This window comes from Grimontia marina (assembly GCF_900060185.1).
Lineage (GTDB): Bacteria > Pseudomonadota > Gammaproteobacteria > Enterobacterales > Vibrionaceae > Enterovibrio > Enterovibrio marinus.
Map to the genome: position 1 here is coordinate 1 of NZ_FIZY01000005.1, position 57,671 is coordinate 57,671.

Annotated in this window: 46 protein-coding genes, 2 tRNA genes, 1 rRNA gene and 1 pseudogene (1 of these 50 running past the window's edge); 21 read left to right on the forward strand and 29 right to left on the reverse strand. The window is 48.9% G+C overall.

Translation table 11 applies throughout. The features are described from left to right. Positions 1 to 395 (reverse strand): 16S ribosomal RNA (locus GMA8713_RS03875); the annotation flags it as partial. Between the two features lie 495 nt (positions 396 to 890). Next, the gene (gmhB, locus tag GMA8713_RS03880; protein ID WP_062705901.1) at positions 891 to 1,442 is read right to left on the reverse strand and encodes a D-glycero-beta-D-manno-heptose 1,7-bisphosphate 7-phosphatase; all 552 of its coding nucleotides are present in this window, start codon (positions 1,440 to 1,442) and stop codon (positions 891 to 893) included. Between the two features lie 128 nt (positions 1,443 to 1,570). On the opposite strand from gmhB, the gene tsaA reads away from it, so the two are divergent. Both tsaA and GMA8713_RS03890 read left to right on the forward strand, forming a co-directional pair. Then, complete coding sequence (gene tsaA / locus GMA8713_RS03885; protein ID WP_062705904.1) at positions 1,571 to 2,275, forward strand: tRNA (N6-threonylcarbamoyladenosine(37)-N6)-methyltransferase TrmO; 705 nt, start codon at positions 1,571 to 1,573, stop codon at positions 2,273 to 2,275. Positions 2,276 to 2,341: 66 nt separating this feature from the next. Further along, complete coding sequence (locus GMA8713_RS03890) at positions 2,342 to 4,057, forward strand: proline--tRNA ligase (protein ID WP_062705906.1); 1,716 nt, start codon at positions 2,342 to 2,344, stop codon at positions 4,055 to 4,057. A 44-nt stretch (positions 4,058 to 4,101) separates the two neighbouring features. On the opposite strand, the gene GMA8713_RS03895 is transcribed toward GMA8713_RS03890, so the two are convergent. Beyond that, the gene (locus GMA8713_RS03895) at positions 4,102 to 5,034 is read right to left on the reverse strand and encodes a GGDEF domain-containing response regulator (protein ID WP_062705909.1); all 933 of its coding nucleotides are present in this window, start codon (positions 5,032 to 5,034) and stop codon (positions 4,102 to 4,104) included. A gap of 201 nt (positions 5,035 to 5,235) precedes the next feature. Between GMA8713_RS03895 and GMA8713_RS03900 the strand changes: the two genes are divergently transcribed. The 6 genes from GMA8713_RS03900 to GMA8713_RS28730 all read left to right on the forward strand — a co-directional run bounded on the left by GMA8713_RS03900 (position 5,236) and on the right by GMA8713_RS28730 (position 9,323). Beyond that, the gene (locus GMA8713_RS03900; RefSeq protein ID WP_062705911.1) at positions 5,236 to 6,387 is read left to right on the forward strand and encodes a patatin-like phospholipase family protein; all 1,152 of its coding nucleotides are present in this window, start codon (positions 5,236 to 5,238) and stop codon (positions 6,385 to 6,387) included. A gap of 109 nt (positions 6,388 to 6,496) precedes the next feature. After that, positions 6,497 to 7,351, forward strand: a complete 855-nt coding sequence (locus GMA8713_RS03905) for a GGDEF domain-containing protein (protein WP_062705913.1) — start codon at positions 6,497 to 6,499, stop codon at positions 7,349 to 7,351. A gap of 126 nt (positions 7,352 to 7,477) precedes the next feature. Further along, positions 7,478 to 7,684 carry a YaeP family protein gene (locus GMA8713_RS03910; protein WP_062705915.1) on the forward strand — a complete coding sequence of 69 codons (207 nt, stop codon included), beginning with the start codon at positions 7,478 to 7,480 and terminating at the stop codon, positions 7,682 to 7,684. Further along, a complete protein-coding gene (locus GMA8713_RS03915; protein ID WP_062706155.1) occupies positions 7,684 to 7,872 on the forward strand; it encodes a DUF4250 domain-containing protein in 189 nt (62 codons plus the stop codon). Before GMA8713_RS03910 ends, GMA8713_RS03915 begins: the two co-directional genes overlap by 1 nt. A gap of 119 nt (positions 7,873 to 7,991) precedes the next feature. Beyond that, entirely contained in the window at positions 7,992 to 8,564 is a 573-nt protein-coding gene (locus GMA8713_RS28725) for a transposase domain-containing protein (RefSeq protein ID WP_232314345.1), read from the forward strand. Between the two features lie 9 nt (positions 8,565 to 8,573). Then, positions 8,574 to 9,323 (forward strand): transposase, encoded by a 750-nt coding sequence (locus GMA8713_RS28730; RefSeq protein ID WP_232314348.1) that lies wholly within the window; start codon positions 8,574 to 8,576, stop codon positions 9,321 to 9,323. A gap of 52 nt (positions 9,324 to 9,375) precedes the next feature. Here the strand turns inward: GMA8713_RS28730 and GMA8713_RS03925 are convergent, their stop codons facing one another. The 3 genes from GMA8713_RS03925 to prfC form a co-directional block, all read right to left on the reverse strand. After that, positions 9,376 to 10,614 carry a NupC/NupG family nucleoside CNT transporter gene (locus GMA8713_RS03925; protein ID WP_002538940.1) on the reverse strand — a complete coding sequence of 413 codons (1,239 nt, stop codon included), beginning with the start codon at positions 10,612 to 10,614 and terminating at the stop codon, positions 9,376 to 9,378. A gap of 201 nt (positions 10,615 to 10,815) precedes the next feature. Further along, the gene (locus tag GMA8713_RS03930; protein ID WP_062705918.1) at positions 10,816 to 11,583 is read right to left on the reverse strand and encodes a TatD family hydrolase; all 768 of its coding nucleotides are present in this window, start codon (positions 11,581 to 11,583) and stop codon (positions 10,816 to 10,818) included. An 86-nt stretch (positions 11,584 to 11,669) separates the two neighbouring features. Further along, complete coding sequence (gene prfC / locus GMA8713_RS03935; protein ID WP_062705921.1) at positions 11,670 to 13,259, reverse strand: peptide chain release factor 3; 1,590 nt, start codon at positions 13,257 to 13,259, stop codon at positions 11,670 to 11,672. Between the two features lie 447 nt (positions 13,260 to 13,706). On the opposite strand from prfC, the gene GMA8713_RS03940 reads away from it, so the two are divergent. From GMA8713_RS03940 to GMA8713_RS03965, 6 genes are all read left to right on the forward strand, one after another. Beyond that, a complete protein-coding gene (locus tag GMA8713_RS03940; protein WP_062705923.1) occupies positions 13,707 to 18,152 on the forward strand; it encodes a retention module-containing protein in 4,446 nt (1,481 codons plus the stop codon). An 89-nt stretch (positions 18,153 to 18,241) separates the two neighbouring features. Beyond that, positions 18,242 to 20,419 carry a type I secretion system permease/ATPase gene (locus GMA8713_RS03945; protein WP_062705925.1) on the forward strand — a complete coding sequence of 726 codons (2,178 nt, stop codon included), beginning with the start codon at positions 18,242 to 18,244 and terminating at the stop codon, positions 20,417 to 20,419. Next, positions 20,412 to 21,794, forward strand: a complete 1,383-nt coding sequence (locus GMA8713_RS03950; RefSeq protein WP_062705928.1) for an HlyD family type I secretion periplasmic adaptor subunit — start codon at positions 20,412 to 20,414, stop codon at positions 21,792 to 21,794. The genes GMA8713_RS03945 and GMA8713_RS03950 overlap by 8 nt, the downstream gene beginning before the upstream one ends. 22 nt (positions 21,795 to 21,816) lie before the next feature. Then, positions 21,817 to 23,232: a TolC family outer membrane protein gene (locus GMA8713_RS03955; RefSeq protein ID WP_062705931.1), complete on the forward strand. Its 1,416-nt coding sequence runs from the start codon at positions 21,817 to 21,819 to the stop codon at positions 23,230 to 23,232. After that, positions 23,232 to 23,825, forward strand: a complete 594-nt coding sequence (locus GMA8713_RS03960; protein ID WP_062705934.1) for an OmpA family protein — start codon at positions 23,232 to 23,234, stop codon at positions 23,823 to 23,825. Before GMA8713_RS03955 ends, GMA8713_RS03960 begins: the two co-directional genes overlap by 1 nt. Positions 23,826 to 23,886: 61 nt before the next feature. Continuing rightward, positions 23,887 to 25,824 (forward strand): EAL domain-containing protein, encoded by a 1,938-nt coding sequence (locus GMA8713_RS03965; protein ID WP_062705937.1) that lies wholly within the window; start codon positions 23,887 to 23,889, stop codon positions 25,822 to 25,824. A 49-nt stretch (positions 25,825 to 25,873) separates the two neighbouring features. On the opposite strand, the gene rimI is transcribed toward GMA8713_RS03965, so the two are convergent. The 4 genes from rimI to ubiT all read right to left on the reverse strand — a co-directional run bounded on the left by rimI (position 25,874) and on the right by ubiT (position 27,837). Beyond that, entirely contained in the window at positions 25,874 to 26,320 is a 447-nt protein-coding gene (rimI, locus tag GMA8713_RS03970; protein ID WP_062705939.1) for a ribosomal protein S18-alanine N-acetyltransferase, read from the reverse strand. Further along, on the reverse strand, positions 26,310 to 26,705 hold the full coding sequence (locus GMA8713_RS03975) for a DNA polymerase III subunit psi (RefSeq protein ID WP_062705942.1): 396 nt from the start codon (positions 26,703 to 26,705) through the stop codon (positions 26,310 to 26,312). The genes rimI and GMA8713_RS03975 overlap by 11 nt, the downstream gene beginning before the upstream one ends. Before the next feature lie 117 nt (positions 26,706 to 26,822). Continuing rightward, positions 26,823 to 27,326: a GNAT family N-acetyltransferase gene (locus GMA8713_RS03980; protein WP_062705946.1), complete on the reverse strand. Its 504-nt coding sequence runs from the start codon at positions 27,324 to 27,326 to the stop codon at positions 26,823 to 26,825. Next, entirely contained in the window at positions 27,310 to 27,837 is a 528-nt protein-coding gene (gene ubiT / locus GMA8713_RS03985) for a ubiquinone anaerobic biosynthesis accessory factor UbiT (protein WP_062706158.1), read from the reverse strand. The genes GMA8713_RS03980 and ubiT overlap by 17 nt, the downstream gene beginning before the upstream one ends. A 198-nt stretch (positions 27,838 to 28,035) precedes the next feature. Here ubiT and GMA8713_RS03990 point away from each other — a divergent pair, with 198 nt between their 5' ends. From GMA8713_RS03990 to GMA8713_RS04000, 4 genes are read left to right on the forward strand one after another with little or no spacing between them, the layout of a single operon-like run. Beyond that, the gene (locus GMA8713_RS03990; RefSeq protein WP_062705948.1) at positions 28,036 to 30,081 is read left to right on the forward strand and encodes a sensor domain-containing protein; all 2,046 of its coding nucleotides are present in this window, start codon (positions 28,036 to 28,038) and stop codon (positions 30,079 to 30,081) included. A gap of 35 nt (positions 30,082 to 30,116) precedes the next feature. Further along, positions 30,117 to 30,311: a hypothetical protein gene (locus GMA8713_RS27225; protein ID WP_157515466.1), complete on the forward strand. Its 195-nt coding sequence runs from the start codon at positions 30,117 to 30,119 to the stop codon at positions 30,309 to 30,311. Next, entirely contained in the window at positions 30,272 to 31,267 is a 996-nt protein-coding gene (gene ubiU / locus GMA8713_RS03995; RefSeq protein ID WP_062705951.1) for a ubiquinone anaerobic biosynthesis protein UbiU, read from the forward strand. Before GMA8713_RS27225 ends, ubiU begins: the two co-directional genes overlap by 40 nt. An 11-nt stretch (positions 31,268 to 31,278) precedes the next feature. Then, positions 31,279 to 32,145 carry a U32 family peptidase gene (locus GMA8713_RS04000; RefSeq protein WP_062705954.1) on the forward strand — a complete coding sequence of 289 codons (867 nt, stop codon included), beginning with the start codon at positions 31,279 to 31,281 and terminating at the stop codon, positions 32,143 to 32,145. A gap of 55 nt (positions 32,146 to 32,200) precedes the next feature. Here the strand turns inward: GMA8713_RS04000 and nlpI are convergent, their stop codons facing one another. The 15 genes and pseudogenes from nlpI to rlmE form a co-directional block, all read right to left on the reverse strand. Beyond that, positions 32,201 to 33,106, reverse strand: a complete 906-nt coding sequence (nlpI, locus tag GMA8713_RS04005) for a lipoprotein NlpI (RefSeq protein WP_062705956.1) — start codon at positions 33,104 to 33,106, stop codon at positions 32,201 to 32,203. Positions 33,107 to 33,184: 78 nt separating this feature from the next. After that, positions 33,185 to 35,314: a polyribonucleotide nucleotidyltransferase gene (gene pnp, locus GMA8713_RS04010; RefSeq protein WP_062705959.1), complete on the reverse strand. Its 2,130-nt coding sequence runs from the start codon at positions 35,312 to 35,314 to the stop codon at positions 33,185 to 33,187. 400 nt (positions 35,315 to 35,714) lie between these two features. After that, positions 35,715 to 35,984: a 30S ribosomal protein S15 gene (gene rpsO, locus GMA8713_RS04020; RefSeq protein ID WP_062705965.1), complete on the reverse strand. Its 270-nt coding sequence runs from the start codon at positions 35,982 to 35,984 to the stop codon at positions 35,715 to 35,717. A gap of 131 nt (positions 35,985 to 36,115) precedes the next feature. Then, positions 36,116 to 37,066 (reverse strand): tRNA pseudouridine(55) synthase TruB, encoded by a 951-nt coding sequence (truB, locus tag GMA8713_RS04025; protein WP_062705968.1) that lies wholly within the window; start codon positions 37,064 to 37,066, stop codon positions 36,116 to 36,118. Next, positions 37,066 to 37,458 carry a 30S ribosome-binding factor RbfA gene (rbfA, locus tag GMA8713_RS04030; protein ID WP_062705971.1) on the reverse strand — a complete coding sequence of 131 codons (393 nt, stop codon included), beginning with the start codon at positions 37,456 to 37,458 and terminating at the stop codon, positions 37,066 to 37,068. The genes truB and rbfA overlap by 1 nt, the downstream gene beginning before the upstream one ends. An 85-nt stretch (positions 37,459 to 37,543) precedes the next feature. Next, positions 37,544 to 40,243: a translation initiation factor IF-2 gene (infB, locus tag GMA8713_RS04035; protein ID WP_062705974.1), complete on the reverse strand. Its 2,700-nt coding sequence runs from the start codon at positions 40,241 to 40,243 to the stop codon at positions 37,544 to 37,546. A 21-nt stretch (positions 40,244 to 40,264) separates the two neighbouring features. After that, positions 40,265 to 41,752, reverse strand: coding sequence for a transcription termination factor NusA (nusA, locus tag GMA8713_RS04040; RefSeq protein ID WP_062705976.1), 1,488 nt, complete (start codon positions 41,750 to 41,752; stop codon positions 40,265 to 40,267). A 21-nt stretch (positions 41,753 to 41,773) separates the two neighbouring features. Then, on the reverse strand, positions 41,774 to 42,229 hold the full coding sequence (gene rimP, locus GMA8713_RS04045) for a ribosome maturation factor RimP (RefSeq protein WP_002540328.1): 456 nt from the start codon (positions 42,227 to 42,229) through the stop codon (positions 41,774 to 41,776). Positions 42,230 to 42,398: 169 nt separating this feature from the next. Further along, positions 42,399 to 42,475, reverse strand: a tRNA-Met gene (locus GMA8713_RS04050). A gap of 75 nt (positions 42,476 to 42,550) precedes the next feature. Continuing rightward, positions 42,551 to 42,637 (reverse strand) — tRNA-Leu (locus GMA8713_RS04055). A gap of 101 nt (positions 42,638 to 42,738) precedes the next feature. Beyond that, a pseudogene (secG, locus tag GMA8713_RS04060) lies at positions 42,739 to 42,978 on the reverse strand (preprotein translocase subunit SecG); the annotation flags it as partial. Positions 42,979 to 43,189: 211 nt separating this feature from the next. Beyond that, positions 43,190 to 44,527, reverse strand: coding sequence for a phosphoglucosamine mutase (gene glmM, locus GMA8713_RS04065; RefSeq protein WP_062705980.1), 1,338 nt, complete (start codon positions 44,525 to 44,527; stop codon positions 43,190 to 43,192). Next, on the reverse strand, positions 44,524 to 45,375 hold the full coding sequence (folP, locus tag GMA8713_RS04070) for a dihydropteroate synthase (protein ID WP_062705983.1): 852 nt from the start codon (positions 45,373 to 45,375) through the stop codon (positions 44,524 to 44,526). The genes glmM and folP overlap by 4 nt, the downstream gene beginning before the upstream one ends. 87 nt (positions 45,376 to 45,462) lie before the next feature. Further along, the gene (ftsH, locus tag GMA8713_RS04075) at positions 45,463 to 47,412 is read right to left on the reverse strand and encodes an ATP-dependent zinc metalloprotease FtsH (RefSeq protein ID WP_062705986.1); all 1,950 of its coding nucleotides are present in this window, start codon (positions 47,410 to 47,412) and stop codon (positions 45,463 to 45,465) included. A 50-nt stretch (positions 47,413 to 47,462) separates the two neighbouring features. Then, a complete protein-coding gene (gene rlmE, locus GMA8713_RS04080) occupies positions 47,463 to 48,092 on the reverse strand; it encodes a 23S rRNA (uridine(2552)-2'-O)-methyltransferase RlmE (protein ID WP_062705990.1) in 630 nt (209 codons plus the stop codon). Positions 48,093 to 48,222: 130 nt separating this feature from the next. Here rlmE and yhbY point away from each other — a divergent pair, with 130 nt between their 5' ends. Further along, entirely contained in the window at positions 48,223 to 48,519 is a 297-nt protein-coding gene (gene yhbY, locus GMA8713_RS04085) for a ribosome assembly RNA-binding protein YhbY (RefSeq protein WP_002540335.1), read from the forward strand. An 81-nt stretch (positions 48,520 to 48,600) separates the two neighbouring features. Here yhbY and greA read toward each other — a convergent pair whose 3' ends face one another. After that, complete coding sequence (gene greA / locus GMA8713_RS04090; protein WP_192815517.1) at positions 48,601 to 49,074, reverse strand: transcription elongation factor GreA; 474 nt, start codon at positions 49,072 to 49,074, stop codon at positions 48,601 to 48,603. A gap of 476 nt (positions 49,075 to 49,550) precedes the next feature. Between greA and GMA8713_RS04095 the strand changes: the two genes are divergently transcribed. Together GMA8713_RS04095 and dacB are read left to right on the forward strand one after the other, a co-directional pair. After that, positions 49,551 to 50,513: a porin gene (locus GMA8713_RS04095; protein ID WP_062705993.1), complete on the forward strand. Its 963-nt coding sequence runs from the start codon at positions 49,551 to 49,553 to the stop codon at positions 50,511 to 50,513. A gap of 102 nt (positions 50,514 to 50,615) precedes the next feature. Further along, entirely contained in the window at positions 50,616 to 52,031 is a 1,416-nt protein-coding gene (dacB, locus tag GMA8713_RS04100; RefSeq protein WP_062705996.1) for a serine-type D-Ala-D-Ala carboxypeptidase, read from the forward strand. On the opposite strand, the gene GMA8713_RS04105 is transcribed toward dacB, so the two are convergent. From GMA8713_RS04105 to carA, 3 genes are all read right to left on the reverse strand, one after another. Then, the gene (locus GMA8713_RS04105; RefSeq protein WP_062705999.1) at positions 52,006 to 52,857 is read right to left on the reverse strand and encodes a magnesium transporter; all 852 of its coding nucleotides are present in this window, start codon (positions 52,855 to 52,857) and stop codon (positions 52,006 to 52,008) included. The two genes, dacB and GMA8713_RS04105, sit on opposite strands and share 26 nt — an antisense overlap. A gap of 490 nt (positions 52,858 to 53,347) precedes the next feature. Continuing rightward, positions 53,348 to 56,581, reverse strand: coding sequence for a carbamoyl-phosphate synthase large subunit (gene carB / locus GMA8713_RS04110; protein WP_062706002.1), 3,234 nt, complete (start codon positions 56,579 to 56,581; stop codon positions 53,348 to 53,350). A 16-nt stretch (positions 56,582 to 56,597) separates the two neighbouring features. Further along, on the reverse strand, positions 56,598 to 57,671 hold the 3' portion of the coding sequence (gene carA, locus GMA8713_RS04115) for a glutamine-hydrolyzing carbamoyl-phosphate synthase small subunit (RefSeq protein WP_062706005.1). Its footprint extends 66 nt past the window's final position; only the last 1,074 of its 1,140 coding nucleotides appear in the window; its start codon lies beyond the right edge, outside the window — the gene reads right to left on this strand; its stop codon occupies positions 56,598 to 56,600.

Genomic DNA, 57,671 nt, shown 5'->3' on the forward strand with positions numbered 1-57,671 from the left:
GCTTGCGCCCATTGTGCAATATTCCCCACTGCTGCCTCCCGTAGGAGTCTGGACCGTGTCTCAGTTCCAGTGTGGCTGATCATCCTCTCAAACCAGCTAGGGATCGTCGCCTTGGTGAGCCTTTACCCCACCAACTAGCTAATCCCAACTGGGCCCATCCGGTAGCGAGAGGCCCGAAGGTCCCCCTCTTTGGTCCAAAGACATCATGCGGTATTAGCCACCGTTTCCAGTGGTTATCCCCCTCTACCAGGCAGGTTCCCAGCCATTACTCACCCGTCCGCCGCTCGCCGCCCTTAACGTCCCCCGAAGGTTCAGTTAAGTCGCTGCCGCTCGACTTGCATGTGTTAGGCCTGCCGCCAGCGTTCAATCTGAGCCATGATCAAACTCTTCAATTAGAATTTTTTTGCCCTTCCTCACTTTGAAAAAGTGAACAAAGGCGGCTCGATGAAATACTGTTGTTGTTTTGTCTCCACTTTTAAAAAAGCAGAGGCAAAACGAATTGACTGTGCCGATATAACCGAAGTTATTTCGTTTGGTCACTCAGTAAACATCGATAAATCTTTTGTCTATCAACTACGAGTGCCCACACAGATTGCATAGGTCAAATTGTTAAAGAACTTGCTCATGCTTGCTGAGCGGAGTGAGATTTAAACTCAACTCTTTTTTCGAGTCAAGCACTTTTGCTTTCCTCGTGTTAGCTGCGAACTTTGCCGTGCCAACGAGGAGCGTATTATAGGGAGAGATTTCTTGTTGGCAATACCTTTCTTATGAAAAAGTGGCTTTTTTTCTAAAAAAACGCTCAAGCGCTCAAAAGACAACCAAAGAGACAAAAAAGCAGCCAGTTTTGGCTGCTTTTTCTGTGTGATTTAGTCGAATTTTAATTTCGGATATTACTTTTTCAGGTATTGAGGCACATCAGCAATGCTATCAAGTACCGCTGTTGCCAGTTTTTCACCTTCCTCTGATACTGTCTTTCCAGTGCGAACGAGAATCTTGGTTGAAATACCTGCCGCTTCTGCAGCACGCATGTCGTCAGCCTTGTCTCCAATCATGACAGAGCTTTCCATGTCGATCTTAAGGAAATCCCGCGCAGAGAAAAACATACCTGGTTTAGGTTTACGGCAATCACAGTCTTGCTTGTATTTGTCATTGCCGTGTTCAGGATGGTGCGGACAGTAGTAGATACCGTCAAAGTCCACGCCTTTATCAGCGAAGTTCCAATCCATCCATTCCGTAAGGTTGAGAAATTCATCTTCCGTATAGTAGCCACGAGCGATACCAGACTGATTAGTCACCAGCACAAGGAGATAGCCCATTTCTTTCAATGCTCGGCAAGCATCGAAAACGCCATCTATATATTCAAAGTCATCTGTTGTACTGACATAACCGTGATCAGCGTTGATCACACCATCTCTGTCGACAAAAACCGCTGGTCTAGCCAAAACGCTACCCTCTATACACTATTACGCTGCGATTATGACACGCATTGCCAACGCAAGCATCCACGATTGTTAGGCCACCTTGACGAGTATGGTAAAGTTCCATCGATAGCCTAATGAGTAAAACCAACATGAAATATTCCCTGACGCCTGTCGGTCATATTGAATCCCCTTATAAAGAGAAATTCGCCGTCCCCCGTCAACCGGGACTTGCGCCAAGTGCTTTGGCATCTGTCATTTTAGAAGGCGAAGCATGCAATGAAGATACAGTGCGTGGTATTGAACAATTCTCGCACCTTTGGATTCTTTTCTTGTTTGACCAAAACCTAGAGCAAGGTTGGACACCAACAGTCCGTCCACCCCGCCTTGGTGGCAATGAGCGTATTGGCGTATTTGCCAGCCGCGCAACCTTCAGACCGAACGGTATCGGTATGTCGGTCGTGCCTTTGAAAGGGGTTCGTAAAGAAGGTGGCAAAATAATCATTGATATTGGGAGTTGCGATCTTGTTGATGGTACGCCAGTCATCGACATCAAGCCTTATATCCCTTATTCGGATTCCATAGAAGAAGCTGCGGGTGGATATGCTGCAGAAGCGCCTCAAACACTCGATATCCAGTTTGGCGCTCAACCTTTAGCATTTTTAGCCAAAGATAAAGACGGCCAAAATAAGCAGCAGGTGATTGGTGAAGTACTCGCACAGGATCCACGCCCAGCCTATAAAAAAGGAAAAGCCGATACCAAGGAGTATGCGGTCCACCTCTTTGACCTAAATGTGAAGTTTACCGTCGCTGAACCTGTAATCACCGTGACAGCAATAGAAGCCTTTGGCGAATAGGGTTCTCGCTGTTAATATGACGCCCTTATACCCTCCATACTGTAATTAGATAAACGGATAGCTTAGATGCGTACCAGTAAATACCTTCTTTCTACTTTGAAGGAAACGCCAAACGACGCAGAAGTGATCAGCCACCAGCTGATGCTGCGCGCCGGTATGATCCGCAAACTGGCTTCAGGTCTATACACCTGGCTACCAACCGGTTTGCGCGTACTGCAAAAGGTTGAAAACATCGTTCGTCAGGAAATCAACAACGCAGGTGCGATTGAAACTCTGATGCCCGTAGTTCAGCCGTTTGAGCTATGGGAAGAGACAGGCCGTTCTGAAAAGATGGGTCCTGAACTACTTCGCTTCACTGACCGCCACGAGCGTCCGTTTGTTCTGAGCCCGACGGCAGAAGAAGTGATCACTTCTCTTGTTCGTAATGAAGTGAACTCATACAAGCAACTGCCTTTGAATCTGTATCAGATCCAGACCAAGTTCCGTGATGAAGTGCGTCCACGCTTCGGTGTGATGCGTGCGCGTGAATTCTCGATGATGGACGCATACAGCTTCGACATCGACAAAGAAGGCTTGCAGAAGTCATACGAAGCAATGCACGTTGCTTACTGTGCGGCATTTGATCGTATGGGTCTGGATTACCGTCCAGTGCTGGCTGACACAGGCGCGATTGGTGGTTCTGCATCACACGAATTCCACGTTCTGGCAAACAGCGGTGAAGATACTATCGCATTCTCAACAGAGTCAGATTATGCCGCGAACGTTGAAATGGCAGAAGCCGTTGCACCTTCCGGTGAGCGCGTTGCACCAACTCAGGAAATGACGCTGGTAGATACACCAGATGCGAAAACCATCGCACAACTGGTTGAGCAGTTTGACCTACCAATCGAGAAAACCGTTAAGACACTGTTTGTGAAAGCGTCTGACGCTATTGAAGCTGATCTGGTTGCGCTGTTGGTTCGTGGCGACCACGAATTAAACGAAATCAAAGCCGAGAAGCTTCCACAGGTTGATATGCCGCTGCAATTCGCGACAGAAGAAGAAATTCGTGCGATTGTGAATGCGGGTCCTGGCTCACTGGGTCCAGTTAACCTGACCGTTCCTTTCATTGTTGACCGCAGTGTTGCAGCAATGAGTGATTTCGGCGCGGGCGCAAATATCGATGACAAACACTACTTCGGCATTAACTGGGGTCGTGACGTTGAGCTAGGTGAAGTGGCTGATATCCGTAACGTGGTTGAAGGTGACCCAAGCCCATGTGGTCAAGGTACTATCCTTCTGAAACGTGGCATCGAAGTGGGTCACATTTTCCAGTTAGGTACTAACTACTCTGAGAAGATGAACTGTGGCGTGCTGGGTGCTGACGGTAAGAATACCATTCTTGAAATGGGTTGTTACGGCATCGGCGTTTCACGTGTTCTCGCCGCTGCAATTGAGCAGAACCACGACAACAACGGCATCATCTGGCCTGACGCGATTGCACCGTTTACCGTTGCTATTGTCCCAATGAACATGCATAAATCTGAGCGCGTTAAAGAAGCAGCAGAAAAGCTGTACGCGGACCTTACTGCATCGGGCGTTGAAGTTCTGTTCGATGACCGTAAAGAACGTCCTGGTGTCATGTTCTCAGATATGGAACTGATGGGTTTACCACACACTATCATCATCGGTGAGCGCAGCATGGACAACGGCGTGTTTGAATACAAGCACCGTCGTGACGGCGAAAAAGTGCCGGTTGAGATGGAAAACATGGTTGAGTTTGTGAAAACGAAACTGGCCTAATTCCACTGACTGAATCGAAAAACGCTTCCATTTGGAGGCGTTTTTTATACGCAATCATTAAAGAATGTAACGAGGTTCCGTCCTCGTTCTTTTGACCTGTATAGCGCCTTGTCCGCATGGCTGAAGTAAACTTCAACTCGCTCGACTTTATCGTCCGGTGTCACAAAAGCGGCACCAAAGCTCATGGTGACCGGAATCACCTTGCCTTCGAATTCAAAGCGGCACTTTTCGATTTCCTGCCTAATGCGTTCCAGTACCTTATTAGCACGAACTATGTCTTTCACACTGAACAGCAAAAAAAACTCCTCACCACCAATACGCCCAACCCTGTCATACAGCCTGAGTTGTTGGCTTAACAACGCTCCTAATTGACGCAGAATCGCATCTCCTGCCGGATGACCATATTTATCATTAATACGTTTAAACCAATCGATATCACATACAGCAAAACACAGTCGGCTTTCCGTTCTCATTGCACGGGAGAGATCCTCATGAACTCTTTCGAACAAAGCGCGGCGGTTCAATAGCCCTGTCAGTTCATCAAAGCTTGCAAGGCGATCCAGTCTGGTCATGGCTTCTACCAGTCTTGCCTGAAGCTTTAGTGTTCTACACCCTACCTCTACCCTTGCTTTTAATACCTGAGTATTAAATGGCTTAGTAACAAAGTCATTCGCCCCTTGGTTAAGACCTTCTGCAATGTGCTCTGCGCTGTCCCGTGCAGTACATATAATAATGTATGGGGGATTTTTCATATCGTTCTTGCGAACTTTCTGACAAAGCTCGATACCGTTATAACCTGGCATTTCCCAATCGAGGAGCAGTAATGAAGGTGGATCAAATTGCATGATATACTCCAGTGCCTCCAAACCATCATGGGCGACCACCACTTCGATTCCCCATTTTTTTAGCAATACTTCCACCAATTTGGCAGAAGCTTTATCGTCATCAGCGATCAAAGCGCGTACTGAAAATGCCATTTCATACTCTTTATGAGTGCTATTGAATAGAAATATACCATCCGACGTTCTCCTACTAAGAGGCAATAACAAAATCGTCAGTTTCTTTTAGCTGTAGATCACAGTCAGCCAGCAACTTTGAGCAGTTCAAAAGCATCAGCCTCTCAGAAGAATCTCTTCTGGTTCATACTTAAGATAAGCAAAATCAGATAGGTATAGACTATGTCGTCTTCCGCGCGTTCAAACTTTCACCGAAAGAATATCGCCCTGTTGTTAACAGGTGGTGGTGCGCGTGCGGCCTATCAAATTGGCGTGTTGAAAGCGATTGCGGAATGGTACCCCCGCGTGCACCACAGTCCGTTTACTATCTACTGTGGAACTTCAGCAGGTGCACTGAATGCCACCTCCCTTGCTTGCCATACGTCATGTTTCCGACTTGGCGTCAAAAAACTGTCTTGGCTTTGGACAAACCTGACAACCAAAGATGTGTTTAGCAGTTCTTTGTCAGGCATGTTCCATCATATCGGTCGTCAGGGTTTTGCCCGTATGCAAGCCCAGTATCACTGCGCACCGCCCTTTGGCCTTCTCGACAACAGGCCACTGCGTGCTTTACTGAATAACGTACTGAATTTCAGTAAGATAGAACATCAAATCCTCGCAGGGAATTTGCGAGGGCTGGCAATTACAGCATCGAATTATCAAACCAGTAAGTCCGTCACTTTCTATCAGGGGCAATCTTGTATTGAGCCTTGGACACGATCCCGTGCGATAGGGGTTCCTTGTCAGATCACGACAGAACATCTGCTGGCTTCTTCTGCCATTCCAATCGTTTTTCCTGCTTCGCAGATCGGGCATAGCTATTATGGAGATGGTTCTGTTCACCAAATTGCCCCACTTCGCCCAGCTTTGAAAATGGGGGCAGATCAGGTGTTAATTATCGACTTGAACCCTAAACAGCCATCTAAAAATCATGGGCTTGTGCATGCTCCTGGGTTGGCAACTCTTGGTGGTCATTTGATGGATGCGATCTTTGCAGACACACTTTCTGCGGACCTTGAGCATTTGGATAGGATGAACACGCTGGTTGGTAACATGGCAAAGGCAAAAGCGGAAAAATTGGCGCTACGGCAAGTCGATGCCTTTCACCTTTACCCTTCTAAACCCTTTGAGTCATTGGTTGAGCGCTACTACTGTCATATGCCCATCGCAGTAAGAGGTCTGATGAGAATTCTGGGCATTAGCCCTATTGAAGATGCAGCGATAACCAGCTATCTGCTATTTGAGCCGAAATATATCAACCACTTAATTGACATGGGATATCAAGACGCTCAGAATCGTCGATCCGATTTAGCAGCCTTTCTCTCTGACGAGTAACCCCTGCGCACCGGATGAAGCACGTAAGCTTCAGTAGAACTGGAACGCTTTTTGCTTTTGTTGATTAAAGCATAAACAGTGATAGTTTTTGGCTTCTGAGGCAATTTCGATGAGTACGCAACTGGAACAAGTAAAAAAAGCGGCGATTCAATCTCGTCGTGTTCCTCTGGGTGCGGATCAGCGTCTTATGGTGCTGCAGAAACTTCAAGGAAGATTGGATATCGATCCTCTGTTTGAAGTTTTTACCAGAGAGTTAGAAAAGCAAATCGACATCACCCGACTGATCTGGGAGCACGAAGAGATCTCCCATATCGTCCGCCGTGGTGGTGCTTCAGAGTATCGACAAACCTTCTCACTCAAGTTCGCTAACACCTCACTCGGCATGCTGCAATACAGCACACCATATAAACTTGATGATGACGAAATTGCCCTCATCCATACCTATCACAAGCTGCTTGCAGGCCCTTTAAGCAATGCAATCGAATACAACCGCGTTCGCAACCTAGCGCTGCTTGATAGCCTGACCGGTTTAAATAACCGAACCAGCTTTGAGCAAGACCTCCGCCAGTCTATAGCAATGACTGAGCGTAATGACCACGGTTTGATCCTGATGATTTTCGACATGGATAACTTCAAGCAAGTGAATGACACTTATGGCCACCTCGATGGTGATAAAGTACTGCGCCGCTTCTCACTGCTACTTAAAGAAGCCATCCGCGCCTCTGACCGTTGCTACCGTCTAGGCGGTGATGAATTTGCGGTCATTCTGACCCCGGCAACCCGCGAATCAGCGCAATTGGTGAATGATCGACTCAAATCTCTCATCGCAAAAGATCCTCTGCTGACGGCACACAATATCTCTAGCTCTGTTGGTTGCTCTGCATATCGTCAAGGTGACAGTAACGTATCGATGTTTGAGCGGGCTGACCGCGGCATGTACCGCAATAAGCATAAACGTCGCTAACCCTTTCAGACCGAACAATCTAAAGATGCAAAATTCAGGTTGTTTAGTTATAGACAACCGCTTTCAAGGCTCCTTTCTGGAGCCTTTTTGCGTTATATTGGCTCCAGTTTTATTCAAGGAGTAGCTATGAAAGTCTACGATTGTTGCGACCTAATCCGTCAACGTTATTCAGAAATTGGCAGTGGAGAACAAGGCTATATTCCTAAAGCGATTGCTTGTGCTGTACGTGCATTGAACGCAATCGCTTCTGACGAGCAAGCGTCAGAAGCTCTTCGCGAACAGGCAGCATTCGCAGCAGCTAACCTTCTGATCAGTGACCATGAGGATGCATGATGGATCTGAAGAACTTTGAAACCATGGACACCATTATGTTGATGAGTATCGTGAACATGAAGTTACGTGATGATTTCTCTTCCTTGGAAGAATTAGCGAAGTATTTTGATGTTGATGCCGAAGCACTGAAAACAAAACTCGCCTCTGCAGGTTTTGAATACATGGCCGATCAAAACCAATTCCGTTAATGGTAGAATAATAACAATGAAAAACGGAAGCCTTGGGCTTAATGCCGATCGTTTTAAGTAATTGAACGATCCTACGCTGGCTTCATAATCGGCCTCAACATTGTTGAGGCCGATTTTTTATGTCTGAGCTTTTGAAAGAGTTACACATCACCGCTGAGTTTTGCCAAGACCATCCTATCAACGCATTCTCTAAACACATTCCTCTTGATTGGGTTGAAGAAGCCTTCAAGCAAACTGGACGCGCTTCTTTGCGTAAACGTCGCTTTCACGCTGAGCAGGCAGTGTGGCTGGTTTTAGGGATTGGATTACTGCCCAACCGTTCGATTCAGAATGTTTGTGACCAACTTGAGTTGGCTTTTCCTGATACCAAAGGGGAACTTCCTCCTCTCGCCACAAGCAGCATCATTAAGGGCAAGGAAAAGCTCGGTGCCACGCCGATGCGTTATCTCTTCAAGCTCACAGCAGCGCAATGGGATAAGCAATGTGAATTCGACAAGGTATGTGACTTGAAGGTGCTCAGTGTTGATGGCACTTACTTCAAGACTCATGATACCGACAGTAACCAGCAATTTGGCCACGCACAAAAATCAGCCTCGTTCCCCTCGGTGCTCGCTTTCACCCTGATGTCGACAAAAACTCACATGATATCTGATGCAGCATTTGACCCCGTCAGTCAGAGTGAAATCTCTTAAGCACAGCAATTGGCTGGCTCCGCTCCCGAGAATTCTCTGACCTTGTTTGATAGAGGCTTTATGTCGGCGGAGCTGTTTACCAACTGGCAGGGTAGCAGTCAAAACACGCATTGGCTGACGCCAATCAAAGCAAAGCTCAGGTATAAAATTATCGAATCTTACGGTGAGTATGATTATCTCGTGAAACTGCCCGTCTCTCCTCAAGCCCAACAACAAGCGCCGTACTTGGGAAAGTCGTGGACAGCAAGGCTGGTGTTAATTCCCTCGCCAAAAGGTGAGATAAAAGGCTTTATCACGTCATGTCTATGCCCGAGAAGATATGCACTAAAAGAACTGGTAGAGGTGTACTGGCAACGCTGGGAAATAGGGCAGGGCTACGGAGAACTGAAGCAATATCAGCTGGCAAACAAGCCCATCTTACGAAGCTTAAAAAGCGAGAGTATCTATCAGGAGTTGTGGGGGATCCTGACGTCTTACAATATCGTCCGTTTAGAGATGGCGGCGATGGCGAAAGAGCACAACGTTGAGCCGTTTAGGATAAGCTTCCTCAATGCGCTTTATCTCATCCAAGATGAGTTTATCTGGGCGAGTGGCAGAAGCCCTGGTGCAGTCCCTAAGGCACCAGAAATGCTTAGAGAAAATGGCAAACGGCTGATATTACCTAACAAGAAAAAGAGGAAAGCTTACCCTCGGGCAGTGTTGAAAAGACCCGCAAAATATCCGACCAGAACCAGAGAGAAAAAAGCCACTCGCTCTTAAGCGAGTGGCCTTACTCACAAGGAGGCGGTTTTCGAATCTCTTTACTTGCTGATTACAGCGCAGCCAAAGTCAGGAAGAAACCGGCGATAGTTGCACTCATCAGGTTAGACAGAGTACCTGCACATACTGCTTTCACACCGAAACGCGCGATGTCGTGACGACGGGTTGGCGCGATGCTACCCAAACCACCCAGCAGGATTGCGATAGATGACAGGTTAGCGAAGCCACACAGTGCGAACGAAATGATTGCTGCAGTCTTCTCAGACAGGTCACCGATGATTGGGGTGAAGTTCAGGTAAGCAACGAATTCGTTAACAACAATCTTCTGACCGATGAAAGAACCCGCGATGTCAGCTTCTGCCCATGGAACACCAATCAGGAATGCCAGTGGTGCGAACACTTTACCCAGAATCCACTCCAGCGTCAGGCCTTCGATGCCGAACCAACCGCCGATGCCAGACAGCATGCCGTTGATCAGTGCAATCAGACCGATGAATGCCAGCAGCATTGCACCGATGTTTAGAGCCAGTTGCATACCAGAAGATGCGCCACCTGCTGCTGCGTCGATAACGTTTGCAGGCTTGTCTTCTTCTTCGTCACCGTCTTGACCCAATTGCTCGATTGGCTCGTCAGTTTCTGGCTTGATGATTTTCGCGAACAGCAAACCACCTGGTGCTGCCATGAACGATGCTGCAATCAGGTATTCCAGAGGTACACCCATTGCTGCGTAACCTGCCAGTACACCACCTGCTACAGATGCCAGACCACCACACATAACTGCGAACAGTTCAGACTGGGTCATTTTTGGCACGTAAGGACGTACAACCAGAGGCGCTTCAGTTTGACCAACGAAGATGTTCGCGGTTGCAGACATTGATTCCGCGTGAGAAGTACCCAGTACTTTACGCAGTGCACCACCCAGAATACGGATAACAAACTGCATGATACCCAGGTAGTAAAGCACGCTGATCAGCGCTGAGAAGAATACAACAGTAGGCAGAACCTGGAACGCAAAGATAAAGCCGATACCATCTACAGAGAAGTTAACCAGGCTACCGAACAGGAAGCCGATACCGTCTTTACCGTAGTTGATCACGTTCTGTACAGCATTAGACATGCCGTTCAGGATTGCTTGGCCCGCTGGGACAAACAGGATGAAACCACCCAGAATAAACTGGATCGCAAATGCACCACCTACAGTACGCAGGTTGATGGCTTTGCGGTTGTCAGATAGCAGTACTGCAATACCCAGCAGCACAACCATCCCTACAATGCTCATAATCAGGCTCATAAAAGGGTTCCTAAAAAAGTCTTGGCGTCTCGACAAATTGGGAGTGTTATTCCGGCGGCGATTATACGCATTGGTTGGGGACCAAAGGAATGCATAAGTCACACTTGAAGTGAAAAATTCGGTGCAATTCACTCAAAAAGGTGATGAAGGTCTATTTTTGTGAGCTATGCACGACGCAAACGTTTGGGCAAACGATGCCTTTTAGACGTTCAACGCAAAGCATGCTGTCGAGTTTTGTGTGGTAGCGTGAATAATTTCCCCGACATCGACCTCTTTTAGCGTGGCTAAAGCGTGGGCAATCAGTGGTAATCTCTCCGGCAAATTAGGCTCACCCTGAAAGCCAAAAACCGGCATATCGGGCGCATCTGTCTCCAAAACCAAAGAGGAAAGTGGCAACTTTTTCACCGCATTTCGGGTCTTATTGGCGCGCTCGTAAGTGATGGTGCCGCCAATCCCGAGAAGAAAACCTCGCTTTATGTACTCACGCCCAATCTGCTCGCTGCCACTAAAAGCATGCAAGACCCCTTTCACTGCCGGAAAACCATTCAGAATTTGCAGTAATTCGTTGTGCGCTTTACGACTGTGAAGGATCACGGGAAGCTGATATTTCTCTGCTAATTGAAGTTGTTCCGTCAACAGCCATATTTGTCGCTCTGGATCGGCATTTTCTATCGCAAAATCCAGCCCACACTCGCCAACAGCAACCAATCCTTTCGGCGCGTCAGCCAAAAACGCATCCAGCTTCTGAATGTCTTCGTCTTGATGCGATGTCATCCAGACAGGATGTAATCCCACCGCATACGAGATCTCAGGAAATGCCTCAGCCAATGCTGCGACCCGCTCCCAGTTTTCTGTCGCTACAGCGGGTACCACAAGACTGTTTACTCCAGCGGCTACTGAGCGCCTCACCCAATCTTCAGGGTGGTCAGCAAACGGAGGGAAATCAAAATGGCAGTGGGTATCAATCATTGCAGCAAAGGCTCAGTGGGCTACTTCTATATATAGAGGATACAAAAAAGCCGCCTTGCGGGGCGGCTTTCTTTTACGCCTTGTGATTAGTGCTCACGTGTTGCACGGAAGCTCACATCAGGATGACGTTCTTGCGTCAGGCTCAGGTTCACCATGGTTGGCGCAATGTAAGTGAGGTTGTCACCGCCATCCAATGCCAGGTTGGTTTGGTTCTTGCGCTGGAAATCATCCAGTTTCTTCGCATCACCACATTCCACCCAGCGCGCTGTCGCAACGTTAACAGGCTCGTAAATCGCTTCAACGTTATATTCAGACTTCAAGCGTGCTACAACCACATCGAACTGAAGTACACCCACCGCACCAACAATCAGGTCATTGGATGTCATCGGGCGGAACACCTGTACCGCACCTTCTTCAGACAGCTGTACCAATCCTTTCAGCAATTGCTTTTGCTTCAGTGGATCACGCAAACGGATACGACGGAACAGTTCTGGCGCAAAGTTTGGAATACCCGAGAACTTCAGATCTTCACCTTGTGTGAAGGTATCACCAATCTGGATAGTACCGTGGTTATGCAGACCAATGATGTCACCGGCAAACGCTTCTGCCGCGCGGGCACGGTCACCCGCCATAAAGGTTACCGCATCAGAGATCGACACCATTTTACCGGTACGCACATGCTTCATCTTCATGCCCTGGCTGTACTTGCCAGACACGATACGCATGAATGCGATGCGGTCACGGTGTTTAGGGTCCATGTTTGCCTGAATTTTGAATACGAAACCAGAGAACTTCTCTTCACCCGCTTCAACCGCACGCTCATGGGTTTGACGCGGTAATGGTGCAGGTGCCCACTCAGTCAAACCGTCCAGCATGTGGTCAACACCAAAGTTACCCAGTGCAGTACCGAAAAAGACAGGTGTCAGCTCACCGCTAAGGAAAAGCTCTTGATCGAACTCATGCGAAGCACCCAGCACCAGTTCAAGCTCCTCACGCAGTTGCTCTGCCAGGCTTTCACCGACCGCTTCATCCAACTCTGGGTTATCTAGGCCTTCGATGATGCGAGAGTCCTGGATCGTATGGCCCTGACCTGTTTGATACAGGATCGTTTCATCACGGTGGATATGGTAAACGCCTTTGAACTCTTTACCACAGCCAATCGGCCAGAAGACTGGCGCACACGCGATATTCAGTTCACTTTCCACTTCATCCATTAACTCCATTGGGTCACGGATGTCACGGTCAAGTTTGTTCATAAAAGTGACAATCGGCGTGTCACGCAGACGGGTCACTTCCATCAGCTTACGGGTACGATCCTCAACACCTTTTGCCGCATCAATTACCATGAGGCATGAATCCACCGCCGTCAGCGTGCGGTAAGTATCTTCTGAGAAGTCCTCGTGTCCCGGGGTATCAAGCAGGTTAACCAGACAATCATTGAATGGGAACTGCATCACCGAGGTAGTGACCGAAATACCACGTTCTTTTTCCATCTCCATCCAGTCAGACTTCGCGTGCTGGTTTGAGCCACGGCCTTTTACCGTGCCGGCTGTTTGGATCGCGCGTCCGAATAAAAGCACCTTTTCAGTAATAGTGGTTTTACCGGCATCCGGGTGCGAGATAATCGCAAACGTACGACGCTTGCCGACTTCTTGCTGAAGTGGAGAGTTTGACATGCTTAAGCTTTTCCGCGTTAAACAGCGCGCAGGCATTAGAACGTAGCTGCGCGCAGTGTAGATGAATTCAAATCGGCGGGTATTTTGTACGATCTCGGGTTGAGACTCAACGATAGCCCGAAAAATCCTTCATTTATGCTCAGAGAGAGACAATTTCGCTCCAAAAAACAAGCTTCTAAGATTTACACCCAAAGCGTCCAATTATTGACACAATCACCTTCACACCCGCTCACTTTTTGAAGTCACTCTCACTATAGTGAGATAAAGCTTTATTGTTCATGAAGATAGTTAGTAGCGATGATTATAGGAATTTACAATTTCCGTCACTTTTTTGTCGTTTTTTTTACATCAGTCTTATAACCAATTCATTTGAGTAGTAATATGAATGATGCTTATGTGTCTTTATTGAAACACAAATCATAATTTACCTTTCGCAGGAAGAGATTCATGGATTCGATTATCACCAAACAGGCTGCAAAAGTAATTTCAGTAAACGGTAATGCATTCATTAAAGTGAACGGGAAAGACGTCCCTATCACTGAAGTTTTAGACCTTAACGCCGGCACTGAAATCTTTATACCTGAGGGTGCAAACGCCCTCCTATCGCTTGAAGACGGCACAATGCTCCCAGTTGGTAAACAAGGCTCACCTGCACAAGATATCTTAGGCTCACCGCTTGATGACGAAATCACCGCTATTCAAGCATTGATTGAAGACGGTGTCGATCCGACAGAAGCACTGGAAGCAACCGCAGCAGGAGGAACACCTTCAAGCTCAGGCTCGCAAGCGCCCGTGGCTATCGCTCGCATTGGTGAAGAGACTATTGCTCAAGCTGGTTTTGATACACAAGCTTCGGCAAGAAGCTTCCTCACAGAGCGTGAAGTGCGTGAGGATAACGATGATTCTAGTTTTGCGGGTGATGATGGTACGGACACTACAGAGCCTACTATTCCACCAATCAATGCCACTTTCACCCTTTCATCTTCTGCAGATGGTGAAAATGTCACCGAGGGTGGCCAGATCACCTACACCGTCACTGTCAGTCAAGCCACTCAAGAAGACATCACTATCACTCTAAGTAACGGTGAATCTATCCTCGTCCCAGCAGGCGAAACGACTGGGTCAGTTGTAGTTAACGTTCGTGAAGATGACCTTTTTAAACAAGACAATGACGAATTGACCGTTACTATCGAGGAGATTTCAGACAACAGCTTTGATAGCTCGACACCTGAAGGCACAGTAACGAATATGGTTGTTGATGATAGTGATACTGTCACCATCAAGCTTTTCGTTACAGATGCGCAAGGCAATATCTTAGTCGATGATAATGGAATCCCCGTTACAACCAGTTCTATCGTAGAAGGCGGTAATACTTTCTATGTAGCTCACATAGTTGATAGTGAGGGCAACATCATTGAAAACGTTTCTGGTGAAGTAACGATTAACTTTAGTGAATTAGCCAATACCGATGGACAGAAAGACTACTCACAAAGTGGTTCCTCTATCACTGTTAATCTTGGCGAACAGATCTCTGCAAATACTATTGATGACGTTTTAACAGAAAATGACGAATCATTTGAAGTTAGTGTTTCACTAACAGAGCGACAGAAAGAAGCACTCAATGGGGTGTTTGAGAGTGTCATTGTCGATGGTGTTGTGAGTAACACCATCACCGACGACCGCGGGACCGGCTCCAACACCGACATTGACGAAGACACCACCGCTACCTTTGCGGTTTCCGGTCAGGACAGCGTGAAGGAAGACGGTAACAGCTACCTCAAGTTCACCGTGTCCCTCGGCAACAAGGTCAACGCTGACGTGGCCTTCACACCAACCACCGGTGTGGACGGTGACGACAACACTGACGACGCCATTGCCGGCACTGACTACGAGACCAAGTACTACGTCAAGGAAGGCGATACCTTCCGTGAAGCCACGGCCGATGACTTTGTCATCAAGGCCGGTGAGACCGCCAAGGACATTTATGTCCGCGTTATCGACGACAAGCTGGCTGAGAACACTGAGTCCCTCGTGCTGACCGCCTCCACAACCAGTGCCCTGGTTGAAGGCAGCAAGACCGACAGTGACACCGGCACCATCACCGACGACCGCGGGACCGGCTCCAACACCGACATTGACGAAGACACCACCGCTACCTTTGCGGTTTCCGGTCAGGACAGCGTGAAGGAAGACGGTAACAGCTACCTCAAGTTCACCGTGTCCCTCGGCAACAAGGTCAACGCTGACGTGGCCTTCACACCAACCACCGGTGTGGACGGTGACGACAACACTGACGACGCCATTGCCGGCACTGACTACGAGACCAAGTACTACGTCAAGGAAGGCGATACCTTCCGTGAAGCCACGGCCGATGACTTTGTCATCAAGGCCGGTGAGACCGCCAAGGACATTTATGTCCGCGTTATCGACGACAAGCTGGCTGAGAACACTGAGTCCCTCGTGCTGACCGCCTCCACAACCAGTGCCCTGGTTGAAGGCAGCAAGACCGACAGTGACACCGGCACCATCACCGACAAAGACCCACTAATCATTACAACAACCCCAATTAAGTTGAGTGAGGAAGGACTAAATAGTGGCATCAAAGACACTACGGTGAGTGAAGATACTGTCGGAGATCCAGGGGATACAAAGGTAGACAATGGTGACAACGCTTCAATGAAGGGCAAGGTAACCCTAAATGTTGAAGACCCAAGTGATTATGTTATTAAGTTTGCGGTTGATGACTCTGGCGCACCAATGCCATCAAGTTATCCATTGGAGATTAATGGAAATGATTGCAGCATCTATTGGTCTTTCGAAAACAATATTCTCGTTGGGCACCAAAATGGCGTAAAAGTCGTCAGTATTGAGCTTACCTCTACTCCAAATGCGCACGGCGAGTTTGAGTATACCGTTACATTGCATGATTCAATAGCCCACCCTCTAACTGATGAAGGTGGTCAAGGTATTGAAGATGTTCTGACCAACATTAATGTTGGTATCAACGTTTACGAAAACGGGAACGAGAGTTCGGGCAAGGAGCTAAACAGCACCCCATCACTAATCGATATCAGTGTTGATGATGATATGGTCGACCTCTCTCCGGAAATCAACTTTGTAGAAGCCAAGGTAAACAAATCAGATAATAGTGAGATAATCAAAGATTTCTCCGAGTTCACAAATGGGACTCAAACGAGTTTAAAACTCGGTATCGATGGAAACAACATTACATTTACCGCAGTTAACAAACATGGTTCTAAAGCAGACCTGAAAGTAACCGGTCAAGGTCTAGGCGTCTTGTCGAAGGTTCCAGGTGATGGAAACGACAATGAAATTGAGTTCGATGACGGCCGTGCAGAAACTGTGATTGGTTCATTGGAAAATATTGCTCACTCCATTTCGCTTAAGCTAGGGAACTTTGCCGATGGCGGAGAGGCAGATGACAACGAATCTGGAGTTATTGTTTTTTACCGTAATGGAATTCCAATTGCCTCATATACTTTTGAAGAAGCAGATCTATTAAATCGACCAGAGTCCGAACAGACGGGCGTTATCAGTTTCGATATACCAGCTGGTTTTGATGAATTCCATATCACACCAACAATTTCAAAGGGTGATGATGACGATTCCGATTTTACATTAGTAGGTATTTCTGTCTCTAACGAGAAGTCCGAAGGACTTGCGACTGCCAATGGCAAAATAAATGTCAACTATGGTGCTGATGGTGAAGGCACGCCGCCAATTATTTACTCAATGGCAAATAGCGAAGCTTATAGTTTCGTGAAGAACTCAAACAGTCATTGGAGTATCAAAATCAAAGACTCCGATGTAATTTTAGGGGACGTTTACTTAGAGGAAAGTGGCGATTGGAGTTTCATCCAATACGCACCTATCCATGAAGACATCACATTTAAGGTACAAGCTTCCGACGCAGATGGTGATACTGACAAAGTAGCCGTAACAATAAAGCCATCTAGCGAGCTCATTGGCTCAACAATCATCGAGACATCCGAGGGCATTCAATCAGTAAAAATGCTAAACGACGGAGGGTATGTTGATAACAACTACGGAAGCAACATATATCCATGGATAGATGTCAACGGAGAGTCCCTAGGACATGGAAGCAAAACACAAATAGGTGATGGGCATGATTATATTGATGTCGGAAATTACAATGATCATGTTGAATCGGGTGTTGGAAACGATTTTATTTTACTTGGTGATAGTGGTCAAAATGCGAAGAACTTTTCCAAGGGAGAATTATTTGCCAAACAAGCCATAAGCGAGATAGCCCCAAATGGAGAAGATAGCCACCTAGGGAGCACTTCATACTCTTGGGCTGATTTTGGCAATGGAGGAGCTGGAGACGACAGAATTTATGGGCAAAGTGGCATAGATCTGGTCTTAGGCGGCTCAGGAAACGATTTTATTGATGGCGGAGCTGATAATGACTACCTGCGAGGTGGTTCAGGTGATGATTCCATACACGGAGGCTCAGAAAATGATTGGCTTCGAGGGGAGTCTGGTAATGACACCTTAAAGGGTGGCACAGGTAAAGATACTTATGTCTGGGGGAGCGGCGATGCAGATCTCGATGAAACTTGGGTTGATACCATCACCGACTTCAACATTTCCGAAGGCGATACGTTAAGCCTTGGTGATTTATTGCAAGCCGATTCCGTTGTCACTGCAACCGATCATAATGGTTCGATAGTTATCAGTATCGACATTGATGGTAATGGTGATATTGAACAACACATTGTTCTGGATGGTATAACTGTCGACAACGGACGTATTGTTATCAATACAAGCAACGGTGATTTAACCATTACTGATTCTGATAACACAGTTAACTCGACGAACTATACGATCGTTATGCCTGACGATCAGTAAAATCTCAAAAGGGCCCAGCCTCCGCTAGGCCCGCTTTTTGATTCTAATTTTTGCACGTTTATTTTTTTAACTTTTTAAGAGAGAAATAGGTGACTGACGCAGCGATTGCCGAACGCAAGCCGCAGCAGTGGCGCATTAGTGCGTCAACGCAGGCGGTAGACGACCCGTTGTTAGATTGCTTGGTCTTTTTGACTGAGCACTATGGTTCGCCGTGCTCGGGGGATGCCTTAACGGCAAGCCTGCCGATGACTGACGCCCTATTGACACCAGATTTATTTCCACAAGCCGCAGCCCGAGCAGGGCTAACGGCAAAACTTTCACGCAGGCAACTAAAAGCGATACCAAAACTTTTGCTGCCTTGCATACTTCTTTTGACCAACAAAAAAGCCTGCATTCTTCGTGAAATAAATGCCAACGAAAGCACGGCGTTAATCCAAACCTCTGAAAATGGTGGTGAAGAAGAAATTTCACTGGCAGAACTGGAAGCGATGTATACCGGCTATACGTTTTTAGTTAAGCGCCAGTATCGTGGTGACAACAGCATCGATCTTCACCTTCATGACACCAAAATCCACTGGTTCTGGCAAACAGTCAAAGATTCGTCACCTATTTATCGTGATGCTTTGATTGCTTCGGTGCTGGTCAATATTTTCGCCTTGGTATCACCGCTATTTGTCATGAATGTCTATGACAAAGTGGTGCCTAACCTTGCCTTTGAATCGCTATGGGTGCTGGCAACGGGTGCACTGATTGCCTTTAGCTTTGACTTTCTGATGAAAAAGATGCGCTCTTACCTGATTGATATTGCGGGTAAGAAGGTCGATATCATCGTCTCATCCCGCCTGTTCGCTCGCCTGATGGGGATTCCACTAGAAAAACGAGCGAAAAGTGTCGGCGGCATGGCGAAGCAGCTTGGCGAGTTTGATGGCATTCGTGACATGCTTACATCCGCCACCATCACGACTTTAGTTGATCTTCCTTTTGCAGCATTCTTCCTATTCGTGATTTATATCGTTGCTGGCGATTTGGCAGTCATACCTTTAGTCGCAGGCATACTCATTATTGGTTACGCCCTTTTGGTTCAACCTAAGCTGAAAGCGGCTATTGAAGAGTCCAACAAATACTCCAGCCAGAAGCATGGGCATTTAATTGAAAGCCTTTCTGCATTGGAAGGTATTAAGGCAAATGTCGCGGAAGGTATCGTACAGAAAAGCTGGCAACAGATGACCGCACATACTGCAAATTGGAATCTCAAGGTGAAACAAATCACCAATTCGGTCTCCTACTTTGCTTCCTTTATTGTTCAGGTCACTTCTGTTGCCGTGGTGGTGCTAGGCGTTTATCGCGTCGCAGATGCCGAAATTACCATGGGCGGCATTATCGCGGCGGTGATGCTTTCAAGCCGTGCTGTATCACCAATGGCGCAAATGGCGGGCCTCATGAGCCGCTGGAACCAAACCCAATCCGGTATGCGTCAGCTCAATGCCATGATGGATCAGGAAGATGAATTTGCGGACAAAGGCCACTTGGTTAGCCGCAAGCGCCTCAAAGGTGATATCTACGCAGACAATATTGGTTTTAGCTACCCAGAGTCAGAAAAACCAACCCTCCACCCCACCAGCCTGACCATCAACGCTGGTGAGAAAATTGCCATTCTGGGTAAGAACGGTACGGGTAAAAGTACCCTTATCCGAATGCTATCAGGCCTTTATCAGCCAACGGCAGGCAGCTTGCGATTTGATGGTGTCGATGCCAAGCAAATTCACCCAGCAGATCTGCGTCGCAATGTGGGTTATCTGGCACAGGATGTAACGTTATTTCACGGTACGATACGCGAAAATATCATGTTTGGCACAAGACAGGTGACAGAACACCAGTTAATTCGTGCCACACAACTGTCAGGTGTGGGGATATTTACCTCGCAGGATAGCGAAGGTCTTGATAAACAAGTAGGCGAGCGTGGCGAGGCCCTATCCCGTGGTCAGCGACAATCAGTCGCACTGGCACGCGCCCTGCTCAATGACCCACCACTACTCATCATGGACGAGCCCACCGCCAGCCTTGATGCCCATGCGGAAAACCAGTTTATTCATGCCATGAAGTTCGCCTCGAAAGACCGAACTTTGGTGATGATCACCCACAAAATGGCGCTGCTTCAATTGGTAGATCGTGTGATTGTGATGGACAAAGGCCGCATTGTCATGGATGGACCAAGGGATAAGGTGCTTGAGCGTCTAAACGGCAACGGAGGAGGTCAAAATGACTAACGCACTAAAGCGTGATGACATTGAAATGACCGATGACGTCTATGGTGCCATGCTAACAGACGCGCCGGTGCGTTACCGTCTTGTTATCTGGGGTGTATTTGCTTTCTTCGCTGCCATTATCACCTGGGCCGCATTTGCTTCTTTAGACCGTGTCACCCGCGGTGAAGGCAAGGTTATTCCTTCCTCTCAGGTTCAGCTCATTCAAAGCTTGGATGGCGGTATTTTACAAGCCATGTATGTGCAAGAAGGCCAGTTAGTCAAACAAGGCGAGCCCCTAGCCCGCATTGACGATACTCGCTTCCGTTCTGACTTTGCACAGCAAGAAGAAGAAGTCTCCAGCCTACGTGCCAACATCATTCGTATGCGCTCAGAGCTTCGCAGCATTGAGCTGTCTCCTACCGCGCCCAATTGGCGAGAACAAATTGCCATCACCCTGTCTCCGCTTGAATTTCCTGCCGAGCTTGAAGAGTCAGAGCCTGCGCTTATTGAAGGGCAGCGTCAGGAATACGAAGGCCGTTTATTGGATCTGAAAAACCGCCTTGAGATTTTGGCTCGCCAAATTTTGCAAAAACAGCAAGAGAGTCAGGAGGTTGAATCTAAAATCCGCACTTTGTCAGACAGTTTTGGCCTGATAAAGCGTGAACTCAAAATTACTATTCCACTGGCGAAAAAAGGCATCGTTTCAGAAGTCGATTTGCTCAAACTCGAGCGCCAGGTCAATGATCTTAAAGGTGAGTTGGACTCCCTTCGTCTCATGCAGCCGAAAATCAAAGCAACGGTCGATGAAGCCATTTTAAAGCGTCGTGAAGCCGTGCTCGCATTCAGCAATGAAACCCGTTCGAAAATGAGTGAGCTGGAAACCCGTCTTTCCCGCTTAAGCCAAGCCCAGGTAGGCGCACAGGATAAAGTAGACAAAGCGGTTATCACTGCGCCAGTCACCGGCACCATCAAAACCATTCATATCAATACCCTTGGTGGCGTCGTCCAGCCGGGTGTTGATTTGATAGAAATCGTTCCTGCCGAGGATCAGCTTCTTATCGAAGCCAAGATCGCACCGAAGGATATCGCGTTCCTGCACGCGGGCCTGCCTTCAGTTGTCAAGGTAACGGCATATGATTTCACGCGTTATGGCGGCCTCAACGGCACGTTGGAGCACATCAGCGCGGACACCACGCAGGATGAAGAAGGTAACAGTTTTTATCTGGTTAGGATCCGGACGGAGAAATCCAGTCTGGAGAAAAAAGATGGCAGCGAACTGCCGATCATTCCGGGCATGTTGACCTCAGTGGACATCATTACCGGTAAACGGACAGTTCTCGAGTATTTGCTGAATCCCATATTGAGAGCGAAAGAGTCAGCGCTCCGAGAGCGTTGATAATAATAACAAGGAGAGAGTAATGAAAAACAGTGTTGGCCACTCGCTCAGAAGAAGTGTCACCGCATTGGCAGTTGCGGCGACCTTACTTCCTGCAGCGGCTGCCGCTCAATCACTTGAGCAGGCAGTAGCAACAGCACTGGATACTAACCCGCAAATCAGGCAAGCATTTAATCGCTTTAAAGCAAGCGAAGAGCAAGTTAATCAAGCCAGCGCGGGCTACTATCCAACCATCGATTTTGATGCAGGCATTGGCCGTGAATGGACAGAAAGTCCGTCGACCAGACGAGACTCTGTAATCTACGGGGTCGATGAAGAAGTCGAAATGACTCGACGGGAAATTGGTGTGTCACTTCGTCAGGTGCTTTTCAGTGGCTTTCAAACAACAAACGAAGTCAAACGTACCGAATTTGAAGCCAGCGCTGAACAGTGGACCCTATACGCCACCGCAGAAGACTTGGCACTAGAAGTCTCGCGTGCTTATCTCGAGTTCTTGCGTGCAGAGCAAATAGTAGGGCTCGCACAACATAACTTGGAAAGCCATCAGGTTATCTATGGGCAGGTCAAACAGAAAACGGATTCTGGTCTGGGCTCAACCGCGGACTTATCCCAGGTAACCGGTCGACTGGCTCGTGCTCACTCGAACCTAATCTCAGCACAGAACAACCTCTCTGATGCCAGAATTTCCTATCAGCGCATCGTTAACCGCGCACCAGAAGACACTCGGATTCCCGTGCCGGATGCTGTGATGCTGCCAACCTCGCTCGAATCAGCAATGGAGATGGCAAAAGCATCTCACCCAACGTTAAAAGCCGCGGACAATGACATCAATGCTGCCAAAGCACAGCGTGCCTCAGCCAAAGGAAATTACTACCCACAGGTAACTTTCGATCTGTCCGCCAGTTGGGATGACAATCTGGATGGTAATGACGGAACAACCGCGAACCCATTTGATTCACCAGCCGACGTTGGCGGCAACAATGATGAAATCCTCGCTATGGTTCGCGTTAACTACAACCTGTTCTCTGGTGGCGTAGACAAAGCCCGTGAACGTGAAGCCGCTTACAGTATCAATGAATCAAAAGCAGTTCGGCTTAATGCCTACCGCGACATTGAAGAAGGCACCACCCTGGCTTGGAATGCCCGTGTTTTCCTGAAACAACAAATGCAGTACCTTCGCCAACACGTTGAAGCTTCGACCGAAACACGAAATGCCTATGAGGATCAGTTCAAACTGGGCCAGCGAACATTGATTGATGTGCTGGATTCAGAAAACGAACTTTTCCAGGCGCGTCGTGAGTATCTCACCGCAGAGTACGATGACCTTATCGCCCAATATCGACTGTTGAATGCAACGGGTCAGTTGTTGGCATCACTACGCGTCACCACCCCTGAAGTATGGAAAGGAGACGAAAACTACGAAGGAGGGGTCAAGTAATGAAAAAGGGATTCACTATTCTTTCAGTACTGCTCTTGGCAGGCTGCAGCTCACAAGGCATCGTGACTATGCAAGACACCTCACCACAGGTGAATGAACTGCGTGATCTTGACTATGACGGCGTGATAAAAGCCCGTGAGAAGTGTGATGAAACGCTTCGCGGCGCGGCCGTTGATAACGATGGCTGCCCTCAAGATAAAACCGTAAAGCAAAGCTTTCGCCTGAATGTCACTTTTCCAAATGACTCATCAGAGTTGCGTCCAAGCAACTATGCCAAATTGGAGCAATTGGCTGACTTCCTGAATGATCAGAAGAACGCTTCGGTCACGATTGAGGGTCATGCCAGTAAGGTCGGTAACCCTGCTTATAACCTTACGCTTTCTCAGCGTCGCGCAGATGCTGTTGCAAAAGCTTTGGTCAACGACTTTGATATCGATGCGTCCCGCGTTGATGCTATCGGCTATGGCGACACAGTGCCATTGAACGACGAAGACTCTGAGTATGCACATGACGTGAACCGACGTGTTATGGCCACCCTCTCAGGCAGCTACAGCACCACGGACATGCGCTGGACCATTTTCACGGTCAATTGATTGGTAAAGGCCGGCGCGCTGTGCCGGCCTTTACTTATTGTGTGTTAATTAGAGACTCACTATGTTTACACGACGTTCGCCACTGGTTGGGGTTTACCTGTCGGCAATTTTGTTAGCCTTGTTGTCACTACTCGCCATGCTGTCAAATGGCATTAGTCAACAGCAACAACAATTGACCCGACATGCTGATACCGTTGAAACCCAGTTGACCCAAGTTCTGCCTACCTTGGTGGCTTACTACGACACGGATGCGATTGCACGTATCACGAACGCTACGCTTTCATCTGAACTGACCCAGATAACATTGACCGACCAGGTCACTGCAGAGCAAGGTATTTGGTCAAGGAAAGACGCGGTTGCCCAAACAGACTACTGGTTTCAACAACTCGGTTCGGTGCAGCCTATCGAGCGGGTTATTCCACTGCACCACGACGGTTCAGAGGTGGCGACCTTGACCCTTTCGTTTTCACCAGATTTAGCCAATCAGCAAATTTATCGGGATTTTAATCAGCTAGCGCTTACGCTCGGGGCAACCATTGTCTCCTTGTTAACGGTTTTCACTCTAGCTTTCAATCGGAACAAAAGGGCCATTGCCCACGTAACCAAAACACTGAACAGCCTGGCTGAAAAGGACTTTACGTCATCACAAGCTAAACAACGTTCGGGGGTGAAATCACTGGATGTGGCGCTAGATAACCTCTCCTCTCACATTCAGAGAATGATCCAATCGCTGCATAAAGAGCTGAAAACCCTGAATAACAGTATGATGTACGATACTGCCTCTGGGCTACCAAACCGTCAGTATTTCATCCACCAGCTCAACAGTTGGATGAGCGATGATGAAGGTGTACCGGGTGCAGTGGTGATCGCTAACATGAGTTGGCTTGATACCATTTATCGTCGTTATGGCTATGCCGCTCGTGACGAAACCTGGCGTTTACTGTCGACTTCTTTGCAATCAGCATTCAGCGCTTTACCAAATATCTGTGTGGCGCGCATCAGCGAAACCGAAATTGCGCTAATCCTCCCAGAATGCAGTGAAGAACAAAGTCGCAACGGCCTTCATACACTGATTAGTACCCTCAATAATGAAGTCACCATGGCAGGGTTTGAGACCAATGAAGGTTTCTATGTTGGTGTGGTACATGGTCATGGTCTACCAGGCACTCAACTGATGTCCTTGGCGGATAACGCACTTCAACGCGCCATCAAACACCATGAAGTGTTCGTGTTTAACCGTGGTTCAGAAGAGCAGGTCATCGACCGCGAAACCTGGCGCTCTTTGTTGGATAATGCGCTCAAGAAAAAAGCGGTTCGACTCCTTTCCCAGCCGGTGTATCGCTTATTTGGAGACACAACAGATCCACTGCATAGTGAAGTGTTTACCCAAGCTAACATTGAAGGAACCTGGCAATCCGGCGGAAGATTGATGCCCTATATCCAGCTGTTTGAGAAAGGCGTAGAGTTTGATCGTGTGGTGGTCGAACAGTTGCTAAATCTTCATAAAATTAAACCTATCACCCAGCCTTTAGCCTTAAACCTGACCGATGACAGTCTTGAAAACCGACAATTTATCAGTTGGCTTCAGAATTTGCTGAAAAGTGAACTCCCGGCGGAAAATATTTGCTTTGAGATCAGTGAAGCCAGTGCACGCAATAACCTCACGGCGTGTATCAGCTTCAGTGAAGCAGTCAGACAAACAGGGGCAACAATTGGTATCGATCACTTCGGACGCTATTTACAGGAGGTCGAGTATCTTTCGGTGTTGAAGCCGGGTTATGTCAAGCTGGATCAGGCGCTTAGCCAAAATCAGAATGCACAGAACCGCGTCTTCACGGAAACGCTGGCCAATATCGCGGACTCACAAAACATTACTGTGATTGCCACTGGCGTGAAAGACGATGAAAGCAAGGCAAGGATAAATGCCGACTTCATCGATGCTTATCAAGGTTTTATTCATCCACCAGTGCCGATAACCCCTTCTGAGCAAACCGCATAACGAAGAGAACCCGCTGCAGCGGGTTCTCTTTTAAGGGCGGCTGGGCGATTTATTCGAACCAACAACTCATGATCAGAGCATCTTCCCTGCCAGACGCCGTCGGGTAGTAATCATACCGACGATCAAACTCGTTAAATCCCAAAGCTTCATAAAGCCTGATAGCTGATTGATTGCTCTCACGCACTTCCAACCAGGCCTCTTCCCCACCCGCTTCGCGCATGCAATCAAGAAATGCCTGAAGAAGCTGCTTACCATGTCCTTTTCCTTGAAACTCGGGGCAAACAGCAATATTCAACAATGAGGCTTCGCCTGCCACACATTGGGCAAAGAAGTAGCCAATCAGTTGATTATCTATAACCAATACGCGGTTACAGCCAAATTTGGCTTCTGGTTTTCTAAGCAGGCTTTCAGCCCAGGGGTGGCTATGAGCGGTTTGTTCAATACGCACGACTTCGTCCAACCACTGGCTGTCCATCGGAAGGATTTCAGGATTCATATTGCTTTATCTGCTGCCAAAGTTGTTTCTTGGCAAGTTGATCATTGTCGAGTACGGCGAGTGAAGGTGACGTTAACATCTTCACCCCGTCAATATCTGTTTGTTGAGTACCTGCAAACCAACACCAATCCAGCTGGTGCTTTCCAAGCAAATTAACTGCCTGCGGCGGAAGATAAAGGGCCTGTTCAACAGATAATTTCATGCTGGCAAGCACCTTACTGAATAGCCAAGCTTCCTGTTCACTGGGCTGAGCATCACACACCAGCAGCAGTTTACAATGTTCAGGCAGAGAAACAGGCTGAGGGGCTAAGTCGGGATAGCACTCAGGTCGTCGGATATCCCATACCGTGATCCCCATTTCCTTCAGTCTTTGTAAATCGTTCATGCCGCTTTCACTCATTCTGCCGTGTGTACAAATGCTATCAAAGGCCAAGAGTAAACAACACAAAGAAAAAGAGCTGCTACCGCAGCCCTTAGTGTTTTTGGGGTACATTGGAATGATCTACAGCGCATCAAACTCTTGGCAATAAGCCACTTCACCACGCGCTTCGTCAAATACTCCTGGCGTAAATTCAAACGCCATAAAGGCCTCTGCAGGTACATCCCATTTACAGCTAAGGCCAAAATCCTCAGCTGGCTTAAAACCAAATCGGCTGTAGTAAGCCGGGTCGCCCAACACCACACAAGCGGGATAACCAAACTCGTTCAGCGTATCAAATCCTTCACGGACGAGCTGGGCCGCAATCCCCTGTTGACGATAACCGGGATGCACACACAAAGGCGCTAAGCCTTGAACGCCAGTATCGGTTTCACCAACCAGCACCGGGCTGAACATTAGGTGTCCAACCACTTCGCCATCATCATTACACGCCACCAGCGACAAGGTGTTATGGCCATTCTCCCGCAGCGCACGGACCAAAGCAGCTTCTGCCTCGGTCGGAAATACGTTTTTCAGCAGTCTATCAATGGCCAGCTGATCAGCCAGCGCTTCAGATCTTATGAGCATATTGGGCCTCGTTGACATTGGGTGTCGATTGTAGCCCTTTTTGTACGAAATCTGCCAATGTAAATAGTGCCTGGCGCAATCCAGAAGGCAGTGAATCCAAGTCGACGCTATCCATCAGGTTTTTCACTTCCAGTCCCAGTTCAGTATCGCCTTCGATCAATAATCGACGCTGGAAGAACAGAGTGTCTGGATCTTCCTTGCGTGCTGCGATGAGGATCAGATCATTGAGGTCACCGCTAAATCGCACATCTGCATTGTCGATATGGCTACGTACCATCAGTTTTTCATCTTCAAAGCTGATAAAGCTCTTCATATCAATATCGCGAACATGCACTTCGAGCCAGCGGTTTTCGAGAAACTCAAACTCACCATCATCCAAAGCTTCATGGAAAACGTGCTTCAACGTTTCAAGCATCACTTTTTGCTGAATAGAAGCAGGAAGGAGCTTAACAGGAAAGCGCAGAAAATTAGGTGCCTGCTGCACCAGCGTTGCATGGAGTTTGTCGAACAAAGTGGTGTTCCAATATGAATAAGCCAAAAGTAATCGACATTTTATGACACTGCTCGCGTGTTTTTTCATGCCCTGAGTCAAAAAACAAAGCTCTTTCCCATAAAGGTTTAACGTTATGCTCTCACATTATATAGTGTTGTCTCAATTATGGAGTTTAATTTAGATAAAGCTTTACGAGCTACAATGTATGGTGCCTAAATGCCAGTTGAGCAGTTGACCTATTGGTTTTCACGTCTTACTCAAAACAGTCCATTTCTCTTTGCCGTTCTCGATAAAAATCACCAATACCTCTGGGTGAGCCAGCGCTATTGTGAAATCAGCGGTCTGGATCAAGAAGAACTGGTGGGAAAACAGGATAGGGAAATTCTTGGCTCCAATTTTTATGAAGCACTAAAGCCTCACTATATGCGAGCTTTTAATGGCGAAGCGTCGGAAGGTGAGATCATATTGAATGATGGTGTTCATGATTCGAGCTTCCACTTCAGCGTCACGCCACTGACCAATAGCGAATGGGCAGATGGCGCTGTGATTTTCCATGCTGCTGATACCTCAGAGCGACAGGTACTCACCAGCGCCTTGGAATCATCAGAAAGCCGTTTTGACAACCTTTGTCAGTTGGTTGGCGATGGGTGTTGCGTGCTGGACGGCGGTATCATTCTGAGTGCTAACCACCATGCGGTGAAACTTCTGGGATTCGACAACCAGAATGAAATTCTTGGCGAGGACATCGAAAACCTTTTGGTGCCACCGGTGAAAGGGCAATCTGTTTTCACTTCATTGACCTTGCTAAAGCCAGGTCAACAACTGGTTTGCCAGACAAAAGGCGCTGGCGACAATCTGGCACCAATTAATATTTCTTACGGCTCGATCAGCCTGCTTGGCGGCAGTGGTGCTCTCATTACGCTCTCCCGCACGGGGGTAGTCTCCGATCACAAGCAAACCATCGAGAAGCTGGCACAGTTTGATGCTCTAACCGGACTTTACAATCGCCATGGTTTCTCACGACGCCTGGAGCAGCTCATCAAAAGCAATACGCCGCTTCTGATGTTCTATCTTGATGTTGACAATTTCAAAAATATCAACGACTCCCTCGGACACCACATTGGTGACCGCGTCTTGCAGGACATCGCACAACGTCTCCGTAAACAACTTCCTTCCGATACTATTTTAGGTCACCTTGGCGGCGATGAATTCGCGGTTTTACTCCCCGAGCCAAGTAGCCCTGACGTTGCTGAAGAACTGTCACAGTGCGTCGTAGACGTCATTAGTCAGCCGTTCGACCTCTACCATTTCAGTAAGTACCTCGCCTGCTCTATTGGGATGGTGAAATTCCCAGGTGACGGTAAGGATGCGCGCAGCCTGCTTCAGAATGCCGATACCGCGATGTACGAAGCCAAAGAACAAGGCCGCAACCGCATAGTGACCTACAACCAGCACATGAACAAAGAAGCGCGCATGCGTTTATGGCTGGAAATTGAGCTCCAAAAAGCGCTGCAAAACAATGGGCTGGAAGTCTGGTACCAACCCAAGGTCAACGCCAAAGACTACACCATCAATGGTGCTGAAGCGCTGGTGCGCTGGAAACACCCAGTGGAGGGTTACATCAGCCCAGGGCGCTTTATTCCAGTCGCTGAGCGCTCCGGTATGATTGAGCTGCTGGGTCGCAATGTGATGCGAGAAGTCTTCCAAACCGTCCGTCGCTGGCAAAATATGAAAGTACTGCCGGGCCGAGTGGCCATCAACCTGTCACCACAGCAGTTTCGTAACCCGAACCTAACCTCGCACATGAAAAAGCTGCAAGCAGCAACCCAAACCGATCCGTCACTGATCACTTTCGAGCTGACAGAAAGTGCGGTGATGAACGATGGCGAGCATGCGATCCAGATGCTGAATGCCATCAAGGAGCTGGGCTTCTCACTGTCGATTGATGATTTTGGTACCGGCTACTCCTCTCTGTCATATCTTGCCAAGTTCCCGCTTGATGAGATTAAGATTGACCGCGCATTTATCTGCGATATGGAGACCTTCCCCAAGCAGGTTACCTTGATTGAAAATATCATCAATCTGGGCCGCTCGCTGAACATGTCCGTGGTGGCGGAAGGTGTGGAATCCGGTAAGCAGGCCAGTGTGCTTGCCAATCTGAAGTGCGACACGATTCAGGGGTTTCACTTCTATAAACCGATGCCACGTGAAGAATTTGAAGCCTTACTGATTAATAACCGCAAAGCGAAAATCGCGTCTTAACAACGCGGAAAAAAACAAATACCACAGAGGCGCCATTGGCGCCTCTTTCTATCTCTCGTCCGTTTGTTGGCGCTAACCTGCCTTACATCAAAACCCTCTCCCCCAACTCTGCCTACAATTCAGGGCTTATCAAGACCATCACCCGAAACAGTAACCAGCCTGATGCTGACCACACAATGTGGGGAGAAATATGGAATTGCTTTGCCCAGCAGGTAACCTTCCTGCTCTGAAAACCGCCATCGATAATGGTGCGGATGCGGTATACATTGGATTTAAAGACGGCACCAATGCCCGTCACTTTGCAGGTCTGAACTTTGACGGAAAGAAGCTGGAAAAAGCCGTTTCTTACGTTCACGACCGCAAGAAACATATCCATGTTGCGCTTAACACTTTTGCGCATCCTGATGGCTTTCATCGCTGGATAGATGCGGTGGATGCTGCGGTGGATCTTGGCGTTGATGCACTGATCATCGCCGATCTTGCTGTACTTGATTACGCCGCCACCAAACATCCTGACATGGAAATTCACCTATCGGTACAGGCATCAGCCACCAACAGTGCCGCCATCCAATTCTATAAAGATCACTTCAATGTTAAGCGGGTTGTGTTGCCACGCGTGCTTTCCATGCATCAGGTAAAACAACTGTCTCGCACCACAGACGTGGATTTGGAAGTGTTCGCGTTCGGCAGCTTGTGCATCATGTCAGAGGGGCGCTGCTACCTATCCTCCTACCTGACAGGTGAATCGCCGAACACCGTCGGCGCATGTTCACCCGCTAAATACGTTCGCTGGCAGGAAACCGCGGAAGGCTTAGAATCGCGTCTGAATGATATTCTGATCGATCGTTACCAAACCGGTGAAAACGCAGGCTACCCTACGCTGTGTAAAGGCCGTTTTGTCACCAACGGTGAGCCCTTCCACGCGCTGGAAGAGCCCACCAGCCTAAACACCCTGTCGATTCTGCCTGACCTGTTTGAAGCAAACATCGCGTCAGTGAAAATCGAAGGCCGTCAGCGCAGCCCTGCCTATGTTGAGCAGGTCACCCGCACTTGGCGTCAGGCTATCGACAGCTATCAACGCAATCCGAGCAGTTATCAGGTGCAGCCTCAATGGAACCAGTGCCTGGACAGCGTTTCCGAAGGTGCACAGACCACCCTTGGCGCTTATCACCGTAAATGGCAGTAAAGGAGACTCCTATGAAATACTCACTTGGCCCACTCCTCTACTTCTGGCAAAAAAACCATGTTGAAACCTTCTATCAAAAAGCAGTGATGAGCGATGCCGACATCATTTATCTTGGTGAAACAGTATGCTCCAAGCGACGTGAGATTCGCCCCGCAGACTGGATGAACTTGGCTCGCGAGCTGGCATCCAGCGGCAAACAAGTCGCACTTTCCACCATGGCGCTGCTGGAAGCGCCAAGTGAAGTAAAAGTGATGCAGACCTACATCGACAATGGTGAATTCATTGTTGAAGCCAATGATGTCTCTGCCATACAACTGGCCTATGAAAAAGGTCTTTCCTTTGTCGCAGGGCCTGCACTTAACCTTTATAACGCACAGGCACTTCAAGTGATGCTGAAAAAAGGTATGACCCGCTGGTGTATGCCTGTTGAGTTATCACGCGAATGGCTGCACAAAGTGCTGACGGAAGCTGAGACGATGGGGATTCGCGATAAATTTGAGGTGGAAGTTTTCTCTTACGGCAATCTGCCACTGGCCTATTCCGCCCGCTGTTTCAGCGCACGTGCTGAGAACCGTCCAAAGGATAAATGCGAGACCTGCTGTATCAATTATCCGCAAGGTCTTGAAGTAAAAAGTCAGGAAAACCAGTCTTTGTTTACCCTGAACGGTATCCAGACCCAGTCCGGCTATTGCTATGACCTGAGCGCAGATACTGCATCGATGGAAGGCTTGGTGGATGTCGTTCGCATCAGTCCGCAAAGCGAAGCAACGCTGGACGTGCTTGCTGGCTTTAAACGTGGAGAGTCAGGCTTTGCACCGAAAAGTCACTTCTGCAATGGTTACTGGCACAGTATTGAAGGGATGGCGACACAGCTTTAAGCCGCCTGCAAAAACGAAGAAGCCGCAAACGCGGCTTTTCTTTGTCTAACAACTATCATGAAGATGGCGGGTGACTCAGATCGTAAGCGATACGGCTCAACTCCAACATGGAGTAGCGGTGCTCAACGAAATCATACACATTGCCAGACATTGCCAGCTTATAAAGGGCCACGGCAGAGTTGATATCTCCCTGCGCCTGATAACGCTTGGCGAGGTAGAAGTAACCTTCACAGAGTCTTTCCGCGAGCTGGGCATTGTCGGTGCTGGTATTCATCACTTCACGGAAGAAAGCATCTTCACTGATGTCGTCCAGGTACATTCTTGCCAGCAACCACCCCCAATCAAGTTTGTCTGAGTGATCATAACGCGCTTTCAGCCCTTGCTGCGCTTTTTCCTGACCATCTTTTTCCAACTCGGCGAGGTATAGCCACAATGCGCGATAGGCGTCATTCTCGTTATCAGTGTAATGCTTGAGCAGATCGCGGACAGCCAGTTCGTAACGACCACCGTAATACAAAGCAATACCACGGTTCCGCTCAGCAGACTGGTGCTGCTCGTTCAGTTCAAGGCTGGAGTCGAAAGCTTCATAGGCGGCGTCATACATGCCGCTTTGGGTGAAATAGACACCTAGGATGTTAAACACATCCGGCTGGGCTGGGTTATAGGAAAGTGAACGGTTGAAATCCAGACGAGCCAGATCACGAAGACCCAGACTGTCATTGATCAGTCCACGCTCGTAGAAAAGCTGTGCCCTGTCTTTTTCAGTTAAATCATCACGCAGTAAAATCTGGTCAATTCGCGCCAGCTGCACTTCCTGCTGCGTGGTTGGCTGCAGTGGTACCGCCATTGGCAGCATGTGCCAAGGCTGGTTATTATTCACCGAATTGCCCGAGGTCGCACAGCCTGATAACAGCAGTACAGAGCCTAGAACCGTCAGTGGCAGCCAGTTAAGTTTTCGCATTCGCGCTTCTCTCCTGAAAAACAAAAAGGGGGCATAGCCCCCTTTGTTATACCGTGTTTCACGCTAAAGCGTAAACCGTTATGCGTCAGCTTCTGGCTGTGCGTCAGTTTCCGAAGCATCTGGCGCTTGCTCTACCGCTTCTTTCATTGACAGACGGATACGACCCTGACGGTCGATTTCCAGAACCTTAACCTGTACTTCCTGACCCATTTCAACGTAGTCAGACACTTTCTCGATGCGCTTATCAGCCACTTGAGAAATGTGTACCAGGCCTTCTTTGGTACCGATAACAGACACGAAGCAACCGAAATCTACGATACGGGTGACTTTACCGGTGTAGATACGACCTACTTCCACTTCTGCAGTCAGCGCTTCGATGCGCGCGATAGCCGCTTTCGCTTTCTCGCCGTCGGTTGCTGCGATCTTCACAGTACCGTCGTCTTCGATTTCGATTGTGGTTTCAGTTTCTTCAGTCAGCGCACGGATAACCGCACCGCCTTTACCGATAACATCTTTGATCTTCTCTGGGTTGATCTTGATGGTATGGATACGTGGTGCGAACTCAGAGATATCGTCACGTGCAGAAGAAATAGCCTGATCCATCACGCTCAGGATGTGTAGACGCGCACCTTTTGCTTGGTTCAGAGCGATCTGCATGATCTCCTTGGTGATACCTTCGATCTTGATGTCCATCTGCAGGGCAGTTACACCGTCGTCAGTACCTGCTACTTTGAAGTCCATGTCGCCCAGGTGGTCTTCGTCACCCAGAATGTCAGACAGAACAACAAAGTCTTCGCCTTCTTTCACAAGACCCATCGCGATACCCGCAACAGATTTCTTGATTGGCACACCTGCGTCCATCAGCGCCAGCGATGAACCACAAACAGAAGCCATTGAAGAAGAACCGTTAGATTCAGTGATTTCAGATACTACGCGAACTGTATACGGGAACTCTTCCTGAGATGGCATCACTGATTGGATACCACGCTTCGCCAGTTTACCGTGGCCGATTTCGCGACGTTTAGGAGAACCAACAAAGCCGGTCTCACCTACACAGTACGGAGGGAAGTTGTAGTGGAACAGGAAGTTATCTGTTGTTTCACCAGTGATTGAGTCGATGATTTGCGCATCACGCTGAGTACCCAGAGTTGCCGTTACCAGCGCCTGGGTTTCACCACGGGTGAACAGAGAAGAACCGTGGGTACGTGGCAGAACGCCAGTACGAACGTCCAATGCACGAACCATGTCTTTCTCACGGCCGTCGATACGTGGTTCGCCAGCAATGATACGGCTACGTACTACGTTCTTCTCAAGGCTGTAAAGCATGCCTTGGATTTCACGTGCGTCCAGCGTCTCGTCTTGCTCAAGCAGTTGCTCTTTCACGCTTGACTTGATTTCGCCAACACGGTCGTAACGCGCCATTTTCTCAGTGATTTGGTACGCTTCGGTGAATTGTGCCTCAGCCAGTTCAGCAACACGCGCTTTCAGCTCAGTGTTTACTTCTGGTGCAGTCCAATCCCAAGCTGGAGTAGCAACTTCTGCTGCGAACTCGTTAATAGCCTGAATAACCACTTGCTGTTGATCGTGACCGAACACAACCGCTTGCAGCATTTGCTCTTCAGACAGACGGTCAGCTTCTGATTCAACCATCAGAACTGCGCCTTCAGTACCAGCAACAACCAGATCCAGACGGCTGTTCTCAAGCTCAGTGTTGCTTGGGTTCAGTACCAACTCATCGTTGATGAAACCAACGCGCGCAGCACCGATTGGGCCGTTAAATGGGATACCAGAAATCGCCAGCGCCGCAGAAGTACCAATCATGGTCACGATGTCTGGGCTAACGTTCGGGTTTACAGAAACCACAGTCGCGATAACCTGCACTTCGTTTTTGAAGTTGTCAGGGAACAGCGGACGAATTGGACGGTCGATCAGACGTGCTGTCAGGGTTTCGCCTTCAGAAGGACGACCTTCACGCTTGAAGAAACCACCTGGGATTTTACCTGCCGCGTAAGTACGCTCTTGGTAGTTCACAGTCAGAGGGAAGAAGTCTTGACCTTCAACCGCTTCTTTTTTACCAACAACAGAAACGAATACCGAAGTATCGTCCATGCTAACCATAACTGCAGCAGTCGCCTGGCGAGCCATTACGCCAGTTTCCAAAGTCACGGTGTGGTTACCGTACTGGAACGTTTTTACGATTGGATTCACGAGAGATTCCTTGTAGTTGTGCGCGAATACGCGCGGTTTTACTTTTCTTTCAAAGGTCTCACCAATCGCGACTAATGAGAAAGTTTTCGCCTTGGCTGGAAAGCTTTCTCAATAGTCGCGACCTGATGGTCGACTTCGTTGACTGTGAGTCCGATGAAAGCGCCAACATTATACACGGCTACACGATGAACGGTAACGTGAGACCGTAAGTTTCGTGCGTAAATGCCACAAAAATCTACGGATGTTGAAGGTTTATCCGCAATCGCCCTTTTAGGCATTGTGAGGAGAGCGCACCGAAGGCTAAGCCTAGTCGAAGGGAGGAGGTTTCGGGGAGCAAAAACGAGAAAAGGAGCCACAAGGGCTCCTTTTCGGAATGCGATACTTAAAAGCCAGAGGCTTATTAGCGGCGCAGACCCAGACGCTTGATCAGCTCCAGGTAACGGTCAGCATCTTTACCTTTCAGGTAGTCAAGAAGCTTACGACGGCGAGAAACCATGCGCAGCAGACCGCGACGGCTGTGGTGGTCACCTTTGTGCTCAGCGAAGTGGCCTTGCAGGTGGTTGATAGAAGCAGTCAGCAGAGCTACTTGTACTTCTGGAGAACCAGTATCGTTTGCGCCTTGCGCGTATTCAGCAACGATTTCTGCTTTAGTTTCTGCATTCAGAGACATAGTCTTTTCCTAAATGTAAAAGGTTTTAATTTGTGTCAGCCAATCTCTGATTCAGCCGACACCCGAGGCGGCGAATTCTACAGCGATTCCCAACATAAGGCAACCGCCGCAGGCTTCATCACGCCATAAATTTATACGTCGTGCGTACGCACCAAACGGCGCGGCTTCAACATGCCCTCAGCATCGATTTCACCGACACCGATAAAGCTATTGTCTTCCCCCATGGTCACACGGACAACTTCGCCTTCTGCTGGCGCATTGGGAATCTGAACCGCTTGGCCTTGCAGTGCGTAACTCGCCACCACTGGCAGCAGGTTCACTTCACGCAAATCCTGTACAGCAGTATCCAGTGGCAGAAGCAATGGATCCAGCAGCTCACGCGGCTGAATGTCTTGCTCGCGCGCTTGTTCAAGCAGCGCCTCCAGTTGCTCAAGCGTCACCATTTTCTCGTATGGATAGCCTGAAACGCCGGTACGACGCAGCATAGTCACGTGTGCACCACAGCCCAGCATTTCGCCCAGATCGTCAACGATAGTGCGGATGTAAGTGCCTTTCGAGCAATGGACCTCCATCTCAACTTCCTGGCCTTCAAAGCGCAGCAGTGAGATTTCGTACACAGTGATCTTACGGGCTTCACGCGGGACTTCGATACCTTTGCGGGCATATTCGTACAGCGGCTTACCTTCGTACTTCAATGCTGAGAACATCGAAGGTACCTGCATGGTTTCACCGCGGAACGACGCTATGCTGCGCTCCAGATCGCCAAGGCTCACTTTTACTTCGCGGGTTTCGACCACTTCACCGTCAGAATCTGAGGTGTTCGTGCGCTCACCAAGCTTGGCAATCACACGGTAGCGTTTGTCAGAATCGAGAAGGAACTGTGAAAACTTGGTCGCTTCACCGAAGCAAATTGGCAGCATACCTGTTGCCAGTGGATCCAAGGCACCGGTATGGCCTGCTTTTTCAGCGAAGTAGATGTTTTTTACTTTCTGTAGCGCGGAGTTCGATGTAATGCCTGTCGGCTTATCCAGCAGGATAATGCCGTCAACAGGGCGTCCGCGACGACGAGGACGGCGACCCATTACTCTTCTTCTCCGTTTTCATCCACACGGCGCTCTTCGTCTGATTTCACGGCTTGAGAAACCAGGTTAGAGATACGCATACCTTCTGTCAGTGATTCATCAAAAAAGAAAGTAATTTCTGGCGTGACGCGCAGACGGATAGCTTTGCCCAGCAGGCTTCGGATGTAGCCAGTTGCTTCTTGAAGCGCTTCCAGACCACCTAGTGGGGTTTGCTCACCCATGGTCAGGAAAGTCACGAATACTTTTGCGTAAGCCAGATCACGGGACACTTCTACGCCGGAAACTGTGACCATACCAATGCGTGGGTCTTTAATTTCGCGTTGCAGGATCAGGGCAATTTCTTTTTGCAGCTGCTGCGACACGCGTTGAGTGCGGCTAAATTCTTTTGCCATAACGCTCTTCTCTCATAAGAAATGGGGGGAAAGCGCTGAGCGCTTCCCCCCATGGTGTTTATAAACAACCTGTTACAGTCGGTTATTATTCGATAGTACGTTTCACTTCGACGATTTCGAATACTTCGATTTGGTCGCCTACACGTACATCGTTGTAGTTCTTAACGCCGATACCACACTCGTAACCTTTCGCCACTTCTTGTACGTCGTCTTTAAAGCGACGCAGTGACTCAAGCTCACCTTCGTAGATAACCACGTTATCGCGCAGTACGCGGATTGGGTTGTTTCGCTTGATGGTACCTTCAGTAACCATACAGCCTGCGATTGCGCCCAGTTTCGGTGACTTAAACACGTCACGTACTTCTGCCAGACCCATGATTTCTTGTTTGAACTCAGGTGCCAGCATGCCGCTCATCGCTTGTTTCACTTCGTCGATCAGTGCGTAAATCACTGAGTAGTAACGAAGATCCAAGCTTTCAGCGTCGATGGTCTTACGTGCAGATGCATCAGCACGTACGTTAAAGCCAACCAGAATCGCGTTCGATGCCGCTGCCAGTACTGCGTCAGTTTCAGTGATTGCGCCCACACCAGAGCCTACAATCTTCACTTTCACTTCGTCAGTAGACAGTTTCACCAGTGAATCAGCAATCGCTTCAACCGAACCTTGTACGTCTGCTTTCAGAACGATGTTCAGTTCAGACACTTCGCCTTCAGCCATGTTGGAGAACATGTTCTCCAGCTTCGCTTTCTGCTGGCGAGCCAGTTTCACGTCGCGGAACTTGCCTTGGCGGTACAGTGCAACTTCACGTGCTTTACGCTCGTCACGTACAACAGTCGCTTCGTCACCTGCTTGAGGAACACCTGACAGTCCCAGGATCTCCACAGGGATAGAAGGACCTGCTTCTTCAATCTCTTTACCGTTCTCGTCGCGCATCGCACGAACACGACCATATTCCAGGCCACACAGAACGATATCGCCACGCTTCAGCGTACCTTCCTGAACCAGAACAGTTGCGACTGGGCCACGGCCTTTATCCAGACGTGATTCAACAACCACACCGCTCGCCATACCGTCACGTACTGCTTCAAGCTCCAGTACTTCTGATTGCAGCAGGATAGCTTCCAGCAGCGCATCAATGTTGATGCCTTGTTTCGCAGAAACGTGAACAAACATGTTCTCGCCGCCCCAGTCTTCCGGGATAACGTTGTGCTGTGCCAGCTCATTCTTCACTTGGTCAGGGTTAGCTGCTTCTTTATCGATCTTGTTCACTGCAACAATCAGAGGAACTTCAGCCGCTTTCGCGTGCTGGATTGCCTCGATAGTCTGTGGCATTACGCCATCGTCTGCAGCAACAACAAGAACAACGATGTCCGTTGCTTTCGCACCACGAGCACGCATAGACGTAAACGCTGCGTGTCCAGGAGTATCCAGGAAGGTGATCATGCCATTGTCGGTTTCAACGTGGTATGCACCAATGTGCTGGGTAATACCACCCGCTTCGCCCGATGCAACGTGCGCTTTACGGATGTAGTCCAGCAGCGACGTCTTACCGTGGTCAACGTGACCCATGATGGTAACAACAGGAGCACGTGGTTCGCGCTGAGCGTCGCCGTCACGATCTGACAGTACCGCTTCTTCCAGCTCGTTTTCTTTGCGAAGAACAACCTTGTGGCCCATTTCTTCAGCAACCAGTTGTGCGGTTTCCTGATCGATAACCTGGTTGATGGTTGCCATAGCACCCATCTTCATCATGGCCTTGATCACTTCAGTCGCTTTAACCGCCATCTTGTTTGCCAGTTCAGCAACAGTGACGGTTTCGCCGATTTCTACATCACGGGTAACTTTCTGAGCAGGCTTCTGGAAGCCGTGCTGCATTGAGGTTGGCTTAGCCATACGGCCTTTGATCTTTCCGCCCTTACCACCGCGTGGACGAGAAGATGAAGAGTCATCTTTCTCTTGTGCTGATTTTTTCTTCTTACGACGACGTGGTGCAGCTTCTTGACGGCGATCTGCCTCATCTTCTGCTTCACGTGCGTATTTCGACGTCGTGGTGTGGTGATCAGCTGTTTCCATTACTTCAACAGCAGCTGCGTCTTGTTGACTCCAGCGCTCTTCGTTCAATTCTGCCATTTTGCGTGCCTCTTCTAGCTGGCGCTGACTTTCTTCTTCAGCTTTACGCTTGGCTTCCTCTTCCTGGCGACGCTTGAGTTCATCAGCTTCTTTCTTTGCTTGCGCCTCAGCTGCTTCACGAGCTGCGGTTTCTTCCGCAGTTTCGTTCGAAGCTTTTGCTTTCTCAGCCGCAATACGTGCTTTTTCTTCTGCTTCGCGCTTAGCTTTTTCTTCAGCCTCACGCTTTGCTTTCTCTTCAGCTTCACGTTTCGCTGCTTCTTCAGCTTCGCGACGTGCCTTTTCCTCGGCTTCGCGTTGTGCTGCTTCTTCAGCTTCACGTTGTGCAGCTTCCTGCGCTACACGCTGTTCTTCCAGATCACTGCGCTTCACGTAGGTGCGCTTTTTACGCACTTCTACCTGAACATCCTTACTCTTTCCGCCAGCACCTGAAACACTCAATGTGCTGCGTTTTTTGCGCTGTAGCGTCAGTCGAGTTGGAGCGCTACCATCATCGCCGTGCTCACGCTTAAGGTGAGCGAGCAAGGTTTGTTTCTCATCCTGGCTAACTTGGTCGTCTGCCGATTTCTGAATGCCTGCATCTTGAAATTGCTTCAGCAAACGTTCTACCGGCGTATCAATCTCACTCGCCAGTGCTTTAACTGTAACCTCTGACATTCTGCTCCTCCTTTGCTGCGCTTAAGCTTCGTCGCTGAACCAGCAAATATTGCGAGCGGCCATGATCAGCTCGCCCGCTTTAACTTCATCCATTCCCTCGATATCCAGAAGATCATCTGTGCCTTGGTCAGCCAGATCTTCCAGAGTACAGATGCCTTTCGCAGCCAGGCGGAACGCAACTTCGCGATCCAAGCCTTCCAGACCCAACAGGTCTTCCGCAGGCTCAGCACCTTCAAGGATTTCTTCTTTTGCCAACGCAATGGTGGTCAGTGCTTCTTTCGCACGGCTACGCAGTTCTTCAACTGTGTCTTCATCCAGACCATTGATTTCCAACAATTCTGCAGCTGGTACGTAAGCCACTTCTTCCAGAGTGGTGAAACCTTCTTCAACCAGCACTGCTGCGAAGTCTTCATCGATGTCCAGATGCTTGCTGAACAGGTCGATAGACTGGCCTGCTTCTTCCTGGTGTTTCTTCTGAAGATCTTCCACGGTCATCACGTTCAGTTCCCAGCCAGTCAGCTGAGACGCCAAACGCACATTTTGACCATTGCGGCCAATAGCCTGTGCCAGGTTGTCTGCTTCAACAGCGATATCCATCGTGTGAGTGTCTTCATCCACGATGATGGAAGCAACGTCTGCCGGTGCCATTGCGTTGATAACAAATTGCGCTGGGTTGTCGTCCCACAGCACGATGTCGATACGCTCGCCGCCTAACTCACCAGATACTGCCTGAACACGCGCACCACGCATACCCACACACGCACCTACTGGGTCGATACGCTTGTCGTTGGTTTTCACCGCGATTTTTGCACGAGAGCCCGGGTCGCGAGCCGCGCCCATCACTTCGATCATCTCTTCGCCGATTTCTGGCACTTCAATGCGGAACAGTTCGATCAGCATTTCTGGCTTTGAACGGGTCATGAAAAGCTGGAAACCGCGCGCTTCTGGGCGTACAGCATACAGCAAACCACGAACGCGGTCGCCTGGGCGGAAGTTTTCACGTGGCAGTTGATCGTCACGCTGGATTGCCGCTTCTGCGTTGTTACCCAGGTCGACGATAATCACATCGCGATTAACTTTCTTAACCACACCGGTGATCAGCTCACCTTCGTTGTCCATGAACTGCTCAACCACTTGAGCACGCTCTGCTTCACGTACTTTCTGCACGATCACTTGCTTCGCAGTTTGGGTCGTGATGCGGTCGAACGTCACTGATTCGATTTCGTCTTCAACGAAACCACCCAGATCCAGTGTCTCATCTTCAAATTGTGCCGCTTCCAACGTGATTTCACGCGTTGGTAGCGCCACTTCTTCTACCACCAACCAGCGGCGGAATGTGTCAAACTCACCAGTTTTACGATCGATAGCAACACGTACATCGATGTCAGCTTCGTATTTTTTCTTTGTAGCTGTAGCCAGCGCCGTTTCCAGTGCTTCAAAAATGCGCTCACGTGGAACTGCTTTTTCGTTGGATACCGCTTCTACGACAGCCAAGATTTCTTTGTTCATGAACTAATGCCTCATTTAACCTTAAAATGAAGGAACCAGGTTGGCCTTGGCTATATTGCTCAGGGCGAACGCTTCTTCGTTGCCATCGACCTTGATGGTGACGGTTTCGCCTTCGACAGAAAGAATTTCACCTTTCCACTTGCGGCGGTTCTGCATGGCCATCTTCAGCACAATGTTCACTTCGTGGCCAACAAAGCGCTGATAATGTTCTGCTTTAAACAGTGGTCGCTCCAAACCAGGAGACGACACTTCCAGGTTGTAAGCCACAGTAATTGGATCTTCGACGTCCATTACTGCGCTAACCTGGCGGCTAACTTCAGCACAGTCTTCAACTGTGATGCCGTTTTCGTGATCAATATAGATACGAAGGGTGGAGTGTTGTCCCGCACGAACAAACTCGAGCCCGACCAGTTCGTAATCTAATGCCTCTACAGGCGCTTCAAGCAAGGCGTGAAGCTGTTTCTCTAGTCCGGTCATACAAACCCCAGAAATAAAAAAAGGGCCTAAAAGCCCAGTTATCCATCCGAATGGTCATCTTCAGATAACAAAAAACCCCGAATTTCGGGGTTTAATGTAACTGGACCCTGATGTCATGATTTCTCATGACCAGTGACTGTTTTGGTCTCTATAAACAATCACCTCAAAGTGGTTGCGGGGGCCGGATTTGAACCGACGACCTTCGGGTTATGAGCCCGACGAGCTACCAAGCTGCTCCACCCCGCGTCCGAACGGCGCACATTATATCGTCGCCTCATGCACTATTTCAAGTGCCATGGCCTTATTCAGGACTTTTAAATCTGGTGCTGAGAGCGGGACTTGAACCCGCACGCCTGTTAAGGCACTGCCCCCTCAAGACAGCGTGTCTACCAATTCCACCACCTCAGCGAAAGGTATTAATTAGGGATGTCGTTGTTGTTACTAACAGCTGGCACATCACCTGACTGAACTTGTTCCACTGGAACACTCAAGTCATCGTATTCTCCGCCTGCTTCTGTCTGCTTTGCAGTCAGGTTACCTAGCACCAGGCTGAGAATGAAAAATATCGTCGCGAAGATCGCGGTCATTCGGGTGAGGAAGTTTCCAGAGCCGCCAGAGCCAAACACAGTGTTTGATGCTCCAGCCCCAAATGAGGCTCCCATATCTGCGCCTTTACCTTGTTGAACCAGTACCAGGCCAATGACAGCAAGTGCGGCCAACAGATAAATCACAAGTAGAATTTCGTACATGGGTTCCACCTATGTTCCAAATTGTTGAGCCAGATGACCAATTCAAGTTCACCAGCGCAACTCCCATCATTGGGAGCGGGAGAATACTAACGAATGCCAGCAGGTGAAACAAGTGAAAAATGCAAAAAAACAGGACTTTTCATTTCGTTTGCACATCTTGTGACCAACCGGACGCTCCCGCCCCTTCACCATCCCTGTAAGGATTCGGAAATTAGCAGTTTGCTTTCACCGCATCTGCAATTTCCAATGCGTAGGCTTTTACGTCCTCCGCATTTTCGCCTTCCACCATAACGCGGATCAGCGGTTCAGTGCCAGACTTACGCAGCAACACGCGACCTGTCTCGCCAAGTTTAGCTTCCACAGACGCTTTCGCTGACAACACGGCGTCGGACTCCAGAGGGTTGCTAGCGCCGCTGAAACGCACGTTTTCAAGCACTTGTGGGAACATGCTCATGCCATCGCACAGCTCTTTAAGCGACATACCGGTACCGACAACACTTGCCAGTACTTGCAACGCAGCCACAATCGCATCACCGGTCGTCACTTTATCCAGCAAAATGACATGGCCTGAGTTTTCAGCGCCGATTTTCCAGCCGTTTTCCAGCAGCTTTTCCATCACATAGCGGTCACCCACTTTGGCACGGGTGAACGGAATGCCGAGGTTTTTCAGCGCCAATTCCATGCCCATGTTGGTCATCAAGGTACCCACCACCCCGCCTTTCAACTCACCACGGCGCAATGACTCACGGGCGATGATATAGGCAATCTGATCACCATCGACTTTATTGCCTTCATGGTCAACCATGATCACGCGGTCACCATCACCATCAAAGGCTACACCCATCATAGCTTGCTCTTCGACAACACGAGCCTGCAACGCACGTACATCGGTCGCGCCTACTTCATCGTTAATATTGGTACCATTCGGCTCAACACCCATCGCGATGACATCGGCACCCAACTCTTTAAACACAGATGGTGCGATGTGATAGGTCGCACCATGAGCACAGTCGATAACTATCTTCATTCCCTTCAAGTTCATATCAGACGGGAAGGTGCCTTTGCAGAACTCGATATAACGGCCAGCGGCATCGACAATACGTTTTGCCTTACCCAGTTGCGCTGACTCTACGCACATTAGTGGCTGTTCAAGCTCTGCTTCAATCGCAAGCTCGATGGCATCCGGCAGTTTGGTTCCTTCAGATGAGAAGAACTTGATGCCGTTATCGTAGTAAGGGTTGTGTGAAGCTGAAATCACAATACCCGCTTCAGCACGGAATGTTTGTGTGAGGTAAGCGATTGCTGGAGTAGGCATTGGTCCCGTAAATGCAGCCTGCAGACCTGCAGCTGAAAGCCCAGCCTCCAACGCGGATTCCAACATGTAGCCAGAAATACGAGTATCTTTACCAATCAGTACTTTCTTGGTGCCCTGCTGACTCAGTATCCGACCAGCTGCCCAGCCAAGCTTAAGGATGAAGTCTGGCGTGATCGGGAATTGACCCACTTTACCGCGAACACCGTCGGTGCCAAAGTACTTACGTTCTGTCATTGTGTATCTCCAAATAAACCCGCTGCTTCTCGCATTGTGTTCACAACACGGACGACATCGGAGGTTTCAGCCACGTCATGAACGCGGATGATTTGAGCCCCTTTCAAAGCAGCAATGGTGGCGCAAGCTAAGCTCCCCCCGAGAATCTCAGTGGGGGATTTTTCTAATAATTTAAAAATCATAGACTTTCGTGACATTCCCGCCAGAACCGGTAGGCCAAATCGATGAAAGTCTTCCAGCTTTGCAAGTAGCTGGTAGTTATGTTTCAGTGTTTTCCCAAAGCCAAATCCCGGATCAAGAATAACCTTGCTCTTTTCAATTCCTGCCACTTCACACGCCTTCAATCGAGCATCAAAGAAGCTAAAAACATCTCCAAACAAATCGTCGTAGGTTGGATTGGTTTGCATGGTGCGCGGTTGTCCCTGCATATGCATCAGGCAAACGGGCACATTGGCTTTTGCTGCCTCTTCCAATGCCTGCGGCTCCTGAAGAGCACGTACATCATTGATAATATCGGAACCGGAAGCCACGGCTTCACGCATAACTCCTGCTTTACTGGTATCTATAGATATCCAACAATCAAAGCGAGAACGAATAGCTTCAATAGCAGGAATCACACGTTCCAACTCATCTTCCAAGGAAACGTCTACGGCACCAGGACGGGTCGATTCACCGCCAATATCCAAAATAGTTGCGCCTGCTTTTAGCATGGCTTCGGCGTGCAGGAGAGCGGTATCTAACCGGTTGAATTTTCCGCCATCAGAAAACGAATCCGGCGTCACGTTGAGGATCCCCATCACCTGTGGTGAAGAAAGATCGAGGGTTTTATTTTTGCTGACGAGTTTCATATGAGGGCTTTGTTCGGGCAGAGAATCTTCTACAGATAAAAGAAAAACCCCGAGTTATCCCGGGGTTTTGTCGGTTTGAATCACCAATTACGCTTCCGACTTACCGTCTGGGTCGACTGACTTGTTGCCAGTTTCCACTTCGTCCGAAGACGGAGGAACGTCGCTAGAGCTGGCTTCAGCGCTTGGATTGGTCGGCGTATTATCTGAACTGTCGTCAGCGGACCAGCCTGCTGGCTCACGAACAGGGCGTCTTGCCATCAGGTCATCAATTTGTGCAGCATCGATAGTTTCGTACTTCATCAATGCATCTTTCATCGCATGCATGATATCCATATTTTCTTCGATGATCTTACGCGCACGTAGGTAGTTACGGTCAATCAGTTCACGAATTTCACCATCGATAAGACGTGCAGTCTCATCAGACATGTGCTTACTCTGTGTCACGGAGCGACCAAGGAACACTTCACCTTCGTCTTCTGCGTACAGCAGTGGACCTAATTTCTCAGAGAAGCCCCATTGAGTAACCATCTTACGGGCAATATCTGTTGCACGCTCAATATCGTTAGATGCGCCAGTTGACACTTTGTCAACACCGTAAATGAGCTCTTCGGCCAGTCGTCCACCGTACAGACTCGAAATCATCGACTCCAAGTGCTGGCGAGACATGCTGACACGGTCTTGCTCAGGTAGATACATTGTCACACCCAACGCACGACCACGTGGAATAATAGAAACTTTGTACACTGGGTCATGCTCTGGCACCAAGCGACCAACAACAGCGTGGCCTGCTTCGTGGTATGCCGTTGATTCTTTGACCTCTTCAGACATCACCATAGACTTGCGTTCTGCGCCCATCATGATCTTGTCTTTCGCGAGTTCAAACTCAACCATTGAAACAACGCGCTTGTTACCACGCGCAGCAAATAGCGCTGCTTCGTTGACAAGGTTAGCCAGATCTGCACCCGAGAAACCCGGGGTACCACGAGCAATCAGTGACGCTTCAACATCACTGCCCAACGGCACTTTACGCATGTGAACTTTAAGGATCTGCTCACGACCACGAACATCTGGAAGACCAACGACAACCTGACGGTCGAAACGGCCTGGACGCAGCAGCGCTGGGTCAAGAACGTCTGGACGGTTCGTTGCGGCAATAACAATGATGCCTTCGTTACCTTCAAAGCCATCCATTTCAACCAGCATTTGGTTCAGTGTTTGCTCACGCTCGTCGTGACCACCACCCAAACCTGCGCCACGTTGGCGGCCCACTGCGTCTATTTCGTCAATAAAGATGATACACGGCGATGCTTTCTTCGCTTGTTCAAACATGTCACGTACACGTGATGCACCCACACCCACAAACATCTCAACGAAATCAGAACCGGAGATGGTAAAGAATGGGACTTTGGCTTCACCGGCAATGGCTTTCGCTAGCAAAGTCTTACCCGTACCAGGAGGACCAACCATCAGCACGCCTGTCGGAATCTTACCGCCCAGTTTCTGGAAACGGCTTGGATCACGCAGGTAATCAACCAGTTCTTTTACGTCTTCTTTTGCTTCATCACAGCCAGCAACATCTGCAAATGTCGTTTTAATCTGTTCTTCGCTCATCATGCGCGCTTTTGATTTACCAAAAGACATCGCACCTTTACCGCCACCGCCTTGCATCTGGCGCATGAAGAAAATCCATACACCGATGAGCAGAAGCATTGGGAACCAGGAGATGAAAATAGACGCCAGAATGCTCGGTTCTTCAGGTGGTGTACCACGCACCTGAACTTTGTGGTTAATCAAGTCATCCAGAAGCTTTGGATCTTGGAGTACAGGCATATACGTGACATAGCCAGTGCCGTCACGACGTGTCACTTTCAGTTCACGGTTATCGAACTGTACATCCTGTATCTTATCCTGTCCTATCTCTTGGACAAACGTTGTGTAGTCGACTTGACGGCCAGCACTGTCACCCGGTCCAAAGCTTTGGAACACAGACATTAGTACGACAGCGATAACCAGCCATAAAATCAAGTTTTTTGCCATGTCACTCAAGGTGTTAGCCCCGCAAAAACTATATTAATAATGGTAGAGTACTACAGTTTATAACCTGTAGCCACAATGTAGACCTCGCGTGAGCGTGCACGTGAGGAATCAGGTTTACGGATTTTAACCGCTTTAAACATCTTACGCACTTCGGCCAAGTACTGATCAAAGCCTTCCCCCTGGAACACTTTGACAATAAACGAACCGTTTGGTGCCAAGACTTCACGACACATGTCCAATGCAAGCTCAACAAGGTACATGGCGCGTGGCTGGTCTGAAGCCAAGTTACCGCTCATGTTTGGTGCCATGTCTGACATCACCACATCCACCATATCGGGTTGAATACGATCAAGTAGCGCATTAAGCACCGCTTCTTCGCGGAAATCGCCTTGCAAGAATGCCACGCCTGGAAGAGAGTCCATAGGCAGAATATCACAGGCAATCACCTGTCCACTATCACCGACCTGCTCTACTGCGTATTGAGACCAGCCACCTGGAGCTGCCCCCAAATCCACAACAGTCATGCCCGGTTTCAGCAGCTTATCTTTACCCTGGATCTCGTCAAGTTTAAAAATTGCTCTCGAGCGAAAGCCTTTTTTCTGGGCTTCCTGAACATATTTATCATCAAAATGTTCTTTCAACCAGCGACCAGAACTCGCTGAGTGTTTCTTTTTGCTCATGTTTTACCTAGCCCACAATACCACCGCAAAGTTCTTGCTGATGATTCGGGGGATATTTGTTCAGTTTGGATAGAGATGGCGGTAGAATGTCACGTTTTCAACCCCGATAAAACAATAAATCGAGTCATCAATGAATCTAAGCACAAAACAAAAACAGTATCTGAAAGGTCTTGCACACAACCTGAAGCCGGTTGTACTCATGGGTGCGAATGGCCTGACAGAAGCCGTGCTTGCTGAGATTGAAATCGCTCTTGATCATCACGAATTGATCAAGGTGAAAGTGGCATCAGAAGATCGCGACACTAAGAACCTGATTGTAGACGCAATCGTTCGTGAAACTAAAGCAGAGAAAGTACAGGTTATCGGTAAAGTTCTGGTTCTGTACCGTCAAAGCGAAGAGCGCAAGATCGAATTGCCACGCAAATAAAAAAGGCCGCTTAGCGGCCTTTTTTACATCTGGTGCTTGTAACAATCACTAACATTTTTATTGTTCGCAAGCACCTAATCATCACACGTACTGGACGCTGTCGATCTCAAACTCTTTCACACCGCCAGGCACAGTGATTGACACTTCGTCGCCTTCTTCTTTTCCGATTAGACCACGCGCGATTGGCGAGTTAATGGAAATCAGGTTCTGTTTGATGTCCGCCTCATCATCACCCACGATTTGGTAAGTCACCTCGTCGTCAGTATTGCAGTCAATCAGCGTGACGGTTGAACCGAAGATGACCTTGCCATTATTTGGCATTTTCGCAATGTCGATCACCTGAGCGACAGAAAGCTTGTACTCGATATCACGGATTTGTGCTTCACAAATGCCTTGCTCTTCACGAGCAGCGTGGTACTCCGCATTCTCTTTCAGGTCACCAAGTTCGCGAGCTTCTGCTATCGCTTGAGTAATAAGCGGACGGCGTTTCAACAGGCGATCCAGCTCTTCTCTCAATTGCTGTTCGCCACGCACAGTCATTGGTACTTTATCCATAAATGACATTACCTCTGTGACCAAAACCATATGTTTTGGCAAAAACAAAGCCACGCCCAGACAGAGTTTGAGCGCAGCCAACGAATTACTTTAATCTCAGTGTAAACAAGTTATCTGTTCAGGTCACCAACGATTTGAACGCCAAGCTTCCCAAAATCGCGAGCGGAAAATCCAAAACATACTTTAGAGTGTGATTCTCAAATACATATCACATATCAAACCAACATCTTAGAGATTTAGTTCGCAATTAAATATAAAAAAATCTAAATCACCCAGCACCCAATGAACTTTGCGAAGAAGTCATAAATGGCTGTTATTAAAGGCATTACCAATCCCCACCCGCGCAAAAAACAGTGTTTTCTATTTGTTTTTTGATTGTTTTACTAACAGTCCCAAATCGGGAGCGGTTACAAACAAGGCATCGTGACGTTTGGAGATAACGTCCCGAAAATCAAATTCATATAAAGGACAACGTAATGAACAAAAAGTTGATTGCTCTTGCTGTAGCTGCTGTAGCTTCTACCTCTGTTTCTGCTGCTGAAGTTTTTAACGACGGCACTTCTTCAATGGCTATCGGTGGCCGTATTGAAGCGCGCGCCCTGATGCAAGACGGCGACATGACTGACAAGAGTCGTGCTCGTATGAACATCCTAGGTCAAACTGAAATTGCTGAGAACGTCACTGGTTTTGGTTTCTTCGAGCACGAGTACACAACGACTACCGACGAAGTACGTTACGGCTTCGCGGGTATCGGTACCGAGTTTGGCAAAATCGCTTACGGTAAAACTGACGGCTCTCTGGGCATGATCACTGACTTTACCGATATCATGTCTTACCACGGTGCTGGCGCAAGCAGTAAAATTGCTGTTGCAGACCGTATTCAAAACAACCTGGCTTACATGGGTGAGTTTGGTGGCCTGACTGTTAAAGCAAACTACGTAGGCGAAACCACTGACCTAAATAACAAGCTTGTTGTTGACGGTGGCTACTCTCTGGGTGCGGTATACGCGATGGAGAACGGTCTGGCTCTGGGCTTGGGTTACGCTGACCAAGGTAAAGACACCCTGAACAGCGCTGCAGAAAGCCAACTGCAAGCGGCTGTATCTTACTCAATCAACAACATCTACGTTGCTGCACTTTACAAAGACGGCGAAGAGAAAGCTGCGGGTGTAAAAACTGACCTGACTGGTTACGAAATTGCGGCCGCTTACAAAATGGGCCAAACCAAGTTCACTACCACTTACAACAACGCAGAATCTAAAACTGGCTCTGACAAGTCAGACACTTACGATTCTATTGCAATCGATGCGACCCACTACTTCAACGACAACTTCCGCGCTTACACGTCGTACAACTTTAACCTGTTGGACAAAAATGACGTAGAAAACGCTAAAGATGCTGAAGATCAATTCGTTGTTGGCCTGCGTTACGATTTCTAATTCTCTGTTAAGTTAAATACTTAATATTGAATATCAAAACGCCTACCTACATGTAGGCGTTTTTTGTACCATACTGGATCTGCCTTCTTTGCCGGAGAATTTATGGTGCGCCTTCTTACTCTGCTATTTTTTATCTCGCTTTCTTTCTCAACTCACGCTGTTCCGCTCAATAAAATTCAGGCAATGCTCCCCGCAGGAAGCCAATTGGCACTCTCTGTCCATGATGCAAATTCTGGTTCTGAAATTGTGTCCGTTGGTGACGACATTCTTCTGCCACCAGCCAGTACCCAGAAGGTAGTCACTGCGCTTGCAGCCAGCCTCTACCTTCCTAAAGACTTTGCCTTTGAAACCAAAGTTGAACAGGCTGGCAATGACATCGTATTTACCTTTTCAGGTGATCCCACTTTAACGCGAAAAGACCTCCAGCTTATGGTGAGCGCACTTAAAGCAAAAGGCGTGAATCGTATTAGAGGCGATGTCTGGCTGGATGGGACTGTGTTTGCTGGTTACGAGCGAGCCGTAGGATGGCCATGGGATATTCTGGGGGTTTGTTATAGCGCCCCTTCCAGCGCCGTCGCGCTGGAGAGAAACTGTGTTCAAGGTTCGATATACAGTGAAGAAAATCAAAAATTCACCCGGGCCTTTGTGCCTGAACATCAGCCCGTACAGGTTAGTACTGACGCCCTCGCCGTCACCAAAAATGAACAGGAAGCCAAGCTGTGTGATTTGGAACTTCATTACGACAACAACAACCAGTATTTACTCAGCGGGTGCTTACAACACCGCGCAAATCCGCTCCCTCTAAAGTTTGCGATTCAGAATCCACAGAAATATGTCGAAGATGTGTTGGCTTCAGAGCTAAAGAGCTCAGCCATCAAATTGGATGGAAAAATTCGACTGGGTGCAGGAAAGGGAAACCGCACTTTGCTAGCAAGACACACGTCGGATTCGCGGGATGCTCTCCTAAATATCATGCTGAAGCGCTCTGATAACTTGTTGGCCGACAATCTTCTTAAAACCATGGGGCACCGCTATTACGGTCAGCCTGGCACCTTTGCAAACGGCGCTGCAGCGGTAAAGGCTATTTTACAGGAAAAAGCAGGGCTGGATTTAACCCATGCAGTGATAGTTGATGGTTCTGGCCTGTCACGTAACAACCGCATGACGGCTTCTCAACTGATGAACGTCATGCATTATGTTTATGAACATCAGAGTCTCGGCTTGCTTTCCATGCTGCCTGTTTCGGGCGTCGATGGCACCTTGAAATACCGCACCAGTGTGCGCCATGCTCCTTTAAAACAAAGACTCGCTGCAAAAACAGGCTCGCTCTATGGAAGCTATAATCTCGCTGGTGTGCTTAAAAACGAGCAAGGTAAAGATATCTTGGTCGTGCAATTGGTGACGAACTACCACATCCCCGAATCAGATGACAGGCCAGCCAATGTCGCCAGCCCGATCACCCAATTCGAACGGGAACTATATCAGGCACTGCTTACGTCAAGCCTAACCATGCGTTAACAGTGACGAAGTAAATCGCCATTCCACTGATATCGACCACAGAGGCCAGCACAGGGCTGACCAACACTGCGGGGTCAAGCTTGAGCTTTCTTGCCACTAAAGGCAGCAATCCACCAAGGGTGGTCGAAATTGTGACTTGAATGCTCAGTGCAAGACCAATAGCGGTGGCGATATCAATTAAGGTCATGCCTGATGGCAGCGCACTGTCATCACTGAATAACATGACCCTTGCCATAATGACAGCAGCAAGGGAAATAGCGATGATCGATGCGATCCGTAGCTCTTTCCACATCACCTGAAGCCATTGCCCCGGCCTGACTTCATTCATCGCCAACGCCCTCACCACCAGCGTCGCAGCTTGAGAACCAGCATTACCACCGGCAGCGGCAATGACTGGCATATAGATAGCCAGTAACACAAGCTGGCTCAATGTATCCTCGTAGTGCGAGATGATAAGTCCCGAAACAATACCAAGCAGTGCTAATCCGACAATCCAACCAATCCGTTGACGGACATGGCTAAATACCGAGTTAGTCAGATAATTTCCATCAGGCTCCACTTCGGAGCTGATAAGCCCCAGCCCAGTGGCAATTTGCCTGACACGGACTACCTCCCCAGTTTCAGCCAAGTCATCAAGCAGCCGTCGAACCAGTGCCACCGGGCACTGATTTAATACTGCAATCGCCTCACTGACAGGCATCACAGAGAGCAGGCGAACACGCTCGTTGTTTTCATGAAATAAAAAAGCGCTTCTTGCTGCTTCAATTTCTCTCGCAGCAAAAGCGGTTGGCTGGTTTCCCAGCAAAGTAGCGTTCATTACCGCCATAGCGAACCTCCCGATTGGCTAGGTGTAACGACCATAGAAAAGCGACTGATTTCAGCCGAAAAAGTGCAGAAGCCTTTTAACGACATACGAATACAGTCAGTTTTCTCACTCAGAATTTTCGGGAAGCACAGGGAATAAAAAGGAGCTTTAAAGCAGAGCATTCCAACCGGACGGTTGAAACGCGAAATGATCACGAATGTTACCGTCTGGGATTACAGGCTTCCCTTGCAACTCGGAGGCTGGTCGATAACGTTCATGGTTTTCTCCAATTCAGTCACAGCATTGCGACCCGTAAATTCTATGTGGAACGTACAAGAACTCAACTAAAAACAAGGCAAAAAATATCAAACGCGAAAAACTAAAAACATAAAAAAGCCCGCCATAGAGGCGGGCAAGGAGGTTATCGTAACGGTCGGCTTACTGCCGACTCATTAGTCGCCCCTCACAACTCAAAGCGTCAGCTCCAAATCGTTCGGGGCAGTTTTGTTAATTATTTACCGTACTTTTCTGCCACACGTGCATGCAGTTCTTGTACTGAATTCACTTTCGACAGGTCAGCTGCAGCATGAGCCATACAGGTTGCGAAGGCTGCGTTCAGCGTAGTGGTGTAGTTCACCTTCTCTGCCAGTGCGCCGCGACGAAGTACCTTCGAGTCCTCAATCGCTTGACGACCTTCGGTGGTATTGATGATGTAGCTGTACTCACCGTTCTTGATACGGTCAAGAATGTGAGGACGACCTTCGTGTACTTTGTTCACCAGGCGTGGGTTGATGCCCGCTTCGCCAAGCACAACCGCAGTACCATGGGTCGCATCCAGCTCGAAGCCCAGCTTGATAAGCTTGGCTGCCAAATCAACAACACGTTGTTTGTCGTTGTTACGAACAGACAGCAGTGCACGGCCTTGCTCAGTGTAGGTTTTGCCACAGCCAAGGTCTGCTTTCGCAAAAGCCTCTGCAAACGTGTCGCCAACACCCATAACTTCACCGGTTGAGCGCATTTCAGGGCCAAGCAGTGGGTCAACGCCAGGGAACTTGTTGAATGGCAGAACCACTTCTTTCACTGAGTAGTAAGGAGGAATGATTTCCTGAGTGAAACCCTGTGATTCCAGAGATTGACCCGCCATAACACGAGCAGCAATCTTCGCCAGTGGTGCGCCGGTCGCTTTTGATACGAAAGGTACGGTACGCGCTGCACGTGGGTTAACCTCAATCAGGTAAACTTCGCCGTCTTTTACTGCAAACTGAGTATTCATCAGACCACGAACACCCAGCTCAAAGGCCAGTTTCTCAACCTGACGGCGCATCTCGTCCTGAATCTCTTGGCTTAACGTGTAAGCAGGCAGTGAACATGCAGAGTCACCAGAGTGAACACCCGCTTGTTCGATGTGTTCCATGATGCCACCAATCACCACGCGCTCACCGTCGCAGATTGCATCGACGTCAACTTCGGTCGCGTCATCCAGGAAACGGTCCAGCAGAACTGGTGATTCATTAGATACGCTTACCGCTTCGTTGAAGTAACGACGCAGGTCGCTTTCGTCGTAAACGATTTCCATTGCGCGGCCGCCCAGTACATAAGAAGGACGAACCACCAGCGGATAACCGATTTCACGGGATTTCTCTACCGCTTGCTCCAGTGCAGTTACTGTCGCGTTTTCTGGCTGTTTCAGGCCAAGACGCTCAACCGCCGCTTGGAAACGCTCACGGTCTTCTGCGCGGTCAATCGCATCAGGGCTGGTACCAATGATTGGCACACCTGCTGCTTCCAGCGCACGCGCCAGTTTCAGCGGGGTTTGACCACCGTACTGAACGATAACGCCTTTTGGCTTTTCAACACGCGCAATAGCCAGTACGTCTTCCAGTGTTACCGGTTCGAAGTACAGACGGTCTGAGGTGTCATAGTCAGTCGAAACCGTCTCAGGGTTACAGTTGACCATGATGGTCTCAAAGCCGTCTTCACGCAGTGCCAGTGATGCGTGTACACAGCAGTAGTCAAATTCAATACCCTGACCGATACGGTTTGGACCGCCGCCCAGAACCATGATTTTTTCTTTGTCTGACGGGTTCGCTTCACACTCTTCATCGTAGGATGAGTACATGTATGCCGTGTCAGAAGAGAACTCTGCCGCACAGGTATCAACACGCTTGTAAACAGGGTGAATATCGTACTGGTCACGCAGCTTGCGGATTTCGCTTTCGCTTACACCCAGCAGCTTGCTCAGGCGTGCATCGGAGAAACCTTTACGCTTCAGTTTGCGCAATACTTTTGCGTTCAGGCCAGCAAAACCGCCTTCTTTGATTTCCGCTTCCAGCTTCACAATCTCTTCGATTTGAACCAGGAACCAGCGATCGATGTTCGTCAGCTTGAACACGCCGTCTACGGACATGCCCGCACGGAATGCATCTGCGATATACCAGATACGTTCTGCGCCTGCATCTTTCAGCTCGTGGCGGATTTTGGTCAGTGCATCTGGCTCATCCAGGTCAACCATTTCGTCGAAACCGGTCGCACCAACTTCCAGACCACGCAGCGCTTTGTGCAGAGATTCCTGTTGGTTACGGCCGATAGCCATAACTTCACCCACAGATTTCATCTGGGTAGTCAGGCGGTCATTTGCGCCCGCAAATTTTTCGAAGTTGAAGCGTGGGATCTTGGTAACCACGTAGTCGATGGTCGGTTCAAAAGACGCTGGCGTTGCACCGCCAGTGATGTCGTTCATCAGCTCATCAAGGGTGAAACCAACAGCCAGTTTCGCTGCCACTTTTGCAATCGGGAAACCCGTTGCTTTCGATGCCAGTGCAGAAGAGCGTGATACACGTGGGTTCATTTCGATGATAACCATACGGCCATCTTTCGGGTTGATACCGAACTGAACGTTAGAGCCACCGGTTTCAACGCCGATTTCACGCAGAACCGCCAGCGATGCATTACGCATCAGTTGGTATTCTTTGTCGGTCAGAGTCTGTGCAGGTGCAACCGTGATGGAGTCACCGGTGTGGATACCCATGGCATCGAAGTTCTCGATAGAACACACGATGATACAGTTGTCCGCCTTGTCGCGAACCACTTCCATTTCGTACTCTTTCCAACCGATCAGAGATTCGTCAATCAGCAGCTCATTGGTTGGGGAAAGATCCAGACCGCGGCGACAGATTTCGTCGAACTCTTCTTTGTTATACGCGATACCGCCACCGGTACCACCCATGGTGAAAGAAGGACGGATGATACATGGGAAGCCCACCATATCGAGGACTTTGTAAGCCTCTTCCATGGTTTTCGCCGTGTCAGCGCGTGGACATTCCAGACCGATAGACTTCATTGCTTTGTCGAAACGTGAACGGTCTTCTGCTTTATCAATTGCGTCCGCCGTGGCACCAATCATCTCCACGCCGAACTCAGCCAGTACGCCGTGTTTTTCCAGATCCAGTGCACAGTTCAGAGCTGTCTGGCCACCCATGGTAGGCAGAACTGCATCTGGGCGCTCTTTAGCGATGATGTTGCGTACCACTTCCCACTGGATTGGCTCGATGTAAGTCGCATCAGCCATCTCTGGGTCAGTCATGATGGTGGCAGGGTTAGAGTTCACCAGAATAACGCGGTAACCCTCTTCACGCAGCGCTTTACACGCCTGTGCACCTGAATAGTCGAACTCACACGCCTGACCGATAACAATCGGGCCTGCGCCAAGGATAAGAATACTTTGAATATCTGTACGTTTTGGCATTCTCTGCTACTCCGGGTTACGCGCTGTGTTGCTTGATCAGTTCAATAAAGTGGTCGAAAAGCGGTGCCGCATCGTGCGGACCTGGGCTCGCTTCAGGGTGGCCCTGGAAGCTGAATGCTGGCTTATCCGTGCGGTGGATGCCTTGCAGTGAGCCGTCGAACAGAGATTTGTGCGTCGCGCGCAGGTTAGCTGGCAGCGTCTCTTCGTCTGCTGCAAAGCCGTGGTTCTGGCTGGTGATCATCACGACATTGCGGTCCAAGTCTTTAACCGGGTGGTTCGCACCGTGGTGACCGAACTTCATCTTCACGGTTTGTGCACCTGATGCCAGTGCCAGGATTTGGTGGCCCAGACAGATACCAAAGATTGGTAAGCCTTTTTCCAGGAACACCTTGGTCGCTTCAATCGCATAAGTACATGGCTCTGGGTCGCCAGGACCGTTTGACAGGAACACACCGTCTGGATTCATTGCCAGCACGTCTTCTGCTGAAGTCTGAGCTGGAACCACAGTCAAGCGACAGCCACGGTCAACCAACATACGCAGAATGTTACGCTTAGCGCCGAAATCATAAGCCACTACGTGATAAGGCAGTTCGCTGTCATCTTTCGCTTCTGGCAGGCCGCCTTCCAGCGTCCATGAGCCTTGTTTCCACTCGTACGCTTCAGCTGTCGTCACTTCTTTCGCCAGATCCATGCCTTTCAGGCCAGGGAATTCTTTGGCTTTAGCCAGTGCCAGCGCTTCATCGATGTTGTCGCCCGCAACGATGCAACCATTCTGAGCGCCTTTTTCACGCAGCAAACGGGTCAGCTTACGGGTGTCGATATCAGCGATGCCAACGATGTTTTGGGATTTCAGATAATCAGAAAGGGATTGCTGATTACGGAAGTTAGAAGCGATAAGAGGGAGGTCGCGGATTACCAGGCCTTGAGCATGGATTTTTGAGGATTCTTCGTCTTCGGTATTAGTACCGGTATTGCCAATGTGGGGATAAGTGAGAGTAACGATTTGCTGGGAATAGGAAGGGTCGGTGAGAATTTCTTGGTACCCCGTCATCGAGGTATTGAAAACAACTTCACCAACAGCGGTTCCATC

Coding starts and splice junctions, on each gene's coding strand:
- tsaA (WP_062705904.1), top strand. CDS start 1,571: ATGAAATATTCCCTGACGCCTGTCGGTCATATTGAATCCCCTTATAAA.
- GMA8713_RS03890 (WP_062705906.1), top strand. CDS start 2,342: ATGCGTACCAGTAAATACCTTCTTTCTACTTTGAAGGAAACGCCAAAC.
- GMA8713_RS03895 (WP_062705909.1), bottom strand. CDS start 5,034: ATGGCATTTTCAGTACGCGCTTTGATCGCTGATGACGATAAAGCTTCT.
- GMA8713_RS03900 (WP_062705911.1), top strand. CDS start 5,236: ATGTCGTCTTCCGCGCGTTCAAACTTTCACCGAAAGAATATCGCCCTG.
- GMA8713_RS03905 (WP_062705913.1), top strand. CDS start 6,497: ATGAGTACGCAACTGGAACAAGTAAAAAAAGCGGCGATTCAATCTCGT.
- GMA8713_RS03910 (WP_062705915.1), top strand. CDS start 7,478: ATGAAAGTCTACGATTGTTGCGACCTAATCCGTCAACGTTATTCAGAA.
- GMA8713_RS03915 (WP_062706155.1), top strand. CDS start 7,684: ATGGATCTGAAGAACTTTGAAACCATGGACACCATTATGTTGATGAGT.
- GMA8713_RS28725 (WP_232314345.1), top strand. CDS start 7,992: ATGTCTGAGCTTTTGAAAGAGTTACACATCACCGCTGAGTTTTGCCAA.
- GMA8713_RS03925 (WP_002538940.1), bottom strand. CDS start 10,614: ATGAGCCTGATTATGAGCATTGTAGGGATGGTTGTGCTGCTGGGTATT.
- GMA8713_RS03930 (WP_062705918.1), bottom strand. CDS start 11,583: ATGATTGATACCCACTGCCATTTTGATTTCCCTCCGTTTGCTGACCAC.
- prfC (WP_062705921.1), bottom strand. CDS start 13,259: ATGTCAAACTCTCCACTTCAGCAAGAAGTCGGCAAGCGTCGTACGTTT.
- GMA8713_RS03940 (WP_062705923.1), top strand. CDS start 13,707: ATGGATTCGATTATCACCAAACAGGCTGCAAAAGTAATTTCAGTAAAC.
- GMA8713_RS03950 (WP_062705928.1), top strand. CDS start 20,412: ATGACTAACGCACTAAAGCGTGATGACATTGAAATGACCGATGACGTC.
- GMA8713_RS03955 (WP_062705931.1), top strand. CDS start 21,817: ATGAAAAACAGTGTTGGCCACTCGCTCAGAAGAAGTGTCACCGCATTG.
- GMA8713_RS03960 (WP_062705934.1), top strand. CDS start 23,232: ATGAAAAAGGGATTCACTATTCTTTCAGTACTGCTCTTGGCAGGCTGC.
- GMA8713_RS03965 (WP_062705937.1), top strand. CDS start 23,887: ATGTTTACACGACGTTCGCCACTGGTTGGGGTTTACCTGTCGGCAATT.
- rimI (WP_062705939.1), bottom strand. CDS start 26,320: ATGAATCCTGAAATCCTTCCGATGGACAGCCAGTGGTTGGACGAAGTC.
- GMA8713_RS03975 (WP_062705942.1), bottom strand. CDS start 26,705: ATGAACGATTTACAAAGACTGAAGGAAATGGGGATCACGGTATGGGAT.
- GMA8713_RS03980 (WP_062705946.1), bottom strand. CDS start 27,326: ATGCTCATAAGATCTGAAGCGCTGGCTGATCAGCTGGCCATTGATAGA.
- GMA8713_RS03990 (WP_062705948.1), top strand. CDS start 28,036: ATGCCAGTTGAGCAGTTGACCTATTGGTTTTCACGTCTTACTCAAAAC.
- ubiU (WP_062705951.1), top strand. CDS start 30,272: ATGGAATTGCTTTGCCCAGCAGGTAACCTTCCTGCTCTGAAAACCGCC.
- GMA8713_RS04000 (WP_062705954.1), top strand. CDS start 31,279: ATGAAATACTCACTTGGCCCACTCCTCTACTTCTGGCAAAAAAACCAT.
- nlpI (WP_062705956.1), bottom strand. CDS start 33,106: ATGCGAAAACTTAACTGGCTGCCACTGACGGTTCTAGGCTCTGTACTG.
- rpsO (WP_062705965.1), bottom strand. CDS start 35,984: ATGTCTCTGAATGCAGAAACTAAAGCAGAAATCGTTGCTGAATACGCG.
- truB (WP_062705968.1), bottom strand. CDS start 37,066: ATGGGTCGCCGTCCTCGTCGTCGCGGACGCCCTGTTGACGGCATTATC.
- rbfA (WP_062705971.1), bottom strand. CDS start 37,458: ATGGCAAAAGAATTTAGCCGCACTCAACGCGTGTCGCAGCAGCTGCAA.
- infB (WP_062705974.1), bottom strand. CDS start 40,243: ATGTCAGAGGTTACAGTTAAAGCACTGGCGAGTGAGATTGATACGCCG.
- nusA (WP_062705976.1), bottom strand. CDS start 41,752: ATGAACAAAGAAATCTTGGCTGTCGTAGAAGCGGTATCCAACGAAAAA.
- rimP (WP_002540328.1), bottom strand. CDS start 42,229: ATGACCGGACTAGAGAAACAGCTTCACGCCTTGCTTGAAGCGCCTGTA.
- glmM (WP_062705980.1), bottom strand. CDS start 44,527: ATGACAGAACGTAAGTACTTTGGCACCGACGGTGTTCGCGGTAAAGTG.
- folP (WP_062705983.1), bottom strand. CDS start 45,375: ATGAAACTCGTCAGCAAAAATAAAACCCTCGATCTTTCTTCACCACAG.
- ftsH (WP_062705986.1), bottom strand. CDS start 47,412: ATGGCAAAAAACTTGATTTTATGGCTGGTTATCGCTGTCGTACTAATG.
- rlmE (WP_062705990.1), bottom strand. CDS start 48,092: ATGAGCAAAAAGAAACACTCAGCGAGTTCTGGTCGCTGGTTGAAAGAA.
- yhbY (WP_002540335.1), top strand. CDS start 48,223: ATGAATCTAAGCACAAAACAAAAACAGTATCTGAAAGGTCTTGCACAC.
- greA (WP_192815517.1), bottom strand. CDS start 49,074: ATGGATAAAGTACCAATGACTGTGCGTGGCGAACAGCAATTGAGAGAA.
- GMA8713_RS04095 (WP_062705993.1), top strand. CDS start 49,551: ATGAACAAAAAGTTGATTGCTCTTGCTGTAGCTGCTGTAGCTTCTACC.
- dacB (WP_062705996.1), top strand. CDS start 50,616: ATGGTGCGCCTTCTTACTCTGCTATTTTTTATCTCGCTTTCTTTCTCA.
- GMA8713_RS04105 (WP_062705999.1), bottom strand. CDS start 52,857: ATGGCGGTAATGAACGCTACTTTGCTGGGAAACCAGCCAACCGCTTTT.
- carB (WP_062706002.1), bottom strand. CDS start 56,581: ATGCCAAAACGTACAGATATTCAAAGTATTCTTATCCTTGGCGCAGGC.